This is a genomic window from Bacillus sp. AFS029533, assembly GCF_002585125.1.
In the GTDB taxonomy this organism is placed as follows: Bacteria; Bacillota; Bacilli; order Bacillales; family Bacillaceae_G; genus Gottfriedia; species Gottfriedia luciferensis_B.
On sequence record NZ_NUQC01000019.1, the window covers coordinates 1 to 41,253 of the forward strand.

At 32.5% G+C, this 41,253-nt stretch carries 32 protein-coding genes and 4 pseudogenes; 10 read left to right on the top strand and 26 right to left on the bottom strand.

Translation table 11 applies throughout. The annotated features are described in order from the left end of the window. Positions 1 to 255, top strand: a 255-nt coding sequence (locus COE53_RS09740; RefSeq protein WP_142350404.1) for a M15 family metallopeptidase, incomplete at its 5' end; no start/stop codon positions are given. Positions 256 to 443: 188 nt separating this feature from the next. Here COE53_RS09740 and COE53_RS09745 read toward each other — a convergent pair. The 6 genes from COE53_RS09745 to pdxR all read right to left on the bottom strand — a co-directional run bounded on the left by COE53_RS09745 (position 444) and on the right by pdxR (position 6,528). Then, positions 444 to 1,277 carry an MBL fold metallo-hydrolase gene (locus COE53_RS09745; RefSeq protein WP_098947902.1) on the bottom strand — a complete coding sequence of 278 codons (834 nt, stop codon included), beginning with the start codon at positions 1,275 to 1,277 and terminating at the stop codon, positions 444 to 446. 790 nt (positions 1,278 to 2,067) lie between these two features. Then, complete coding sequence (locus COE53_RS09750; RefSeq protein ID WP_098947904.1) at positions 2,068 to 2,436, bottom strand: GntR family transcriptional regulator; 369 nt, start codon at positions 2,434 to 2,436, stop codon at positions 2,068 to 2,070. Between the two features lie 246 nt (positions 2,437 to 2,682). Continuing rightward, the gene (locus COE53_RS09755; RefSeq protein WP_098947906.1) at positions 2,683 to 3,273 is read right to left on the bottom strand and encodes a response regulator transcription factor; all 591 of its coding nucleotides are present in this window, start codon (positions 3,271 to 3,273) and stop codon (positions 2,683 to 2,685) included. A 314-nt stretch (positions 3,274 to 3,587) separates the two neighbouring features. Then, a complete protein-coding gene (locus tag COE53_RS09760; protein WP_098947908.1) occupies positions 3,588 to 3,944 on the bottom strand; it encodes a TetR family transcriptional regulator C-terminal domain-containing protein in 357 nt (118 codons plus the stop codon). Between the two features lie 193 nt (positions 3,945 to 4,137). After that, positions 4,138 to 4,809, bottom strand: coding sequence for a deoxyribose-phosphate aldolase (deoC, locus tag COE53_RS09765; protein ID WP_098947910.1), 672 nt, complete (start codon positions 4,807 to 4,809; stop codon positions 4,138 to 4,140). A gap of 288 nt (positions 4,810 to 5,097) precedes the next feature. After that, entirely contained in the window at positions 5,098 to 6,528 is a 1,431-nt protein-coding gene (gene pdxR, locus COE53_RS09770; protein ID WP_098947912.1) for a MocR-like pyridoxine biosynthesis transcription factor PdxR, read from the bottom strand. Between the two features lie 429 nt (positions 6,529 to 6,957). Between pdxR and qoxA the strand changes: the two genes are divergently transcribed. From qoxA to COE53_RS09800, 6 genes are all read left to right on the top strand, one after another. After that, positions 6,958 to 7,851, top strand: coding sequence for a cytochrome aa3 quinol oxidase subunit II (gene qoxA, locus COE53_RS09775; protein ID WP_098947914.1), 894 nt, complete (start codon positions 6,958 to 6,960; stop codon positions 7,849 to 7,851). A gap of 49 nt (positions 7,852 to 7,900) precedes the next feature. Further along, a complete protein-coding gene (gene qoxB / locus COE53_RS09780) occupies positions 7,901 to 9,844 on the top strand; it encodes a cytochrome aa3 quinol oxidase subunit I (RefSeq protein WP_098947916.1) in 1,944 nt (647 codons plus the stop codon). Positions 9,845 to 9,847: 3 nt separating this feature from the next. After that, positions 9,848 to 10,444 (top strand): cytochrome aa3 quinol oxidase subunit III, encoded by a 597-nt coding sequence (qoxC, locus tag COE53_RS09785; protein ID WP_098947918.1) that lies wholly within the window; start codon positions 9,848 to 9,850, stop codon positions 10,442 to 10,444. Between the two features lies 1 nt (position 10,445). After that, on the top strand, positions 10,446 to 10,730 hold the full coding sequence (gene qoxD / locus COE53_RS09790) for a cytochrome aa3 quinol oxidase subunit IV (protein WP_025568480.1): 285 nt from the start codon (positions 10,446 to 10,448) through the stop codon (positions 10,728 to 10,730). Between the two features lie 55 nt (positions 10,731 to 10,785). Then, positions 10,786 to 10,947 (top strand): YtzI protein, encoded by a 162-nt coding sequence (ytzI, locus tag COE53_RS09795; protein ID WP_094030738.1) that lies wholly within the window; start codon positions 10,786 to 10,788, stop codon positions 10,945 to 10,947. Between the two features lie 359 nt (positions 10,948 to 11,306). Beyond that, complete coding sequence (locus tag COE53_RS09800) at positions 11,307 to 12,128, top strand: YitT family protein (RefSeq protein WP_180242405.1); 822 nt, start codon at positions 11,307 to 11,309, stop codon at positions 12,126 to 12,128. A 233-nt stretch (positions 12,129 to 12,361) separates the two neighbouring features. On the opposite strand, the pseudogene COE53_RS09805 reads toward COE53_RS09800, so the two are convergent. Together COE53_RS09805 and COE53_RS09810 are read right to left on the bottom strand one after the other, a co-directional pair. Beyond that, positions 12,362 to 13,554 (bottom strand): annotated as a pseudogene (locus COE53_RS09805) (MFS transporter). Positions 13,555 to 14,419: 865 nt separating this feature from the next. Continuing rightward, a complete protein-coding gene (locus tag COE53_RS09810; RefSeq protein WP_098947922.1) occupies positions 14,420 to 14,995 on the bottom strand; it encodes a TetR/AcrR family transcriptional regulator in 576 nt (191 codons plus the stop codon). Positions 14,996 to 16,081: 1,086 nt separating this feature from the next. Between COE53_RS09810 and COE53_RS09815 the strand changes: the two genes are divergently transcribed. Further along, positions 16,082 to 17,005: a LysR family transcriptional regulator gene (locus COE53_RS09815; RefSeq protein ID WP_098947925.1), complete on the top strand. Its 924-nt coding sequence runs from the start codon at positions 16,082 to 16,084 to the stop codon at positions 17,003 to 17,005. Between the two features lie 63 nt (positions 17,006 to 17,068). On the opposite strand, the gene COE53_RS09820 is transcribed toward COE53_RS09815, so the two are convergent. The 10 genes and pseudogenes from COE53_RS09820 to COE53_RS09875 all read right to left on the bottom strand — a co-directional run bounded on the left by COE53_RS09820 (position 17,069) and on the right by COE53_RS09875 (position 32,852). Beyond that, positions 17,069 to 21,442, bottom strand: coding sequence for a S8 family serine peptidase (locus COE53_RS09820; protein ID WP_180242406.1), 4,374 nt, complete (start codon positions 21,440 to 21,442; stop codon positions 17,069 to 17,071). A 263-nt stretch (positions 21,443 to 21,705) separates the two neighbouring features. Further along, positions 21,706 to 23,412: a beta-N-acetylhexosaminidase gene (nagZ, locus tag COE53_RS09825; RefSeq protein ID WP_098947929.1), complete on the bottom strand. Its 1,707-nt coding sequence runs from the start codon at positions 23,410 to 23,412 to the stop codon at positions 21,706 to 21,708. Positions 23,413 to 24,128: 716 nt separating this feature from the next. Then, positions 24,129 to 24,326, bottom strand: a pseudogene (locus tag COE53_RS24480) (LysR family transcriptional regulator substrate-binding protein); the annotation flags it as partial. 142 nt (positions 24,327 to 24,468) lie between these two features. Beyond that, positions 24,469 to 24,729 carry a helix-turn-helix domain-containing protein gene (locus COE53_RS09840; RefSeq protein WP_098947935.1) on the bottom strand — a complete coding sequence of 87 codons (261 nt, stop codon included), beginning with the start codon at positions 24,727 to 24,729 and terminating at the stop codon, positions 24,469 to 24,471. Between the two features lie 615 nt (positions 24,730 to 25,344). Then, positions 25,345 to 28,590 carry an Ig-like domain-containing protein gene (locus COE53_RS09845; RefSeq protein ID WP_098947938.1) on the bottom strand — a complete coding sequence of 1,082 codons (3,246 nt, stop codon included), beginning with the start codon at positions 28,588 to 28,590 and terminating at the stop codon, positions 25,345 to 25,347. Positions 28,591 to 29,625: 1,035 nt separating this feature from the next. Beyond that, positions 29,626 to 30,228 carry an MFS transporter gene (locus COE53_RS09855; protein ID WP_098947943.1) on the bottom strand — a complete coding sequence of 201 codons (603 nt, stop codon included), beginning with the start codon at positions 30,226 to 30,228 and terminating at the stop codon, positions 29,626 to 29,628. Beyond that, positions 30,201 to 30,653, bottom strand: a complete 453-nt coding sequence (locus COE53_RS09860; RefSeq protein WP_286162558.1) for an MFS transporter — start codon at positions 30,651 to 30,653, stop codon at positions 30,201 to 30,203. Before COE53_RS09860 ends, COE53_RS09855 begins: the two co-directional genes overlap by 28 nt. A gap of 138 nt (positions 30,654 to 30,791) precedes the next feature. After that, a complete protein-coding gene (locus COE53_RS09865) occupies positions 30,792 to 30,965 on the bottom strand; it encodes an S-layer homology domain-containing protein (RefSeq protein ID WP_098947947.1) in 174 nt (57 codons plus the stop codon). 154 nt (positions 30,966 to 31,119) lie between these two features. Further along, positions 31,120 to 31,509, bottom strand: a pseudogene (locus COE53_RS09870) (oxidoreductase); the annotation flags it as partial. Positions 31,510 to 31,523: 14 nt separating this feature from the next. Next, positions 31,524 to 32,852 (bottom strand): glycosyl hydrolase family 18 protein, encoded by a 1,329-nt coding sequence (locus tag COE53_RS09875; protein ID WP_098947949.1) that lies wholly within the window; start codon positions 32,850 to 32,852, stop codon positions 31,524 to 31,526. Positions 32,853 to 33,181: 329 nt separating this feature from the next. Here COE53_RS09875 and COE53_RS09880 point away from each other — a divergent pair, with 329 nt between their 5' ends. Further along, positions 33,182 to 33,601, top strand: a complete 420-nt coding sequence (locus COE53_RS09880) for an organic hydroperoxide resistance protein (RefSeq protein WP_098234057.1) — start codon at positions 33,182 to 33,184, stop codon at positions 33,599 to 33,601. A 183-nt stretch (positions 33,602 to 33,784) separates the two neighbouring features. Here the strand turns inward: COE53_RS09880 and wrbA (COE53_RS09885) are convergent. From wrbA (COE53_RS09885) to COE53_RS09920, 8 genes and pseudogenes are all read right to left on the bottom strand, one after another. After that, positions 33,785 to 34,388, bottom strand: a pseudogene (gene wrbA, locus COE53_RS09885) (NAD(P)H:quinone oxidoreductase type IV). A 241-nt stretch (positions 34,389 to 34,629) separates the two neighbouring features. Further along, positions 34,630 to 35,931 carry a glutamyl-tRNA reductase gene (gene hemA / locus COE53_RS09890; protein WP_098947951.1) on the bottom strand — a complete coding sequence of 434 codons (1,302 nt, stop codon included), beginning with the start codon at positions 35,929 to 35,931 and terminating at the stop codon, positions 34,630 to 34,632. A gap of 106 nt (positions 35,932 to 36,037) precedes the next feature. Continuing rightward, positions 36,038 to 36,703 carry an NAD(P)H:quinone oxidoreductase gene (wrbA, locus tag COE53_RS09895; RefSeq protein WP_098947953.1) on the bottom strand — a complete coding sequence of 222 codons (666 nt, stop codon included), beginning with the start codon at positions 36,701 to 36,703 and terminating at the stop codon, positions 36,038 to 36,040. Positions 36,704 to 36,740: 37 nt separating this feature from the next. Next, the gene (locus tag COE53_RS09900; protein WP_098234061.1) at positions 36,741 to 37,355 is read right to left on the bottom strand and encodes an alpha/beta hydrolase; all 615 of its coding nucleotides are present in this window, start codon (positions 37,353 to 37,355) and stop codon (positions 36,741 to 36,743) included. Positions 37,356 to 37,425: 70 nt separating this feature from the next. Continuing rightward, positions 37,426 to 37,674: a VOC family protein gene (locus COE53_RS09905; protein WP_286162555.1), complete on the bottom strand. Its 249-nt coding sequence runs from the start codon at positions 37,672 to 37,674 to the stop codon at positions 37,426 to 37,428. A 185-nt stretch (positions 37,675 to 37,859) separates the two neighbouring features. Further along, entirely contained in the window at positions 37,860 to 38,798 is a 939-nt protein-coding gene (locus COE53_RS09910) for a ring-cleaving dioxygenase (RefSeq protein ID WP_098947955.1), read from the bottom strand. A 130-nt stretch (positions 38,799 to 38,928) separates the two neighbouring features. Further along, the gene (locus tag COE53_RS09915; protein ID WP_098234063.1) at positions 38,929 to 39,327 is read right to left on the bottom strand and encodes a DoxX family protein; all 399 of its coding nucleotides are present in this window, start codon (positions 39,325 to 39,327) and stop codon (positions 38,929 to 38,931) included. Between the two features lie 63 nt (positions 39,328 to 39,390). After that, positions 39,391 to 39,822 carry a MarR family winged helix-turn-helix transcriptional regulator gene (locus COE53_RS09920; protein WP_353616538.1) on the bottom strand — a complete coding sequence of 144 codons (432 nt, stop codon included), beginning with the start codon at positions 39,820 to 39,822 and terminating at the stop codon, positions 39,391 to 39,393. Positions 39,823 to 40,304: 482 nt separating this feature from the next. Between COE53_RS09920 and COE53_RS09925 the strand changes: the two genes are divergently transcribed. Beyond that, the gene (locus COE53_RS09925) at positions 40,305 to 41,228 is read left to right on the top strand and encodes a LysR family transcriptional regulator (protein ID WP_098947957.1); all 924 of its coding nucleotides are present in this window, start codon (positions 40,305 to 40,307) and stop codon (positions 41,226 to 41,228) included. Positions 41,229 to 41,253 lie beyond the last annotated feature (25 nt).

A 41,253-nucleotide genomic window follows, 5' to 3' on the forward strand; every position in this document is an offset into this window, starting at 1 on the left:
GATGTAAGTAGTAGCACTGGGAAATGTGCGGCTACAAGCTGTTTTGCTAATACAAAAGAAGCCAAATGGCTTGATAAAAATAGCTCTAACTATGGTTTTATTATTCGATATCCAAAAGGTAAAGAGCAGATCACAGGTTACAAATACGAACCTTGGCATATTCGGTATGTTGGCGTAACAACAGCAAAACAAATAAAAAAAAAAAGAAACTTAACCTTAGAAGAATATTTAAACGTCTATCCAGTTTCAAAATAAAAAAATCTAAGAACATAATATCTATACTTGATAAAAGGCTATGATTAAAATACATAGCCTCTTAATGTATTCATTTTTATAAATCCTTTCGTTAATTAGTTTAGATTTATATCTTGCCTGAATTAATCTCCATTAATAACTTCCGTTCATTTAAACTTCTACTGCGAGTTAGCAGTCCTTAATGTCTTTTAAAATAAATCAGGTTTACCTACATTATTTTCATTTATTATCGATGTTACAATGTGTAGTGAATCCCATTCTCCACCTGAAAATTTTATTATTGGGTAATTTTTTGGAAATAGCTTATTTCGGATATCTTCAGCTGAATTCCCTTCTTTGTATAAAGTTAATACATTATGTTTAATAGTTAATAAATTGTCTTGTTTTCGTTCAAGCGCTGTACGACCATCTTCTATAAACCCTGCGTGGCTGCAAAATACATCTTGAAAATCATAAGTTAATACTCGCTCTAATGAGTTAATAATTGTAGGGATACATTCTTCTGCTAATACGACTTTTGTCCGCTCACTTACAAATAAATCTCCCGTAAATAATTGACCAGTCTCCTGATTTAAAAATGCTTTATGATCAAAAGCATGACCAGGTGTATCGATTACTTTCCATGTCGCATTTCTGGATGTAAACGTATCAGGTATAGACTTAGCGTGAAACGGCTTTCTCTTTCCCCAAAAGAGTTGCCTATATAAAGGATAATCTGCATGTCTTGCGCAATAATCAATTGTTTTTTCACTTAAATAAATTGGTAGTTTCTTAGTTTTTTCAATATAAGCAGCACAACCTGAATGATCTTCATGAGAATGAGTTATCATTACTTGATCAAAATCTGCTTGGTCAATAAAAGATTCGAAATATCTATGTAAAGACTGCGATCCTGTATCAATTAAAACTCCATCCACTAAATAACTGTAAACATTTAATGAAACACTTAAATATTTAACTTCTCCATTCAAGTAGGAGACCCCATTTTTCTCTCCTAGATTTGATTTTTTCTTTAAAAACATCACCTTTCATCTCCTTAGTATTAAATAGTAAAGATAAGATATAATACGTAAAAAATTTTTATACTTTAAATATTCTGATTTTAAATTTATCATTTAAATGAATGAATAACCACTCATTTTTTAAATTTGAAATGAAATGTCATTTAGTGCATTAAAAAAGGACTTGCTCACATGACATCAATAAAATAATTAATAACATTCTTTTCATGTTTACAATCCTTTCTAATTTTTTACTGTTTGTTCTCCAAAAATCATAAAAATAATTGTGCTAAATGTCTTAAGTTCAAAGATTTGTATGTGCACAAACATTTTATTAGTCATTCTTTTGCTCTTTTAAGAATGTTTGTTCTAGAATTAGCACCCCTCCTCCTATAATAATAAAAAGGTGATCTCCAGTAATTTTTATAGTTACAAATAAAAGCAATCATATATTCCTCACGAATATATTTATAACACATTGAGAACGAACGGTAAATAATTTTTTTTTATCATTCGTTCTCGAATGTTCATTGAAAATTAACAACATAAAAGAATTAATTCGTACATCTGAGCTTACGTTAGGAAAGAAAGTTAACCATGAATTTTGAGAAGAGCTTACTAATGGATGAGAAAGAAATCAAAAAAATTGAGAAGCTAAATAAAAAATCCTGAAATAATTGTAAAGAGCTAATCGAATACTTACCGATTAGCTCTTTACAATTTACATTTTATTATTTTATTATTTGGAGTTCCAATTAGTTTTGAGAATTTTCAGGATTATAAATTGAATAAATGTTTCATTTTTCTATTTCTATTGTTTCTCTTCGTAATTTTGCTTAACTCTTTCAAGTAAATCATCTAAAGGTACATTTATAATCTTAATGGAATCCATTAATTCGTTTACTAATTCCATAATTAATTCACATCTAATACCATTTATAAAATTTATATCCGTAGTAATTTTACTAGGGAAATTCTTTTCCGTTGTGATCAATCCCTGCTGCTCCAATTCCTTATACGCTTTCTGTACCGTATTAGGATTTATATTAAATTGCGCAGCTAGTAATCGCCTAGATGGTATTTCTTGTCCGGCTTCTAATAGACTATTCGCAATTTGTTGCTTAAAATACCTTACAACCTGCAAATAAACAGATTCTCGATTATTAAAAAGATACTCCATATATAATGCTATACACTTTCCTGCTTTAAAGCATCAATAATTTTTTCTTTCTTTATCTTTGTAATAGAGAATAGCATTGTAGAACTTACAATGATAAACACAGTTGCAAAACAATAGAAGATATTCAACCATCGGAGTGAAAAGTCATAACTAAAGGTATTCATCATAGCAAGATGAATTTATAAAAAGCCCGGTCAAAGTTTAGATCTAGTTTATACAGATTCTGATTCAGGCAAAGAAAGTGCATTAACTAATGTGACCAGTATTATCATTGACAAAGTCCCCAGTTACATCCCACATCTGCTCTAAAAGCTGATTTCTAGATAGAACCTGTCCAATATGATTGGCAAAAATGAGGAATAAACGGTATTCCATGGCTGTCAATAGAATTTCTTCTCCGTTTTTATACACTTTTCCCTCAAGGGTATTGATTAAAATGTTTTTGATTTCTATATTAACTTTTACTGCGTGCTTTTGATAGCGTCTTAGAATGGTGTTAATCCTGGAAATGAGTTCCCGAATGCGAAAGGGCTTTGTAATATAATCATCTGCCCCCATATCAAGTCCCATCACCACATTCACCTCATCATCAATCGCTGTTAAAAAAATGACAGGAATATCTTTATGAGCTTTAACTAGCCGGCACAGATCATAACCACTTCCATCAGGTAGTGATAAATCAAATAAACATAAATCAATTTGGGCCATTTGTTCTTGCAGAATCTTTTTTGCAGACGATGCATCACAGCAAAGAATGGTCGAAAATTGTTCGTTCTGAAGCGAGTACTCGAGTCCTGCGGCGATTGTTTTATCATCTTCTACTATCAAAATTTCCATCTATGGATCTCACCAACCTTGAATTCTTTAAAACCAGTATTAATTACTCTTTTTGCTACATTGTTTTATAATGGGGTAACAATTCATTTTATATAAGGATTGATTTAACCAATCTATTTAAAAATCTTAGGATTCTGTGATTTCTCGAATAATTGAAAAGAGACTGTCAAATTGACAGTCCTTAAAAAATTTTTTAGAACTAATGAAGAGCATGGAAAAAATTCACCATTCTCTTGCAATTAACCTACAATTATAATATATGAATTTAAAAACAAAAATTTTGTTGACTCTTTTCATTTATGCCTAAACACTATTTAATCTAAAAAAGATAATGTCATAACAAGAATGTTTTTAAGCTTATTTTTATCATTAGTTGTTTTTGTTAATACTCGTAAACCTACAAAAGAGTTAAGAATAAACTGGGATAATTTTTCTATATCAAGGTGTTTAGGAATTTCACCTAAAATTTGTCCGAATTCTAATAATTCGAATATAATTTTTTCAGTTTTAGAAAAGTTTTGTTTGATTTTTTCTGCTACATCTTGATTCTCTAAAAACAACTCAATTGCACTATTCACAGATAAACAATCACCTGATTTTTTATTATCTTCTGAAATAGCCATTTTTAATATATTTCTTATAGTATCCTTCACAAATTCATTTTTTCTCATAATTATAGTTACTCACTTCTGATAAAATACTTTATTAGATGATTCCTCGGGAATTTTTTAATACTCCTGTTTCTGTTTCTTCCTGTTATTCTAAAAGACCAATATTATTATTCATCACCTAAATAACATATACAATTTATATTCGGCCATGGATAAATGGTTAGTTACATTAAATATTTTATAAAAGTATACTTTAATATTTAATAGAATTATAGTTTGGATTTTCAGAAAAAATTTGAACAGCTGAGCTAGTACCAATTCTTGTTGCCCCTGCTTCAACCATAGCTTTTATATCATCAATGCTGCGAACACCACCCGACGCTTTTACTCCAACAGATTCTCCAACCGTTTCTCTCATTAGGGCAACATCTTTAAGTGTTGCTCCATGTAAAGAAAAGCCAGTTGATGTTTTTACATAGTCAGCCCCTGATTTTACAGATAATTCACATGCTAATTGTATTTCTTGATCTGATAAAAGACACGCCTCTATAATAACTTTAACTAATGCTTTTCCACTTGCGGCTTCTACTACAGCGTTAATATCTTTTTCAACTAGATCAAAATTTTCACTTTTTAAAGCACCAATATTTATGACCATATCTACTTCTGTAGCTCCATTTTCAATCGCATTTTTCGTTTCAAATACTTTGGTTTCGATTGTATTAGCACCTAATGGAAATCCGATAACAGTACATACGTTAACATCAGATTGTCTTACAAGTTTTGAGGCTAATTTTACCCAAGTAGGATTTACTACTACTGAAGCAAATCCGTATTCCATCGCTTCATTACATAACTTAATAATGGCTACATCATCAGTCTCTGGCGATAATAATGTGTGATCAATAATATTTGTATATTCCATGTTTTACTCCACCTTATCAATTATTTTGTGTTTAACTCTGTGCTAATTCGATTGAATCTGCCAAATTTTATATCGACTTCATTTTTTTAGTATGTTAGAAAGTGAAAGATAATTGTGAATCAATTCACTCGATAATAGATCTTATACCGTTATGAATTCGTGGATTGTTTTCCACCTATTCATTATAAAAAATCTGTAAAAATTTAAACCATCCATTGTAGTACTTTTTACCCCATCCACTTAAAAAATGAATTAAAAAGGAATCATAATTAGTACATGATTCCTAGTTCATATAGATTTAAGTGCTTTAGAAAATCTTTTTATCCCTTCATCTATTGACTCTTCGTCTTCTCTTGCAAAGGTAAAACGAACAAACCCTTTTTTAGACCCCATTGTTAAACCCGGTGCAAAGATTACCCCTCTTTTAATTGATTCTTCTAGTAATTGTACTTCGTTAACTTCTTTTTTTAATTTGCACCAGATATGGATACCTCCTTGTGGCTGAGTAAATTCTACCTGATCCATTAAATAAAATTGAAGACTTTTGACAATTTGATTTCTTCTTTTTTCTAGTTGCTTCACTAAATTTTTAATATGCAAATGAAAATCTTTAGCTTCTAAAAAGTCATTTGCAATCCACTGTGTAAATCCAGAGTGACCAAAATCTATTTGTTGTTTAGCGTCAGATAATCTCTCAATTACAGGCTTTGGACCAATAATCCAACCAATTCTTAATCCAGAAGCTACAATCTTTGACAATGAACTTATATATAATACATTTCCATTTTCATCTAGTGATTTTAATGTAGAGATCGTTTCTCCATTAAAAGAAGTTAAACTATACGGGTCATCTTCAATGACAGGAATTCCAAGTTCTGAAGATATATCTAATATGGTTTTACGACGTTCAAGACTAAGATTGGTACCTGTTGGATTTTGATAGGTTGGATTTAAGAATATCATTCTGATTCGATGTTTTTTATGTAATTCGATTATGTCGGCTGGGTTAACTCCATTATCATCTACCGGTAATAAATAAGTCTTAACCCCCGCTGATTTAAAAATAGGTAGATTGTATGCATATGAAGGGTCTTCAATAGCTACTGAATCTCCAGGGTTTAGCAAACATTGAACAACTAAATATAAAGCTTGTTGAGCACCTGATGTGATTAAAATTGAAGAAGAATCCGTTTCAATTTTCCGATATTGTTTAACATGCTTTGCGATCGTTTCTCTTAATATTTTGTACCCTTGTGGATGATCATATCCAAGACTTCCAATAAATGATCTAGTTGAAGTAATTTCTCTTAATGATTTAATTGGAAAAAGATCTTCTGACAACTCTCCACTTGCTAAATTAATTAGCTTATCTTCAGATATCTTTTGACGAATTCTTTGAGTTACAGGCAAGTTTGGTAGAAAAGAACCAGCTTCAACATATCTGTTCCAACTTGGTATTCGCTTCTTAGTAATCCCCCAAATATCTTTACTGATTGTTGTTCCGCTTCCTCTATTTCTTTCAATAAGTCCATTTGATTCCAATTCATCATAAGCAGCAACTACTGTGCTTCGATTAATGTTAAATTCTTTTGCTAAATGCCTTTCGGAAGGAAGGGGTTTATCAAGTGGAAAAGTACCGTTAACGATTCCTTCTTCGATGTATTCGGCAAGTTGTTTATAGATAGCTTTCTTCGCTTCACGATCAGGTTTCCATTCCATTGACAATATTCCTCGCAATTTACAAAAATTTTTCTTTAATTCTGATTTTTAAACTCCTATGTTATCTATTTTAACGAATTTATAATAATAAAATAATTCATCTATTATAGATTAATTCTCTTCTTTCCTACTCATCCAATTATCCTATAGTTTTCCCATCCACTTCAGAAAAAAACAAAATTTCTATCAAATATAGTTAATTAGACGTTCTGCAAAAAACCAGAATTATCAACTGATGATACGTTATTTTGAAATCAAAAATCACTTCAAATACTATTAAATTCACTTTTTTTTTATTGTGAACATTTTTTGACAGAAATTGTAATTTCGTTGACTTTAAATATTTATGGCTCTATATTTTAACCAATTGTGAATCAAATTAACTCGATAATGACGTTATGAAAATAAAAATTGAAAAGGATTTTGTGCATGAAGAATAAATGGACCTTACAAACTTTTTTTATTTCTATTCTCATTTTGTTATCTGGTTGCGAGCCAGTAAAAGTGTTAGATCCTAAAGGACCGCAAGCTCAAACTCAAGCTAAAGATATTATGTTATCCATTTGGATTATGTCATTTATTGTCTTGGTCGTTTTCCTTATTTTAGGTTATATGCTTTTTAAATATCGTTCATCTAAACAAAGTAGTGATTATGAACCTCCTAAAATTAAAGGTAGTGTATTGGTTGAAATGATTTGTGTCGGGATTCCAGTATTGATCATTATTTTTCTTTCAATCGTTTCGGTACAAAGCAACAATAAGGTCGAATCTGCCCCAACTGGATATGCAAATAAAAAACCTTTAATAATTTACGCTACATCATCTGATTGGAAATGGCATTTCAGCTACCCTGAAGAAAATATTGAGACCGTAAACTATTTATATATTCCTACAAATAGACCACTAGAATTTAAATTATATTCAGATGGACCAATAACAAGTTTTTGGATTCCACAATTGGGGGGACAAAAATACGCTATGTCAGACATGGTCAATACTTTATACTTAGCTGCTGATGATCCAGGTGAATATATGGGACGTAATGCAAACTTCAGTGGTAAAGGATTTGCAGAAAATACGTTTAATGTTGAAGCGGTGCCTGAAAACAAATTTAATGAATGGGTCAAAGATGTTAAGAAAACCGCTTCACCTCTAACGAAAGAAAAGTTCACACAGTTGTTAAAACCAGGTCACCTTGGAGAATTAACGTTTACTGGAACTCATTTGGAGTTCTTACCTCCAAATGAAGGAGGTCATAAACATCACTCTAGTGAAAATGAAATGGACTCTGAAATGGATATGCTTAAACACTCTAGTCATTAATCTTACGGTCATTTTCAAATTTAAATGTAGTTAAAGGAGTTCATATATTATGGAATTTTTCGATCGATTTGCGATTCCACATCCAAACCCTGCTATTTATGCATCGATGATCGCTATTGGGGTAACTGTAATTGCTATTGTAGCTGGTTTAACCTATTTCAAAAAATGGGGTTATTTATGGAGAGAATGGTTAACAACTGTTGATCATAAACGAATTGGGATTATGTACCTACTTTCTGCCCTGCTAATGCTTTTCCGTGGTGGTGTCGATGCCATTTTGATGCGGGCTCAGACGGCCATTCCCGAAAATACGCTTTTAGATGCACAGCATTATAACGAAATATTTACGACTCATGGACTTGTCATGATTATTTTTATGGCTATGCCATTTATCTATGCTCTTATGAACTTTGTTGTACCCCTTCAAATTGGTGCACGTGATGTAGCATTCCCACGTTTAAACGCACTAAGCTTTTGGTTGTTTTTTATGGGGGCGATGTTATTAAATATCTCATTTGTAATTGGTGGCTCTCCGGATGCAGGATGGACATCATATTTCCCACTAGCTGGAAATGAACTAAGTAAATCCGTTGGTACAAACTATTATATGATTGCACTGCAAATTGCTGGACTTGGTACTTTACTTTCTGGAATTAATTTCGTCACAACGATTTTAAAAATGAGAGCACCGGGTATTACACTCTTTAAAATGCCGATTTTTACTTGGTCTGCTCTAACGACAAATGTGATTGTAATATTTGCATTTCCTGTTTTAACAGTGGCTCTTTTGATGGGTACGATGGACAGACTATTCGGTACAAATTTCTTTACAACGACAAATGGTGGCATGGACATGCTTTGGGCAAATCTTTTTTGGATATGGGGACACCCAGAAGTATACATCCTAGTTTTACCTGCTTTTGGTGTCTATAGTGAGATTATCTCTACATTTGCACGTCGAAACTTATACGGATATAAATCAATGGTCTATTCCATGTTAATTATCTCGTTTCTATCATTCTTAGTTTGGACTCATCATTTCTTTACAATGGGTCAAGGTGCATTAACGAATAGTATATTCTCAATTACAACAATGGCAATTGCCATTCCAACAGGAATAAAAATCTTTAATTGGCTGTTTACACTTTGGAGAGGAAAAATCGTTTTTACTGTTCCTATGTTATATTCTGTAGGCTTCATTCCGATCTTTACGATTGGTGGGGTTACTGGTGTGATGCTAGGAATGTCTGCAGCAGATTACCAATACCATAATACGATGTTTTTAGTAGCCCACTTCCATTACACGATCATTCCTGGTGTCGTTTTTGCTATGATTGCTGGACTTACCTACTGGTGGCCTAAAATGTTTGGTTTTATGTTAAATGAACGAATTGGAAAATGGGCATTCTGGTTTATCGCAATTAGCTTTAACGTAACATTTTTCCCAATGTTCTTTACAGGATTAAACGGACAAGCTCGTCGTATGTATACTTATTCAGAGTCTACAGGATTTGGTCCATTGAATTTATTATCTTTTATCGGAGCAATCGGATTGGCGATCGGTTTTATTTTATTAGTGTTTAACATTTATTATAGTATTCGTTATGCATCTAGAAATATTAACTCAGACCCATGGGATGCTCGTACTTTAGAATGGGCTACTCATAGTCCTGTTCCTTCTTATAATTTCGCCATTACCCCTAAAGTAAATTCAATTGAAGCATTTTGGGATGCGAAGAAATTAGGAATACCGATCTTTAAAGGGCATTATGACAAAATTCATATGCCAAATAATAGTGGCGCACCTTTTATCATGGGATGCATTATATTTGTTTTTGGGTTCTCATTTGTCTTTTCAATGTGGATTCCTGTAATTGTCTCTGCAATAGGAATATTTGTTTGTATGGGTCTTCGTTCCTTTGAAATTGATAAGGGCCACTATATTCCAGTAGAAACAATTAAAGAAAACGAAAATGAATATAGAGGTGCCTAAACGATGAAATTAATAAAATCACTCCCTTTAGAATATAGTACAGAGCAAAATCAAATAAATATATTAGGTTTTTGGATCTTTTTAGGTGCAGAAATCATGCTTTTCGGAACTCTTTTTGCCTCTTATTTTACATTAGTCAATCGAACTGGACATGGTCCTACTGGGGCAGAAATTTTTGAAATTACACCTGTATTAATTGAAACGTTTGTTTTATTAGCGAGTAGCTTTGTTATAGGATTAGCTATTCATGCTATGCGTATTGGTCGAAAAACAGCAGTAATCTCATTTCTTGCAATTACACTGATTCTTGGTTTAGTATTTGTAAGTTTTGAGATTTCAGAATTCGTACATTATATTCATATGGGTGCAGGATTACAAACAAGCGCATTTACTGCGATTCTATTAACAACTTTAGGTACACATGGAGCCCATGTAACACTTGGATTTTTTTGGGGATTATTTATCATGTTACAAATTCGAAAAAGAGGAATCACTCCAGAAATTGCTAATAAAACATTTATCTTTTCACTCTATTGGCATTTCTTAGACGTCGTATGGATCTTCATTTTTAGCTTTGTTTATCTGAAAGGATTGATGTAACATGAAAGAATTATTTCCACTTAAGCAAGTTAAAGGCTTTGCTTTTTCAATGATTCTAACTGGCATAGCACTCGTAGTTTACTTCTTTAACTTGTCATTTGCAGTTGGGATGACAATATTGCTTGTAACTGCATTTTTACAAGCGAGTCTTCAATTAGTAGTGTTTATGCATGCAGGTGAAACAAGAGAAAAAGGAGCTATTTATACAAATATCTTTTACGCATTATCAATCGCACTAGTTACCGTATTCGGTACATTACTCTGTATGGTTTGGGGATATGCCTAATACAATATAAATGATTAATGATCTGAAGCATTAAAATAAACTTGGAGGTAATTTTATGTCAATGACAGCTGTATATGTGATAGGTGGAATCATAATCTTTGTTGTTTTCGGTGCTTTTGTTTTAACAGTAAATAAAGGTTATGGGGTAAAACACAAAGTTGATAAAATTGATGATATAAATATTAATAACATTAATAAAGATAAAAATAATAAATAATTAAAACTAATAAAATGCCAGCTTTTGTTTAATGTTTTCTATTCAACAGTTTATTCATAACTAGAATATAATAAATGCTTTTAATAAAGGAAAAGGTTTGATCTAACTTAGATTATTTCAAACCTTTTTTATATATTTAATACGTAAGATTAGTCTTATTATCACTGGATTACTTGCTTCTTTTTGTTATAAATCCCCTCTAAATCTTTTTAAAAAATCCAATTTCCCCTCTTCTTCAGTTTAAGCTGCTTATATTAATTATTTCTTTTTAGACTAATTATGCTAATACCTATTTTTATAATTATAAAAACGTAAATTATCCATACTAACTTTAATAGAAACTTTTAGAGGTGTTTATTTTGATTCGATTAATATATCAAGTCATCTTAATCGGTTTATGCTCCATACTTTTTGGATTTGCCTATAACACTTTTCTTATCCCTCATAAATTGGCATCCGGTGGAGTTACCGGAATTGCATTTATGATTCATCATTTTTTACATGTAAATACGGGTTGGATTGTTTTCATTATTAATATCCCTTTATTCATATTGGGTATTAAAAATCTTGGAAAAAGATTTATCCTTTTTACGATCTATTCGGTTGCTGTTTTATCTTTTAGTTTAAAAATAATACCTATCCATGCAATAAGCAATGATATCTTACTTTCTTCTATTATAGGAGGCGCTCTTTATGGAATTTCTGTAGGACTGATTATCAAGCATGGTGGTTCAACAGGTGGGACAGATATAGTTAGCCTGATTCTTTCTCAAAAAAAGAATATGCAGGTAGGATTTTTGAGTGCATGTATGAATTTATTTGTAGTTTGTGCTTCTGGGTTTATATTTGGATGGAATATCACTTTATATACCATTATCACGATCTATGTAGCTGGTCGTGCAGTCGATTTGGTATATACAACCCAAAACAAATTAACCTTAAGAATTGTCACTGAGAAGGGAGACGAATTAATAGACGCCCTTATCCATTTACATCTAAGAGGGATTACAGTACATAATGCTGAAGGTGCCTACTCACATAAACCAAAAAAAGTCCTTACAACTGTCATTACAAGATTCGAATTGAATGAAACAAAACATGCTATCAGAATGATTGATCCGAATGCTTTTGTAAACATCTCACAAACCCTTGAAGTGCTAGGACGATTTAGGAAAACATAAGTGATTGTTTCTCCTAATTTAAATAAATTCGCAGAGTGCAATACAGCAATATAAAAAAACTTTTCAAAATGATAGTAATAAAAATAATAAAATCCATTTGCAAAAACGGGCAGAATACGAAAAAGGAACTGATTAATCATCAGCTCCTTTACTTTATTTGACTATACTAAAAAAACTATTAGACTACCATTTCTGTTTCAGCCTGGCCTGTTATTGAAGATTACCGAAAATTTTTAAGCTCCCTTTTCTACTGTAATATCTTGATTGACTACCTTTTTATTTAAAAAACGTGATAATGATAATCCATAAGTTGTGAAACCTGCAAGTACAACACTCAATGCACTAAGCCAAACAATTGAAGATAATGATATTTGCCCCACAATTACTCCACCTAAACCTGCACCAACGGCAAAACCTAATTGCATCATTGATTGATTAAGTCCTAACATCACATCTGATGATTCAGGTGAGATCGTTGCTAAATTATATTGCTGCGTTGCACCTAATGACCAGCCTGAGAATGACCATACTATCAATATTATAAATACTACAATAATTGAATGTGAAACGAATGAAAGAGCTATTAACGATGCTATGTTTACAAGTAACCCTCTTTTTAAGGTGAATATTACACCCCTTTTATCTGCACTTAAACCACCTATTTTTGAACCAAATAAGCTTGCAACTCCAAGAACCAGTAGAGTAATGCTTAAAAGATGATCACTCATTCCTACTGTTTTTACAAGGTATGGTGATAAATAAGTAAAAATAATCCCGTACCCTGTCATTATGAAAAAGGTGATTGATAATGCTAAAGCATTTTTGGTATTTTTGAACAATGCAATTTGCCTCGATAAAGGGATTGAAATACCTCCATTCATTTTTGGTATTGTATTTAGAACAATTAAAATAACAAGTAAAACTAATAGTGCGATACCGATAAATACAAATTTCCATCCATAAGTAGATGAAATAAAACGCCCGATAGGAACACCAATGATTAATGACACTGTAAATCCCATGACAACTGTTGCAATTGAACTTGCTTTCTTATTAGCCGGTGCAATCTTTGCTGCAATACTTAAAACTGTAACGACGGCTACACCATTACTTAATGCCATAATAATACGAGCAATCATAAATAACCAATACCCTGAAACAATGACTGAAAGTAAATTCCCTACGATAAAAACTAATAATGTATAAATCAGTAATTTACGTCTTTCCATTTTTGCTGTTAATACCATTAAGATCGGTGTACCGAGTGCATAAGCTAATGAAAAAACAGTTATTAATTGACCAGCTGCACCAATTGACACACCTAAAGCAACTGCCATTTATCCAAAATACCTGAAATAATGTATTGAGAAGATCCAACTAAAAAACTGATCAATGCTAAAATATAAATCTTTGCAGTATTTGACATGCAATATTTCCTCCAAAAGATTATTAATTTGAATATTTCTATAAATACCGAAATAAGATTCAAAAAGAATGAAGCAATCTAAGCTCCCTTCTATATTATGTAACTTATTTAGTGTATTAAGATTCTTTTTAATTTCGTATTATTCTAATTCTTTATTCCCTTTTTAAATTTACTCTACTATACCCCTTAAAAATTCTGTATTTCTATAAATACTGAAATTATAATCATACAATTTTAATTTTAAAGTAAAGAGGGAGATATTTTTATTTTACCCTCGCTTTTTCCTTAATTATGCTTGGAACAGAGACATTAAACATTGTTGTGTTCATAACGACGATGTACAATCCAAACGCCTATAACGGCATTACGATTTTGTCTTTCATGGTGTTAACTCCTATCCAAGTCTAAACTCCAACCATTGTTAGGTTGGTGGTCTAAGTCATTAATTTTACAATACTAGTCTGATTTCACATTTTCTTCATTACAACCTACTACTAAAAGTCCCTTTGCAGCTCAAAATAAATTTGATTCAAACAATCCTTTACTTTTTATCCTGATATTCGAAGTCTTGCCAATGCAAATTTATTGTTTAAATAATTTTTGTAATCTCCTCATTTTGTATTTTAGTCTAGATAATTAGTTGTAAAATAATTTATTTTATCTATTCAAGAACAATCATTCTCAAACAAACAAAAAAATTAATAGTTTGTTGGATTCATGTGTATAAATATACCATATTGAGAACGAACGATAAATAATCATTTTTTACCATTCGTTCTAAAATTTTCATTACAAACTAAATTATGAAAAAGAATTAACTGGGATTGGTTAACTCTTTTTATATACTTATCAATTAGAGAATGAATTAATCTAAAATAGATAGTGTCATATCAATTATATTTTTCAATTTATTTTTATCGTTAGTTGTTTTTGTTAATACTCTTAATCCCACAAAAGAATTATGAATAAACTGAGATAATTTTTCTAAATCATGATGTTTAGCTATTTCACCTGAATTATGTCCAAGAACTAGTAAATCAAAAATAATTTCTTCAGTTTTAGAAAAATTTTGTTCAATCATTTCAGCTACAACTTGATCATGTAAACACAACTCAACTGCACTATTCACTGTTAAACAACCTACTGATTTTTTATCATCTTTAGTAATGACTATTTCTAATATACTTCTAATAGCTTCTTTCACAGTTAATGATTTCTTAGCCTGTAAATTCATATTTTTCATTGCATTATTATTATAAAGTTCTAATGCTTTGATAAACAATGTATGTTTATCACCAAATGTATCATATAAACTTCTTCTATGAATTCCCATATGAGTAACAAGATCTTGCAATGAGGTTTTTTCGTAACCTTGATGCCTAAATAGCTCCATTGCTTTTAGTAAAACTTCTTTTTCGTCATATTCTTTATGTCTGGCCACGTTCGTACCTCCTTTTGAAAGATTATAGCATATTTAAAAATAATCTTTGTATATTCAATAAAACTATATATAAATTTTATAACTAATTACTAATTGTTTTTTAGTAAAATGCTTTCTATTTTATCAAAATATAGCACCTTTATAGAGATTCATTACGATTCAATTTTGAGGTTAATAATAAGATTAATGGACAATTCCATTATTATTATAAAGTTGAGATTTTAATGGGTCAATTTGACGAACAAGTCGCACCGAATAATAAGTTGCCAATAAGTTCAATTACTTATTTAACTTTTTGAAAGCAAACCGGCTTAGTAATAGTTGATTTTTATTTTGTCCCAAACAAAAAATTAGACCACAAATTGTGGTCTTACATGTTTAAATAGTATTTAGTTTTCGTATCAAAATAATATTCTAATAATTAAAAACTTCACTTCATATATTTTAACGTGAATTAATGCTACAAAGAATTGATGTTAAGAAAGTTACTAACTAATACTGTTTATTCAAAGATACTATCATTGTTTTTTAATTTGATTTAGTGTTAGAACAAATGGTAAAAAGTAGTTATTTACCGTTCATTCTCAATATGTTATATAATATACATGAGGAGAAATTAAATTATACGTATAGAAAAATAGAGACAATCGCTAGCTTTTTTGTGAAGGAGTTAGGAAAGATCCCCTATTTTAGAACGAACATTCTCAAAAAACTATTAAAAAACTAACTTATATTAATTAGAAGGTCCTTTATTTGACGCTTAGGTAAAAAAATTGCTACAGAAGAGAGAAAATAAAAGGGGACATTGTTGAATTGCATTCCATTTGGCTTATGTCCTAATAAACACAATCACCTAAAATTAGTGGATGAGTTAAAAAGTTCTAAAATGGATGGTTTAAATTTTCACATTATTTTTATAATGAAAATGTGTAAACCCTCTACGAATTCATAGCGTTATATGATGGGTTATCAAGTGAGTAACTTGGTTTTATTGTCAAAAAGCTTTTTCATTTAATGTTTCTTTCAATTATTTTAAAAGCATTTATAAAACCTAATACATTCAAACACTAATGAGGAGTAAAGTTAATGGAATTAAGGGAAATAGAATACTTTTTGGCTATTTGTGATGAATTACATTTTACAAGAGCAGCAGAAAAATTAGGAATATCACAACCTGCTTTAAGCCGTCAAATGAGAGCCTTTGAAGATAAATTAGGAGTTCGTTTATTTGATCGCTTAGGTAAAAAAATTGCTATTACTGAAGCGGGAAAAATTTTAAAAGAAGAATCCGATAAAATATTTTCCAATATAGAATTTATCTATGAACAAATTGGAGAGCTTCAAAAAGTAAAAAGAGGAAAATTGGTTGTTGGAGTAATGTCTGGGGAGTTAAGTAAGTTGGCTTCTCTAGTATTCTTAGAGCTTCACAGAATGCATCCTTATTTACAAATGAAGATCATTAAGTTAGATAATATTGAAGAAAAAGTTATTCAAAATGAAATCGATATAGCTTTGACACTCTTGCCTTTAGAAAATGAACAGTTAAAAAGTATCCCTTTATATAATGAAGAATTATATTTAGCAGTTTCTTTTGACCATCATTGGGCAAAAAAGGATATTGTTGAATTTGAAGAAATCAAAGATATTCCACTTGTTTTATGTCCAAATAATTACAATTGCCGAAAATTTATTAATGAAGTCGCTACGTCTAAGGGATTTGACATTCAACCAATCATAGAATTAAATGATGCTCATTCTATTTTAAGTATAGTGAAAGCTGGTATTGGAGCTACTATACTTCCCAATACTCTTCTCGCTTCGGCGAATACTGAATCACTTAAAGTTATTAAAATAGTAAATCCTATAATTAGTAAGGAAGTTGCTATTGTACATCACAAAGAAAAGTATATTGGCGCTGCAGCTAGAAATTTCATAGACTTGTTGCTTTCACATTTGAATGAAAAAGGTCTTTATGTAGGAGATACTGAAGATTCCTTAATAAAATCCTGACAGCTTATACAAAAAAACATTCCCCACTTCATGAAGTAAGGAATGTTTTTTTAATGAAGTTTCTTACTGTTGATGTTTAGGTAATTTCAATCGCTGAACACTGCCACCTTGTGTGCCGACAAACAAGTATTCCTCGTCCGGAGAAAGTTGAAGTGTTATAGCATCTCTATTTTCGAGATCCTTGGAAAGATTTGTCCAAGTTTTTCCTCCATCCACACTTTTTAACACACCTCGACCTCCTTTAAGTAGTCCTGATTCATAAAAAGAACCTGAGGCTGCATAAACAGTATTATGCTGAGTAGGTGAAACGATAATATCATTTACATACATATTGAGTTCAGCAGTACCCGCACCTTTTGCCATTTCTAAAGTTTTTCCACCGTCACTACTAATATATAGATGGTTTCCTCCGAGTATTAGATGGCTTGGATTGTGTGAATCAATTGCAATACTGCTTATAGGAACGTTTTGAATTTTTTCAAATGTCTGACCCATATCTTTAGACAAGAATAGACCATCGTTTCCACCTGCCCAAATCCTGTTTGGATCATGAGGATCAGCGGATGTTAAAGCTGTAAATTTGTGTTCCTGCTTAATCTTTTTCCAAGTCTCTCCAGCGTCCTTACTAATATAGATTCCTAATTCATTAGTTCCTGGAATTGTATAAGAAATAACGATTTGCTTGGAGTCGGCCGGGTTAATCAGCATAGCAGTTGGGACTCCACTATCTACAAATTTTTGATCCCATTTTTCTCCGCCATCTTTACTTTGATATACATTCATAGTCCCAATCGCACTATAGCGTATTTTGTAAACTACATTCGATTCTGTTGGAGAAGTAGCAATTTTAAACACTTGCTCTCCAAATCTACCTTCACCTTCCGCAGCACCCCATTCTGAATCAATCTTGTTTTGAAGAGGTAATGCTGTCATGTATGTGTTGGAGTCAGTTCCAGCAAGTAACTGATATCCTTTAGAATTCCGCGTAATAGCCAAGTCATAAACCGTTGCCCCAGGAATACCGATTCGTTTATATGATTTACCTTTATCCTGAGTTCCATATATCCCTGCTTGTTCAGAAGATACATAAATTGGTCGGTTACCTTTAGGAGAAGACTTACCACCTAACGCAAAATCGATTTCAAATGAGTTATACCCAGGAAGAGGTTTTTTCCATGTTTCCCAAGTTTTTCCTTTATCGTGACTAACCAATATTCCATCATAGGCTGTCCCTACATAAATATCACCCTCAAGAATTTCTAAACGAGATACATTATTAAATGGTAGATCGGAGTGTGTTAGCTCCTTCCAATCTTTCCCATTATTATATGAAGCATACAATCCACCACCGAAAGTACTAGTAACTAAGAGATTTCCATCTCCTACAATCTCTTTTGTAGTTCTATAAGGAAATGGTGGCTGATACAATAGTTCAGATGTAGCTGAACCAGAGAATACATCTTTAAATACGTAAAGCCCTTCATAACCTGCTGAAATATATAAGTTGTTATTTAGTAGTTTAGCTTTAGTAAGCATTCCCCACCAACCAGGTAGCTGCACCCAATTTAATCCTCTGTCCGTGCTGACATATACTTCATTCCTCGAAATAGCAATCAACTTTTGCCCACTATTATCAATTTGTAAATCAGATATTTCTATATCCGGAAAAGATAATGTCTTCCATGATTTTCCTCCGTCTTGGCTGGCTACTATTTTACCAGTATAAGTTAGATCATTGTATTTTGAATTAATTGCCACATATATATTTTTTTCATCTGTTGGATCAACCACTAGATTAGTTGCTACTCCTCCAGCTACAGGGAAATTTCGATACTCATGCCAAGTTTCTGCCTTATCTTCAGTATGGAATAAAGATAGAGTAGATGAAGGTAAAACTGTCATGTTCTTAGCATTTTTCAAATCTATATTCATCAGTCCTGCATTAGAGTATGGCCCAATAGAATTCCAGGTTGAAGCGTTTTCATTTTCCTTTGGTAATTTTTCCAAAAAGCTAGAACCTATTATTGTTGAATTATCATTTGTAGAATTTTTGACAATCGTACTTGCATCAATCCGATATATTCCTACTTCATTTGTTGGAACATTCGCTTTCCACCAACGTTCATGATCTAATACAGCTGTCACTTCAATTGTTTTCCCACTTGGAGGATGTACTGTGACTTTAGGAGCTTGTGTCAGATTAACCGGGCTGTAAATATATGCTGTTGTGTTTTCTACAGTTGATCCAACTGGATCAGGAGATGCAGTAATTTTGAAATGTCTTGCAATTAACTTGTATGGCACGCGTATATGCTGCGATCCTTTTGCAGATTGGATATTACCTTCTACCCAACCTGAGATATTCGTATCTTGATCCGGACGTTTCAAATTAATATTCAACCCAACATTTACCTGTTGACCTGGATTAATATGAATATGTGAAGGGTTCACCGTTACTTTAGCTCCGGATTTTGTATCCTCTTTAACGGAGAAATCCATATCAACCGGTACATCTCCTGGATTATTTAGAGTTAATGATGCGTTTCTATTAATCTCAGAGTCTTTTAAATCAGCTAATCCTAAATTTAATACATTCGGAGAGGCTATTACATTGGTTTCCGCTGCCGCCTTTACATCAAGTCTTCCTGTCCCTTGTGTAAGCACATCATATGATGCTAGTGGCTTAGCAGTCTCTTTTAATGCGCCTGAAATTTCACTAGCATTCCATGACGGCTTAAGTTGTTTCAGAAGTGCAGCTGCACCCGCCACATGAGGAGCAGCCATGCTTGTCCCGCTTAATCTTGTATAACCTGAATCATTAGTATCTGTCTTAATGTAGGTCGAATTAATTTCGACGCCTGGAGCTACTAAATCAGGTTTAGCTCGTAATTCAGAATTACCGCGCGAACTAAAATTTGCTATTTGATCCGTTATGTCTTTGCCTGAAATCGTAATCTTAACAGGTCCTTTTGCCAAATAAGTCTTTAATTCCCCAGCTTTTGTTCCATTAATTTTCATAGAAACTAACGATTCTAACTGGCCGTCTTCAGTAGAACCTGTCATGAATTGATGTTGTGTTTGTAAATCTTCATAAGAGTTGGATGTATATTGACTTGGAAGTGTATCCCCTAATTTAAAAACAGGTCCAACTTGCTCGGGCTCGAAAAAGATCGCAGCGGCTGCCCCTTTATTTTGTGCAGTAATTGCCTCTGTACGCCCATCTGAACCGAAAGGTAATTGAATTAGGACAATTTTTCCTTTTACATCTAACCCGTTATAATTTTCAACTCCACCATTTCCAACATCTATCAAATCGCTGGTAATTGCTGTTTCAGGAGGATTAGCTGTAAACCCAAGGCGAGTTACGGATAAATTCTCGTCAATTGGTGCTACAATCTTCGCGTCAGGTACTTTGATACCACTTACACTTGCACCGACAGCAAGTACACCTTCAGCCATTGCTGGGGCACCAATAGTACCATATCCAGGTCCTGCATTCCCTGCTGCAGCGACGACAACCACACCGGCATCAACAGCATTTTGAGCAGCTTGTGAGATTGGATCATTTCCATCACCAGGTCCACTTAAGCTCATATTAATGACATCAGCCGGAAATGGATTGTCCGGTGAAATGGCCGCTTCAATTCCTGCAATAATATTAGATGTAGTTCCTGATCCGTTATTATCTAAAACCTTATAGGCTGTGATCGAGGCGTCAGGAGCCACACCTGTCAATTTTCCATGCGCAGCAATGATGCCTGCGACATGGGTACCATGTCCATAGTCATCCATAGGATCATTATCATTGTTGACAAAATCATATCCACCAACTACTTTATGCCCTGGACCAAACGCTCCGCCAAGGTCAGGATGATCATAGTCTACACCTGTGTCGATCACAGCGACTGTGACACCTTTTCCAGTAACTTCTTGATTATTCTGGTCGTGCTTAGACCAAACATCGGGAGCACCAATCAATGGGACACTATTGGTTAAGTCTGAGTGATATTGTTGATCCTGATAGACCGCTTTTACTCCAGGAAGTGTACGCAATTTATCAACTTTGTTTTTAGGTACTTGTAATGAAATTCCATTGAATGTGAAAGTATAGTCGTTAGTCTTTTTGAATGGAATCATTTTTCCCTTTATTTCGTCTAACACTTTCCCATGTGACTGTTTTAAACTTTCAATTTGATCTTTTAACTTTCTTTCTGTTGTCCTGGATAAAGATCCTATATGATCTGATTTCTGCATAATTTGAATCGCAGGGGTATCTTCCATTTCAACTATAACGCGTGTCATCGCATCATCTGGATTAGTCTCTTGTGCCTTACCAATTTTAGGATCAAAAGTAAATTGGGAATTTAGGACTAATAAAGCTGAAGCAAAAATACAAGTTGAAGTTCCTACATTAAACGACCTAGTTCTTTTTTTCATCGATTGCATCACCTTTAACAAAAATTTCATTTTAGGATAGCGGAATTAAACCTCTATAAATAGGGGGATTTAGACTATTTAAAATGTTAAGATAATTATATAGTGATATATTTTTATGGTAAATGACATTATCGTTATCATAATGATTCATTTTTGTTATCAATAAAAAAGATTGGCAACAAAACTATTTCAACAAAACAAAAAACCTGTTCCGATACAGGAACAGGTTTAATGACTGTTAGATTAATTTGATAAATCCAGAATTAATTACTCATATTATTAATAACATTATTTGGATTATATATCGAATAATGATCCAATACAATTTGTTTTTTTAATGGAAAAACAAATTTTAGCTTTTTTGATCCAATTGAATAAGTAAGTATTTTTTCCTTATTTGAAGTAGTAACTTCTGAACTAGGTGAACCAAAATAATTTTTTATATTATTAATAGATAAAGATTTTAATTGAGGATCAAAAGAGCGTAATTCAAATATTAAATGTCCTTTTTGATATCCAACTACTACATTTCTCTTTGTATATGTGTTGTATGTTCCTTTAGCAGCCGCCACATATACACTACTGTCTTCTTTTCCCCATTTTTCTCTTACCTGGTCATTATTGGAATTCATTACATTAAATTCTGCATTGATTATTTTTCCTTCATTGGCCTTCGTCGAAATATTTTTTAAAAGTAAGTACTGCTTATTACTAGTTTCATTGTTATAAGTAACAGCTTTCTTAATTTGTTTATTTAAATTTGTCACATTTACAGTTTGAACTTTATTATTGTTAAGTTTATATTTTTGTTTTAAAGATAGAATTTTATAGACACTTTTATTGATTGTGTCTTCTGATATTTTATGATTTTCAACTGCTGTATAGATGCTATTGTAAATGGTTTTAACATTTCCATTTCCATGTCCTATCAATATAATATTACTTCCGGCATTAATAGAGGTAACTGCTGCGTTACTTAAGTTATAGTGTTTAGCTATAGCGCCCATTGACATATCATCAGTTATGACTACCCCATTATATCCATATTGTTTTCGTAAAAGATCTGTTATCACTGACTTTGACATAGAAGCTGGATATTTAGAATCTACTTTCTTTACTAATATATGAGCTACCATCACCATATCTGCATGATTTTTGATTGCATTATTGAATGGAACTAACTCAAATTTTTTTAAACTTGAAAGGTCTTTATTCACTATAGGGAGTTCTAAATGAGAATCTACTGAAGTATCCCCATGCCCAGGGAAATGTTTTATGACAGGAATTGTGTTTCCTTTATGAATTCCATCCATCATTCCAATACCCATGTTTGAAACGATACTTGAATTTGTACCAAACGAACGATCTCCAATTACTGTATTTTTAGGATTACTTTGTATATCTAATACAGGTGAAAAATCAGTATTGAATCCAAAGGATGATAGCTCTTTTGAAATCATATTACCTATATTATATGAATATTGCATATTATTTTTATTTCCAATCGTTCTTGCAGAAGGTGTATTTAAAACTACTGAAGGCATTCGATTTACCCTACCGCCTTCTTGATCGACAGAGATAAATAAAGGAACCTTGTTATTTTTATTGTAAGTTTTTATTCCATTTGTTAAATTAACTAACTGACTTGGACTTTTAATATTAGTTCCAAATAGTATTACGCCGCCTAATTTATAATTTTTTAAAAGAGTATCTGCATTACTTGATGTTGTTCCGTCAAAACCAGCGATAATCATTTGTCCGATTTTTTCTTTAAGAGTTAGTTTATTTAGTTCATCAAGTATCGGGTCAGTTTTTGAAACAATTACATTTTTTTTAAACTTAGATACTGTGTTATTCTGACTTTCAATTGCCGTACTTTCATTTTTTTTAGCTTTAACTTCTATACTACCAGATAATAATATAAAACTACTAATAGCAATCAGTGATAATTTTATAATATTGTTTTTCATAATTTCACCTCTAAATTCAATATGATGAAAATGTCAATACTGTCTTCGAAAAAATCATAGCAAATAAATGTTTCAAAATTATAAACTTTTTGTATCAAATCTATCATTTAATACAAAGCTTTGATCCAGAAACTGTGTAATAAAAGTTGCACCACATCATCTCAATTACTGTGGCTATTTGAGAATATTCGTTCTTAATTAGAAAAACTCCATTAACCCTCTACAAAAGAAAGGATTTTCTCTATTTTTCTATATTCTAGAAATAGCTGCAATTATTCTCCCCTCATGAATATATTTATAACATTTTGAGAAAGAACGCAATTAAAAATTTTCTAATTCGTTCTTAATTAATAAATAATAAATAATAAGCATTTTTTAATCTATCTATAATTTGGGTTAATAATTGTTCAATAAATATTTTTTATTTATTATCTACAAATAGTTTTTTAGTTTAGTTCACCAATATTAATAAATCAATAAATCCTCTTGCTGCTTTCCCAATATATTTTTGCTTATGATAGACAATGATTACTTTAAAAATAGAGGGATTTTTAATTCTTATTGCTTTCAATTGTCTATTATTATCAAGATTGAAAAGAGTAGCAAAAAGAATGGAAGCTCCCTTCCCTGCAATCACTGCTTTAATTATCGCCTTGTATCAGTAGTTTCAATCAAAGGCTTGAGTACAATTCCTTTAGAACCAAAACGTCAACTAATCACTGTCTAAAACAGTGACCATTAGGATATAAGATAAGTGGAAAATTTTGAATTTCGTCTAAATCAATTTCGTTTTGATTAGTTAAAACATGATATGATTGTACAACCATGAAAAATTCTTCTTTATATAAAAATATTTGATTATACTTTTCATCCGGAGGTGTCATAATAGTCAAGGCTAAGTCTAATTTATTTTGTTTTACTTTTCTAGTACTTCATGAAATTGATAAAACTGTAATTGTACATGAGGATACATAGAATGAAACTCTAATAAAACCGAGGATGCTATATGACTTAGATCACCAGACAAGGCACCTATCACTAATTTTCCTCTATTCATTAATTGAAGTTCTTGAATTTGATTCTTTGCACTAGTAAGCGTATCGTATACTTTTCTACCATGCTCAAATAATATTGTACCTGCTTCAGTATGTGAAATTTTTTACCTATTCGATCAAAATGAGGAACACCTATTTCATCTTCTAAAATTTTTATTTGGTAACTCAAGGTAGGTTGTCCAATACCTAGCTTATCTGCTGTTTTTGTAAAGTGCATTTCATCGCAAATTGCCAAAAAATATTCTAATTGTTTCAATTCCATAGTTTTTCACCATCTTTGTCATTTTCATATTCTGTATATGGAACGATTTTTCTTGTTTTTCTTACAATCTGCAAATACTTAATAACTTAAATTTATAAACTTTTTAAAAGTCATATTAATATCTGATAAATTCTGTAAAAACTATGATATTTCTATTTTAAACATATCATATTAGTTCTTAATTTCTCAAAAAAGGCAATTCACAAAAGATACCACCGTAAATTATATTTACTCCTAATCGACTTCCTAATTATTCTCAATTATGTTATAACTATTCTGATAAATTAACAATATAATATTTTAGATGATAATGATTAATATATTAGATGATTTAAAAATAATATATATAATTTGATTTTTGCGATGGTAAAAAGGACAAACTCACTTTTGGACCCATTATTGAACCCAGTGTAAATATTCCCCTCTCTCTATTGGACTAACTCTAACTTTTCTGGAAATCTTTAATCTTTTTTTCCTTTTAAATTCTTTCATAAAATTTGGCAATAAAAATACCCCGTAATGTTAGATTGAAACTAACTTACGGGGGAGACCTTAAAAACATAACTATTCTGTATCTGACACGATTATCTAAATATCAATTATACAAAGTAATCTTTATGGTTTTACAATAACTGGTATAATTATTTTAAATCCATCATATTCCGCAATGATTACAGCGGCTCCTTCTGACTTTGTTAGGATCTTATGATCAGCGGTCACTTCTGCTACTTCCGGATTGGAACTAATCCATTTGACATCAGCTGTAACGTCTTTTATCGTTCCATCGCTTATCATAGCATTAATGACTACCTCATTTATTGAACCTACTGAATTTACAATATAACCAGGTGAGGAACTTATCCCCCTAGTAAATGTAGGATACTTAGCTACAACTTCAACATCAATTGTCTTTGACATTCCAAAAACAGTAGCAGTTATTGTCGTTTTTCCAACAGAGTGAGCGATGAGATGCCCATCAGCAGAAATCGTTGCAACCGATTCGTCCGCCACCGTCAATTTTGCTTTGCTATTAAGATTATAACAATCACAATTTCCATCTCTGCCTGGACGACCAAAGAATCCATTAATTGAGATGTCAGTGGACTTATTAGGTTCTAAAATTACATTGCTTTTCCATTTATCGTTTTCAGCCCAATATAAATCTACAGGCTTAGTGTTTCTTACCCAAATAGCATCTCTCAAACCATAATAATTGAACCAGATGTATGCTTCACCAGGGCCGACCCATGTAATGACTCCGTTCTGGTCAACAGTTGCTACACTTTCGTCGGAAGATTCCCATTTCCCTTCTGTATCAACCTGAACGATATTATGATCTGTATATTCAGCAAACGCGTTCGCATCAATAGTTCCTTCTTCAGGGTGTAAGATCATCCCATTGCTAGTAGTAGTTAACGCTTCTACTATCTTACCTGCTTCAGGCTGTAATATCATCCCCGAGCCAACAATTCCTACTAAATTTACTGGTCCAGCTTGATCTTGTACTTTTACTGGAATTTTAATAGAAGAGAAACCTGCAATTGTTGCACTAACCGTCGTTTTTCCAGTATTCATTCCAATAAATTTCCCGTCTTTAACACTTACAACTGTAGGATTTCCTGTTGTCCACTGGATTGAGTTCGATATCTCCCTTTGAGTTCCATCATTGTATTGAGCAAAAACATGTACTGGATAAAGCTTATCTTTTTGAACAACAACATCCAATGAGGAAACAAGTAAGGACTCAATTTTTAAATCTTTAATTGATGCATCATTCCCAGAAAGGATTGAAACATTTAAGATTTTTGTGCTTGTGCCGTAATCGATAAGTACCTGTGTTGTTCCTGCAGCTACTGCTGTAAGAACACCATTCTTAACTGTAACTTTGTCTGGGTCTAATGATGTGAATCTTGTGTCTGATGTAACGTCAGCCGTTGAACCATCCTTATATTTTGCTTTTACAGAGAACGAATGCGTGTGCTCAGATAAACTAAAGGAGATGTCATTTTCACTAGGAATCAGATCAACAATTTTATTTGCAAAATCTTTAGAAGGTTCATTTGAAACGACAATTGAAACCTGCTTTGAGTATCCAGAGCTATCTACGGTAATGATTGTTGTACCAGTGCCTACAGCAGTAAGCAGGCCATACTTATTTACTTTAACAACATCAGGATTAGATGATTTATATACAGCATATGAAGTCGAATTTGATCTGTCTGAATAGGTCGTTTTTACCGCTAATTGCTGCTGTTGATTTACTACCATATTTTTCATATCTGGTGTAACAGAAATTGATTCAGGGTTTGGAGCCTGCTTCTGACCGTCTTTATCCGTAACTGCCACCGGGATATCTACAGAGTAACGAAAATTATCATAGAAAGCATGCATAACAGTTGTGCCACTCAATTGACCAATAACCTTTGGTGCTCCACCATATTTTCGCTGAGTTGAAGCTACTTTGGAATTGTCAGAGTAAAATTCAACGGAACCTGAGACATCCTCCGTGCTTCCATCACTGTAAATCGCTGTTATTGCAACTGGCGCTTCATTTCCTACACCTAAAGAGAGATTTGATGGAGAAGCTGTCAAACCAATCACTCTTGGAGTAGTAAGCTTATTGGTGACAGTAACCTCAATTTTAACTGGAGGAAGAACATCTGAACGATAGGAAGCTGTCACAATGGTTTTACCGGTCTTACGTGCAATGATATATCCTGAATCAGTAACCGTTGCAATGCTGTTATCATCGACGGTCCATTTGACATCATAAGGATTTACATTTTCACTTAAGAGAATACCACCTTCTGATATTCCGTTAGTGAATACTTCGGTTAAATTAACAGGCAAATTTTGACCTGGCAATAATTCAACTGTAGGTTCATCAGTTACAAGCTTTGTAGGCTTAACAACATTAACAAGTACAGCACCAACCAACTTATCATATTTAAAATAAATATATGCTTGTCCTATTCCAACTGGGGTAATCTGACCATCATTACTAACGGTAGCTACATTTCGATCTGTCGTTGTCCAACTTCCTGAAGAAGTAACCTCTTTATTCCCCACCCAGGGGTTCTTTGCAGAGGCTCTTACTTGAACCGGCTTATCAGAGGTTTCTAACCTAAAACTGTCAGCCGAAAGGTACAGCCCCGTTACATTTTCAGGAATATCTCTTATCGAAGCAAAGAAGTTTATTTGTGGAAAATTTGCATAAGTTACCTTCATTGGAACATTACCTGGTGATATTCCTTTTATTACGCCCTTTTCAACCTTTGCAATCGACGGATCTCCTGATTCCCATTTAGCTAATTTCGTTACGTCTTCCATCGAACCATCGTTATAAAGCGCTTTCAAAGCGATCGGACGCTCTTGCCCTTCATCTATGTAGGTAATTTGTTCAGCCTCTAAAACAAGCGATACAATTTTTTTACTTTCTGAAGGATTTGACAATTGACTTAAAACTAGTGCACTTTTCTTAACATTTACTTCAACATTTAAAACTGCATTACCAAGACTGAATTGTACATTGGTAGATCCAACATTTACTGCTGTTAGTCTTCCAGTTTCAATAGTTACAACTTTTTCATCTAGTGATGTCCATTTTCCTTCCGCTGTAACATCTGCTTTACTACCATCCTTATACTCTGCTTCAATCTTTAAATCGTGGTGACCTTGAGAAAGAGAGAGCGAGACTGTTGATTCACTCGGAATGAGTTTTACAATCTCCTTCGTTGATGGGCTATTAGTTGCTCCAACTGCCTTTTCAGTTGAGGCAAAAACCAAACTACTGAATAGAGACATAAATAGGGTTAGTACGAGTGTTAAAGATGTAATACGTTTTGTCATTTTTGTTCTCATTTGTTAACCTCCATATTTTGCTGCTGTTTGTTTCTATTTTTCAGATCATCTAATGTTTTCTTATGCATCACCTCTAACGTAAATTGCATTTTAGGATAGTGGAATTAAACCATTAATTTAAAACGGTGAAATTTAGACTATTCAAAATGTTAAGGTTATTATATGGTGATTTTTTTTTTTTGGAAATGACATTCTCGTTATCATAATGATTCATTTCAGTTATCAATATAAGAAGAATGAGGCAAGATTTTAGGAGGAAAATTGGATATGTGATTATTTCAACTATAAAATTTGATTTGAATTCTAACAGCTTCAATTTAGATCTAATAAAAAAACCACCTTTCTAAGGTGGTTTTAAATATACTTCCGATGACTATTCTTCCCAGATAACTTAACAACACTGACTTCCCTTCAATATCCGTCTCAAAATTAACGCCTCTACCCGATAACTGATGAATATATGGATTTACTTTTTCAACATATTTCATATCTGCCTGAGTCTTATCATATGAATGCATTTAATAAAGCTCGCCATTTTTTAAATAGTCCCTATCTTGAACTATTATATATGGGATTCCACCATTTACCCTGCTTATAACAATCTGATCTCGATCTGCTTCCCACGCTTTATTTATATTATTTAGTCTTTAAAACTAGTTCAGCAACATATGAGGTGTTGATGAGTTATAGTAAAAGTAAATACACTAAACAACTTCAAAAGCAAATGAACCCAGTTGGTTTTTAAAGGAATCTTTCTAGATATTGATTGTCAACATGCTGAAGTTTTATTGAACTCACTCTAATTAATCGGTTGTTTTTGTTTCAAATTCTTTAATTGTGGCATATGGGCTAAACACCTTCCCATCATATTAATTTCATTACAGTTTTCCCGAATACCTTTTATTAACAGTCAAAATTGCCACTCACCAATTTACGGAGTTTGATAACTTACTTCTTCTAAAACCTCGTAGTTTGACTAGTCAAATTGTTTAAATAAAATGCAAAGATAATGATTTAAATACTCCCACAATTTGATCAAGCTTCCTTTTGTTCCTCAAAACCTTGGTTGACTACCTTTTTATTATTTAAGAAACGTGATAATTCAAATGTTGTAATACTTGCAAACACAACACTTAACGCACTGAACAATGTAATTGAAGATAATGATATTTGCCCCACGATTACTCCACCTAAACCTGCACTATCCGCAAAACCTAGTTGCATCATCGATTGGTTCAGACCTAGCAACATATCTGAGGATTCTGGTGATAGCGTTGGTAAATTATATTGCTGAGTTGCACCTATTGAACAGCCTGCAAATGACCAAACTGTCAATATAATAAGTACTGCAATAATTGAATGTGATATGAATGAAAGTACGACAATAGACGTTAAGTTTACAAGTAACCCTCTTTTTAATGTGAAAATTATGCCTCTTTTATCTGCACTTAAGCCACCTAATATTGAGCCAAATAAGCTTGCAACTCCAAGAACAAGTAAAGTAATGCTTAAAAGATGATCACTCATACCTACAGTATTTACAAGGAATGGAGATAAATAAGTAAAAATAATCCCGTACCCTGTCATTGAGAAGAAGGTGATTGACAATGCTAAAGCAATTTTTGGTTTTTTGAACATACAATTTGTCTCGTTAAAGGGACTGAAGCATCACCATTCATTTTTGGAATTGTGTTTAAAACAATAAAAATGACAAGTAAAACTAATAATGCAATACCGATAAATACAAATTTCCAGCCATACGTAGATGTAATAAAACGTCCAAGAGGAACGCCAATGATTAATGAAGCAGTAAATCCCATGTGAACTGTTGCTATTGAACTGGCCTTTTTATTAGCAGGTGCAATCTTTGTTGCGATATTTAAAATTGTAACGACTGCTACACCTGTACTTAAAGCCATAATAATGCGAGCAATTATAAAAAATCCATACCCTGGAACAATCACTGAAAGTAAATTTCCTACCATAAAAACAAATAACGCATAGATCAGTAATTTTCGTCTTTCCATTTTAACCGTTAATACCAGTAATATAGGTGTACCGATGGCATAGGGCTAATGAAAAGACTGTAATTAATTGACCAGCCAATTGACACTCCTAGAGCCTCTGCCATTGTAAGCCAAGTTTCAAAAAGCCCAGTAGTTCGGGAACTACTGGGCTTTCGTTTGTGTTATCTAAATATGTTATACCTTCTTCTTAAAGCCGAATCTTACAAGTATTGCCGCTGCTTGGCCTCGAGTAATGAAATCACGCGGAGCAAGCTTGCCGTCTCCCATTCCCTGCATCCAACCCTCCTGTAGCGCATACAGGATCGCTAAATTAGCCCATACAGCAACATCTCCGCCATCCTTGAATATCGCTAAGAGGTCGTCATTTCCTCCTTCAAGTACAACCCCGCCGCTCTAACAATCATAAGAATGGCTTCCTGAAGGGTAACCGGATCATTTGGAAGCAAGAGGCTCTCGTCTCCCTGCACCCAGCCGCCTCTTCTACATCCTTTTAGAACCTGTCAATCGCCTGATTGGCCATTTCTGGGTTTAATGTACCAACCCCAATAATGACACATCCCAATATTTTCGGACTAATTGATGCATCGTTTTCCATCTGCAAGCACTCGATCAAATTGCATAATCGATGGGTGAATCATTGTTGCACCCGCTTCCTTAAATGCCTCAACAAATGTACGAATGGCCATTTCTGGATCTTCCCACATGTAATTTGGTAATCTGCTTTAAAAGCAGAGAATCGGATCATTGTTCGTTCTGTACCGATTGCGTCGATAACTGCTTTAATTACTTCCTTCATTAACGTTAATCTTTGAGCAAGGTCACCACCATATTTGTCTGTACGATGATTTGTTATATCTGAATTAAATTGGTCAATCAAGTATCCATGCGCACCACTTGTCATCAATTTTATCGAATCCAAAATTCATTTAATAGTATCTTTTCTGTTTGTGGCATTGTAATCCCTATATGCCAACATCCCAATCCAGCTAAATCAAATTCTTTTACTAGATGGAATTTTGCAAGTAAACTTCGAGGATCCTCAAACCATACCTCATGCTGTGTACCATTTTTATCAATATAACGAAATGCTGGTGCCGAAGCCTCCCTATCATAGTAGACTTGACTTTCATATTTCTTATACATTTTCATCGCATTTTGTGTGGAATATGCACTCCCTTTTCGGATATCACCTGTAATTGGCCAATCGTATGCATATTGAGGAATACCAAGTAATATTTTTGACCTTGGGACAACAGATACAGCGTATTTTAAAGTTTTTTTTACATTTTCTATTGGAGCTATTGGACCTGAAGTACTGCTTGACCAATGCCAGTTATACGCCATTAAAAACATCCTATCAACATATTTTCCAATTGTTTTATAATCATAAGCATTATAGTATCTAGGAATATTATCATCTTCTTTAGGAGGCATTGCTATTAATAATTCCATTTTTGAACGATGCAGCTTAAATGACAATTCTTTAATAAATTGATTTATGTATGCTCGATCTTTTGGTTTAACCATTTCTAAATCTATATTGATTCCTTTATAGTCATTTCTATCCAATAATGTATAGATATTTGTAATTAGTTTTTTACGTAAAGTTTTATTACTGATTAGACTATGTATTAAATTTGGATCATAACCTTTTTCGCTAATATTAGTTAATGTCGCATAAGGTTTAATACCTTTTATCCAAGCTTGTTTAATCGCACCATTTTCTTTTACTCTAATCAAATTTCCTTGTTTAGTTGGATGATATTCGAATATAAAAATACTGGTTAAAGTTCTTTTATAATGGCTCAACATCCAATAATTCGATATTTTATTCTTTGGTATAAAATAAGTCCCTGTCCATATTTTCTTTTTTGAAATAGACGGAATCAACAAATTTTGTCCTGGTATTACATAGTCACTTGTAAGCTTATTTTTGGTTTTCAATTGTTTAACACTTATCGAATTTCGGTAGGCAATATCCCATAAAGTTTCATCCGCTCTTACAAAATATGTTTCCCCAGGCATTATCAATGCTTGACCAATAACAAGTTTATCATTTTTTTCTAGTCCATTTAAGTTGGCAAAGTTTTTTACATTTAGTTTGTACTGTGCGGAAATTTTATTTAAACTATCTCCTGGTTTAACCTCATATATAACTAATGCCAAAGTTTGTATGGATGGAGATAAAAACAAAAATAATAAAGTAAACAGGATGATTAAGAACTTATTAAGCATGAATACCTCCTTATACATTCCGAAGTATAGAATTTTTTATTAATTTAACTTCACCTAATATATCATTTGCTTAATTTGAAAATTTTACTTAATACTATTTGACCAGTTACAGTTGATTATTGACATTAACTAAATTCGCTTATTTTCGGATCTCGGATGTCTCGTTTTTTCGCAGGAGTCTCGCGTGGTCTAATTTTCAAACTCCACTTTTATATAAATTTTTAATAATTAATTTTATTGAGTGTTATTTTGAGTATAGTTGGAGTATGAATTTTCTATACTATCGATATGAATATGGTACTTATAATTATTAGATGAGGTGATTTTGAATGGTCGTATTATTTACGTCGAAAGCTACTACTTCTGGTGGTCGTGAAGGAAGTGTTAAATCAGATGATGGTTTAATAGATTTACAATTAACAACGCCCAATACAAATACTAACAAAGTTGGCTCTAATCCTGAACAACTATTTGCAGCTGGATATTCGGCATGTTTTGATGGTGCATTAAACTTTATCGCTAAGAAAAATAAGCAAAAAATTGAATCATCAATTACAGCGGAAGTTAGTTTATTAAAAGATGATACAGAAAGTCCTTTTTCTCTAGCAGTTACGTTAAATGCACAAATTAAAGGTGTTCCTCAAGATGTTGCAGTAGAGCTTGTGAAAGAAGCGCATGGTTTTTGTCCTTATTCGAAAGCATTAAAGGGCAATGTTGATGTTAAGTTGAAAGTTTTAGTTATCGAATAGTTATCAGTAAAAAAGATCTTTTCTAAAGCTTATAGCTAGTTATCAGTAAAAAAGATCTTTTCTAAAGCTTATAGCATGACTAAAAAATTTATTTACTTACATTTCCGTGAAAAAATTCCTTATTATTATTTGTCAGGAAAATAAAAGAGCTAATCGAACACTTGTCGAATAGCTCTTTTATATTTATCGATTTGCATTTTTAACCCATTCTGCCACAGTAACGGTGCGTTTTGCTTGATGTTTTACAGTTGCTTGTACAGCATAAAAGTCCTCAACCATTTTACCATTCTGGTCAATAGTAACACTGGTTCCATATGGGTTTCCACCAGCTCCAAAGATAACTGGATCAGTATAGCCAGGGGTCACAACGGATAGCTCCCCAATGGTGCATTGTTGTATATAACGATAATATGGTTGCCTCTTGACCACCGTGAGGGTTTTGAGCAGAAGTCATCGCACTTACAACTTTATTTACAAGTTTTCCGTTAAACCAAAATCCACCTGTTGTATATAAGAACTGCTTCATTTGAGATGGCATGTTTCCGAATCGCGTCGGGACAATGAAAATGATTGCGTCTGCCCAGTCTAAATCTTTTAGGGAAACCATTGGAATACATACTGCGACTTCTTCGGAAAAGTGCTTCCAAGCAGGATTTGAATCAATTACTGTTTGTGGAGCCAATTCTTCAACTTTTAAGATATTGACCTCTGCACCAGTTTCTTTTGCCCCTTCTAAAGCCCATTGTGACAACGGATAATTTGTTCCTGTTGAACTATAACAGATAATTGCAAGATTTACTTTGACATCGTCTTTCTCCGAAAAAAAGAAACTAAATTTTTATACTAAAATTTCCTAATGATTATTCTGTTTGTGTAATTTTTACTAATACATTAAAATTCAACATGCTTAACAAAAAATAATCAAAGTTTTTATTAATTAGCTTTTTTAAATCTGCTAACCCTGTGCATTCTATTCCAACTCTATTCTTTCTCTATTCAATTAATCTCGTAAGCTATAATTCTATTATTTAAAATTTAAATGGTGACTTTTGATTTTCTATACCCACTTTTTCAATATTAAAAAGTTTTATGAATAAATCGATATCTATATTAGAATCCTTAGAAATAGCCAAATCTTTCATAACCTTTATAGGATCTCTTAAGAATTGATTTACAATACTACTAAAATGTTTATTTATTACTTTCAAGTCATGCTCCGATAAATTTGGAAGTTTATTCTTAATACTTTCTTGTGTTTCTAGTTGAATAGATGATGCCTTTTTGTTTAGTGCTGAAATTACTGGAACAATATCCAATAAATTGACCCAGTTTTTATATTCAATGAGTTCCCCTTCTATCATGTCCATAATTTTTTGAGAAGCTTTTTTTCTTTCCATTAAATTCGAATTAACAATAACTCGAAGATCATCAATGTTATATAAAAAAATGTTTTCTATTTCATCTATTTTAGGGTCAATATTACGCGGTACAGTTAAGTCAATGAAATATATAGGCTTCACTTTTCGAAACTTGCTATCCTTCATAACCATCTCTCGTGTAATCAGGTATTCTTCTGAAGAAGTCGAGCATATTATTAAATCCGATTCCATCATTGTATTCAGCAGTTCATGAAACGGCTTAACTTCAACGGAATAACGATTTGCTAGTATTCTTGCATTTTCAAATGATCGATTAATAACTGTAACTCTGTTTGCTCCATTTCCTTGGAGATTTTTACAAGCAAGCTCTGCCATTTGCCCCGCCCCTAGAATTAATATCGATGTATTATTTAGAGTCTTAAAAATCTTCTTTGCTAATTCAATTGCGGCATAACTAACGGATACTGCTTTAGCCCCAATTTCTGTATCAGTATGTGCTCGTTTTCCAAGTGTAACTGCTTTTTTAAATGAATGATTAAATACGGTACCCGTTGTCTTTTCTCTTTGAGCTAACAAAAAACTAGTACGAACTTGTCCTAAAATCTGGGTTTCACCTAGGATTAATGAGTCTAAACCGCATGTTACTTTATATAAATGTTCAATGGCTAAACCTTGTTCATAAAAGAACAAATAAGAAATGAGTTCTTTTTTTTCAATGTTAAACCATTCTGCAATAAAATCTGTCACTTCATTTTTCCCTATATTAGATTCACTAACAACTGCATATATTTCAGTGCGGTTACAAGTTGATAAAATGACATTTTCAATGATACTTGACATTTGTTGTAATGATTTCATTGCAATTGCGGATTCCGATGGATTAAACGTAAATTTTTCTCTAATTTTAACAGGAGCTGTTCTATAGTTTAAACCAACAACTAAAATATGCATTTTTATCCCCTTTTTTTCCCTTTCTTTAATTGCTATGTGGTTATCAATTGAGTATTAAATAATTAAAGAAGAGCGATCATATCTTGATCCGCTCTTCTGTTAATAATTATTGATTTGCTTTTTTCACCCATTCAGCCACTTTAACTGTACGTTTTGCCTGATGTTTAACAGCAGCTTCTACATCCTCAATCATTTTTCCATCTTGACCAACAGTAACACTAGTTCCATATGGATTACCGCCTGCTCCAAATGTTACAGGATCTGTATATCCAGGAGCAGCGACAATTGCACCCCAATGATACATTGTTGTATACAGTGATAGAATTGTTGCTTCTTGCCCTCCATGTGGATTTTGAGCTGAAGTCATTGCACTTACAACTTTATTAACAAGTTTTCCATTGAACCATAGACCACCGGTTGTATCCAAAAACTGTTTCATTTGTGCTGGCATATTACCAAAACGTGTAGGGACACTAAAAATAATTGCATCAGCCCATTCTAAGTCATCTAACTTTACTTCTTGTACATCTTTAGTAGCCTCAATATGAGCTTTCCAAGCTGGATTGCCTTCTATTACTGATTGTGGAGCAAGTTCTGGGACTTTTAATACTCTTACTTCTGCCCCAGCTTCTTTCGCTCCTTCTTCAGCCCATTTTGAAAGCTGATAATTTGTTCCACCCATACTGTAGTAAATCACTGCTAATTTTACATTCGTCATTTTTTTATTCTCCTTATCAGATGCATTTCCAAATAATTTGGATAAGAAACCCATATATACCACCTATTATGCCTTTCTTTTATTTTTTACATTATTTATTTGAAGTAATATTCTGATACCAGTTTGCCGCAGACTCGGCTTCTTGCATGGTTAGTTGATGACCTTGATTCTCCCAATGAAGTTCTACATTTGCATTAGCCTTTTCTAATAAAGATTTTAATTCAGCCGATTCCATTGGAGAGCAAATTGGATCATTTGTACCAGCAGCAATAAATACTGTTTTACCAGATAAGTCTGGAAGTTCAATTCCTTTTCTCGGTACCATAGGATGATGAAGAATTGCACCTTTTAATGCATTTTGATAGTGAAATAATAAACTTGCAGCTATATTCGCTCCATTTGAGTATCCTAATGCAATAATATTATTTCGGTCGAAACCATACTTTTTTGCTGCATCATCAAGAAATTCATTTAATTCTTTTGTTCGGAAAATAAGGTCTTCTTCATCAAAAACCCCTTCAGCTAACCTTTTAAAAAATCTTGGCATTCCATTTTCCAATATATTTCCACGAACGCTTAATACTGAAGCTTCATCGTCAATTATTCCTGCAAGAGGTATAAGGTCTAATTCATTACCCCCAGTACCATGAAGTAACAGTAATGTTGGCTTTGTTGGATTATGACCTTTATTGAATATATGTTTCATTGTTTTTCTCCCTCCAGAGCACGAACCACTAGGTGTGGTATGGTTTCTTCTATTTCTTCTCTTTTTGAATCTAACCAAGATGGCAGCATAAGTTTTTTCCAAGTTCGTCTTTATGTTCATCTATCTTAAATCCTGGTGGATCTAATGCAATTTGAAAGAGGATGCCCCCTTCTTCATGAAAATAGATTGCTTTGAAATAATTTCGATCTAGAACTTCTGTTGGATTATAACCGTTTTCTTTAAGCAACTTTCTCCAGCTAAGAAGATCCCTTTCATCCTTTGCTCTCCATGCTATATGGTGAACAGTTCCTTCTCTCATTAATCATTCATCATCCCGTCTTTTGCAACTTAGTCTCTCCATTTCATAAAAGGGATAGATTTTAAAAGGAATTGAATTATTAAGGTCTTTTGATTTCAAACATTTTCACCGATTGTTGTGTAATTATTCCCAGACAATGAAGCTGGTTCGATTGAAAGCAAAGAAATCAATCCAGCTTCAAATAATCAGTCAAGTTCTCTTACTTGTATTGGTAGCAAAATTTGCTCAATTTTTGATCTATGAGGTTCATACTGTGATGGCAACATCAATTTTTCACCCATTGTTTCTTGAGATTCATCATGAGCAAACCCTGGTGGATCTGTCGCAATTTCGAATAGAATTTCACCATGTTCTCTAAAGTAAATGGCATTAAAATAATTTCTGTCTTGAACAGGAGTAACACCATATCCATTGGATGAAACGTATTTTTTCCATTCCAATTGATCCTTGTCATCACTAGCTCGCCATGCAATGTGGTGTACTGTTCCAACACCCATTTGACCATGTCCACTACGAGTTAATTTTACGTCGATAATATTTCCAATATCCGCAGTAGAACGATATCGAGCAAAGTCACCTTCTTTACCAACTAATTCAAGTCCCATTACTTTTTCTAACAATTCAGCTGTTTTGTTAGGCTGGGTTGAATATAAAGTTGCTCCACCAAAACCTTTGATAGCAACCTCAGGTGTTACTTCACCGAATGTCCAAGTATTAATTTCACCTTCTTCTCTTTCAACAATTTCCATGTGAAGTCCGTGTGGATCATCGAATAGTAAATATTGTTCTCCAAAGCGATTTATAATCGTAAAAGGAACATTGAATTTTTCTAGTCTATTTTTCCAAAATTCCATAGCCCCTTTTGGAACAACATATGAAGTAACTCCTACTTGACCGTCACCAATGATTCCTTTATGAGCTCTTGCCCAAGGGAAGAACGTAATAATTGTTCCTGGTTTTCCCCCTTCATTACCAAAATAAAGGTGATAAGTACCTGGATCATCAAAATTGACTGTTTGCTTAACCATACGCAACCCTAAAATTCCTGCATAAAAATCTACATTTTCCTGAGGATCTCCAACAATTGCTGTGATATGATGAATACCCATTGTTTTCTTACTCATTTTTCAACTCTCCTTTTAAATTAAAGATCTAGTTATTTAAAGAAACTTGATAATTGTATTTTGTGCTTAGTCGATTAATTAAAATCTAGTTAAAATATTTCATGTTTAAGAATTATTAATTCGAGATATTTTAGAATAAAAATGTATCTAAAGCATATTTACCAGGACCGGTTAAAACTACACTAATAGCAACTACTAGTAAAGTTAAGTTATATTCATATCCATTTGATGTTGCCCATATTCCGTTCGGCCCATGAACCTTAATAATCGCCATTCCCATAGTTCCAGCAATCAAAATTCCTGCTACAGGGGTTAAAAGTCCTAAAGCAAACAATATTCCACCAATAAATTCTGCTAAACCCGCGATTAGAGCCATTGTTACTCCTGGTTTCATGCCAATAGATTCAAACCATCCACCAGTTCCTTTCAATCCATATCCACCGAACCAACTAAATAATTTTTGAGCACCATGCCCGATGAACAATATACCAATCACCAAGCGAATCATTAATAAACCAATATTTATCATTTTAAATCCTCCTAAAATATATATATCTTGAAATCGAGATAAAATAGTAAAAAAATTTTAAGTTTAAACTTTATTTCTTACTTTTTTCAAAAGCTTCACAAAAGTATCAGTCTCGTTAAAATCTAATGAATCAAACATATTATTTATGAAATCATTGTATTTCGGCATAATTTCGTTCATCAATTCATTACCTTCATCTGTTAATATCACATGTATTACTCGGCGATCATCTGGACATGGAATTCTGCATAATAATTCTCTTTGTTCAAGCTTATCTATAACATAAGTCATCGAACCACTTGAGACCAATATTGAATTTCCGATTTGTTGAATTGTTTGTTTTTCTTTTTGATATAGTACTTCTAAAACAGAAAACTCAGTTATGCTTAAATTGTATTTTGCCATTTCGTCCTTTATTCGGTCATGAATTGCTTTAGAAGTTTGCATTAATAGTAGAAAAGGTAGATGTTTGCATTTTTTCTCCAATAATTTCACCTCCTGAAATTTATTTCAAATTAAAATATCTTTAATACGAGATAATATTAATACTTATTATTTTTTTTGTCAATAACCTTTTATATTTTTGGAGTTAAATAAAAATTATTAAGCCACATACCCACTTTTGTGGTGATTACATAGATAGCTCACAATTTTTTGTGTTTAAACACCACCTTTTAAGATTAATGGTAGAAAGTAAACTAATTAAAAAGAAGTATGCGATTTTCACAAGTAAAATTCTTTAGTATCTCAATATAGTAAGTTGGGAAGAATTACTAAGATCCCTATTACTACTCCTGAGTTGTTATATCTATATTCAATAGTTTATTATGAGAATGAGCAGTTTTTTATTCGGTTTTTCTCTTAATTAAATTAAGTCAAAGTAATACGCTCTTTTGAATGTTTTGATAACATCTACTCTAAGTAAAAATAAATTAGTACATTAAATAATATCATCTAGAATAGAGAGAAGTGAAATTATGGAATTAAGAGAATTGGAATACTTTATAGCTATTTGTGAAGAATTACATTTTACAAGGGCAGCAGAGAAATTAGGAATTTCACAACCTGCTTTAAGCCGTCAAATGAGAGCCCTAGAAGATAGATTAGGGGTTCGTTTATTTGATCGCTTAGGTAAAAAAATCGCCATTACAGAAGCTGGTAAAATTCTACAAGAAGAATCCGAAAAAATATTCTCTAATATAAAATATATCTATGAACAAATTGGAGAGCTTCAAAAAGTAAAAAGGGGTAAACTGATCATTGGTGCAATGTCGGAAGAGTTAAGTCAGCTTGCGTCTGTAATTTTCCTAGAGATTCATCGAATGCATCCCTATTTACAAATGAAGATCATTATGTCAGATAATATTGAGGATAGAGTTATTCAAAATGAAATCGACATAGCATTGACACACATGCCTTTAGAGAATGAACAGTTAACAAATATCCCTTTATATAATGAAGAATTTTATTTAGTTGTTCCTTTTGACCATCATTTAGCTGAAAGAGAAAAAGTTGATTTTGAAGAGATTAAGGACATTCAACTTGTCCTAAGTCCTAAAAACCACAATTGCCGAAAATTAATTGATGATGCCGCTACATCTATGGGATTTGTCTTCAAGCCAATCATAGAATTAACTGATGTAAATTCCATTTTGAGTATAGTAAAAGCAGGTATTGGATCTACCATACTTCCCAATACTCTTCTCACTTCGGAGAATTCTGAAACCCTTAAAGTAATTAAAATAGTGAATCCTGTAATTACTAAGGAAATTGCTATTGTACATCATAAAGAAAAGTATATTGGATCTGCTGCTAGAAATTTTATTGACTTGTTAGTTGCATATGTAAACTTGACAAGTCTTGATGTAGGAGGAACTGAAAATATTTTGATTAATTCATAAAAGTTCATATAAAAAAACTCCCCTT

Excerpts from the sequence above, each read along its gene's own strand:
- qoxC (WP_098947918.1), top strand. The coding sequence starts at position 9,848 with ATGAAATTAATAAAATCACTCCCTTTAGAATATAGTACAGAGCAAAAT.
- COE53_RS09915 (WP_098234063.1), bottom strand. The coding sequence starts at position 39,327 with ATGATAAATATTGGTTTATTAATGATTCGCTTGGTGATTGGTATATTG.
- pdxR (WP_098947912.1), bottom strand. The coding sequence starts at position 6,528 with ATGGAATGGAAACCTGATCGTGAAGCGAAGAAAGCTATCTATAAACAA.
- COE53_RS09815 (WP_098947925.1), top strand. The coding sequence starts at position 16,082 with ATGGAATTAAGGGAAATAGAATACTTTTTGGCTATTTGTGATGAATTA.
- hemA (WP_098947951.1), bottom strand. The coding sequence starts at position 35,931 with ATGCATATTTTAGTTGTTGGTTTAAACTATAGAACAGCTCCTGTTAAA.
- deoC (WP_098947910.1), bottom strand. The coding sequence starts at position 4,809 with ATGGAATATACAAATATTATTGATCACACATTATTATCGCCAGAGACT.
- COE53_RS09745 (WP_098947902.1), bottom strand. The coding sequence starts at position 1,277 with ATGTTTTTAAAGAAAAAATCAAATCTAGGAGAGAAAAATGGGGTCTCC.
- COE53_RS09755 (WP_098947906.1), bottom strand. The coding sequence starts at position 3,273 with ATGGAAATTTTGATAGTAGAAGATGATAAAACAATCGCCGCAGGACTC.
- wrbA (WP_098947953.1), bottom strand. The coding sequence starts at position 36,703 with ATGGGTTTCTTATCCAAATTATTTGGAAATGCATCTGATAAGGAGAAT.
- qoxA (WP_098947914.1), top strand. The coding sequence starts at position 6,958 with ATGAAGAATAAATGGACCTTACAAACTTTTTTTATTTCTATTCTCATT.
- COE53_RS09760 (WP_098947908.1), bottom strand. The coding sequence starts at position 3,944 with ATGAGAAAAAATGAATTTGTGAAGGATACTATAAGAAATATATTAAAA.
- qoxB (WP_098947916.1), top strand. The coding sequence starts at position 7,901 with ATGGAATTTTTCGATCGATTTGCGATTCCACATCCAAACCCTGCTATT.
- COE53_RS09845 (WP_098947938.1), bottom strand. The coding sequence starts at position 28,590 with ATGAGAACAAAAATGACAAAACGTATTACATCTTTAACACTCGTACTA.
- nagZ (WP_098947929.1), bottom strand. The coding sequence starts at position 23,412 with ATGAAAAACAATATTATAAAATTATCACTGATTGCTATTAGTAGTTTT.
- COE53_RS09925 (WP_098947957.1), top strand. The coding sequence starts at position 40,305 with ATGGAATTAAGAGAATTGGAATACTTTATAGCTATTTGTGAAGAATTA.
- COE53_RS09750 (WP_098947904.1), bottom strand. The coding sequence starts at position 2,436 with ATGGAGTATCTTTTTAATAATCGAGAATCTGTTTATTTGCAGGTTGTA.
- COE53_RS09840 (WP_098947935.1), bottom strand. The coding sequence starts at position 24,729 with ATGGAATTGAAACAATTAGAATATTTTTTGGCAATTTGCGATGAAATG.
- COE53_RS09855 (WP_098947943.1), bottom strand. The coding sequence starts at position 30,228 with ATGTTCAAAAAACCAAAAATTGCTTTAGCATTGTCAATCACCTTCTTC.
- ytzI (WP_094030738.1), top strand. The coding sequence starts at position 10,786 with ATGTCAATGACAGCTGTATATGTGATAGGTGGAATCATAATCTTTGTT.
- qoxD (WP_025568480.1), top strand. The coding sequence starts at position 10,446 with ATGAAAGAATTATTTCCACTTAAGCAAGTTAAAGGCTTTGCTTTTTCA.
- COE53_RS09905 (WP_286162555.1), bottom strand. The coding sequence starts at position 37,674 with ATGAGAGAAGGAACTGTTCACCATATAGCATGGAGAGCAAAGGATGAA.
- COE53_RS09875 (WP_098947949.1), bottom strand. The coding sequence starts at position 32,852 with ATGCTTAATAAGTTCTTAATCATCCTGTTTACTTTATTATTTTTGTTT.
- COE53_RS09880 (WP_098234057.1), top strand. The coding sequence starts at position 33,182 with ATGGTCGTATTATTTACGTCGAAAGCTACTACTTCTGGTGGTCGTGAA.
- COE53_RS09910 (WP_098947955.1), bottom strand. The coding sequence starts at position 38,798 with ATGAGTAAGAAAACAATGGGTATTCATCATATCACAGCAATTGTTGGA.
- COE53_RS09820 (WP_180242406.1), bottom strand. The coding sequence starts at position 21,442 with ATGAAAAAAAGAACTAGGTCGTTTAATGTAGGAACTTCAACTTGTATT.
- COE53_RS09900 (WP_098234061.1), bottom strand. The coding sequence starts at position 37,355 with ATGAAACATATATTCAATAAAGGTCATAATCCAACAAAGCCAACATTA.